44 protein-coding genes and 2 riboswitches are annotated in these 44,682 nt (G+C 37.6%); of the genes, 33 read left to right on the forward strand and 11 right to left on the reverse strand.

Annotated elements, in window-relative coordinates:
* The first annotated feature begins 969 nt into the window (after positions 1-969).
* The 5 genes from GMJ66_RS17575 (at position 970) to GMJ66_RS17595 (ending at position 8,661) form a co-directional block, all read left to right on the forward strand.
* Positions 970-2,226: a SpoIID/LytB domain-containing protein gene (locus GMJ66_RS17575; RefSeq protein ID WP_156291623.1), complete on the forward strand. Its 1,257-nt coding sequence runs from the start codon at positions 970-972 to the stop codon at positions 2,224-2,226.
* Positions 2,227-2,378: 152 nt separating this feature from the next.
* Complete coding sequence (locus GMJ66_RS17580) at positions 2,379-3,668, forward strand: LysM peptidoglycan-binding domain-containing protein (RefSeq protein WP_156291624.1); 1,290 nt, start codon at positions 2,379-2,381, stop codon at positions 3,666-3,668.
* A gap of 431 nt (positions 3,669-4,099) precedes the next feature.
* Positions 4,100-6,061, forward strand: a complete 1,962-nt coding sequence (locus GMJ66_RS17585) for a LysM peptidoglycan-binding domain-containing protein (RefSeq protein WP_156291625.1) — start codon at positions 4,100-4,102, stop codon at positions 6,059-6,061.
* 26 nt (positions 6,062-6,087) lie between these two features.
* Complete coding sequence (locus tag GMJ66_RS17590) at positions 6,088-8,172, forward strand: glycosyl hydrolase family 18 protein (protein WP_156291626.1); 2,085 nt, start codon at positions 6,088-6,090, stop codon at positions 8,170-8,172.
* An 18-nt stretch (positions 8,173-8,190) separates the two neighbouring features.
* Positions 8,191-8,661: a hypothetical protein gene (locus tag GMJ66_RS17595; RefSeq protein ID WP_156291627.1), complete on the forward strand. Its 471-nt coding sequence runs from the start codon at positions 8,191-8,193 to the stop codon at positions 8,659-8,661.
* Positions 8,662-8,682: 21 nt separating this feature from the next.
* Here GMJ66_RS17595 and GMJ66_RS17600 read toward each other — a convergent pair whose 3' ends face one another.
* Positions 8,683-9,270, reverse strand: a complete 588-nt coding sequence (locus tag GMJ66_RS17600; protein WP_156291628.1) for a cell wall hydrolase — start codon at positions 9,268-9,270, stop codon at positions 8,683-8,685.
* A 388-nt stretch (positions 9,271-9,658) separates the two neighbouring features.
* Between GMJ66_RS17600 and mgtE the strand changes: the two genes are divergently transcribed.
* The gene (gene mgtE, locus GMJ66_RS17605; RefSeq protein ID WP_156291629.1) at positions 9,659-11,017 is read left to right on the forward strand and encodes a magnesium transporter; all 1,359 of its coding nucleotides are present in this window, start codon (positions 9,659-9,661) and stop codon (positions 11,015-11,017) included.
* 45 nt (positions 11,018-11,062) lie between these two features.
* Here the strand turns inward: mgtE and GMJ66_RS17610 are convergent, their stop codons facing one another.
* The 3 genes from GMJ66_RS17610 to GMJ66_RS17620 all read right to left on the reverse strand — a co-directional run bounded on the left by GMJ66_RS17610 (position 11,063) and on the right by GMJ66_RS17620 (position 15,982).
* The gene (locus GMJ66_RS17610) at positions 11,063-11,842 is read right to left on the reverse strand and encodes a nucleotidyltransferase domain-containing protein (protein ID WP_156291630.1); all 780 of its coding nucleotides are present in this window, start codon (positions 11,840-11,842) and stop codon (positions 11,063-11,065) included.
* Positions 11,843-12,804: 962 nt separating this feature from the next.
* Positions 12,805-14,280: an alanine/glycine:cation symporter family protein gene (locus tag GMJ66_RS17615; protein ID WP_156291631.1), complete on the reverse strand. Its 1,476-nt coding sequence runs from the start codon at positions 14,278-14,280 to the stop codon at positions 12,805-12,807.
* Between the two features lie 106 nt (positions 14,281-14,386).
* Positions 14,387-15,982, reverse strand: a complete 1,596-nt coding sequence (locus tag GMJ66_RS17620; RefSeq protein WP_156291632.1) for an amidohydrolase — start codon at positions 15,980-15,982, stop codon at positions 14,387-14,389.
* Between the two features lie 264 nt (positions 15,983-16,246).
* Positions 16,247-16,426: riboswitch (Lysine riboswitch) on the reverse strand.
* Positions 16,427-16,808: 382 nt separating this feature from the next.
* Here GMJ66_RS17620 and GMJ66_RS17625 point away from each other — a divergent pair.
* The 19 genes from GMJ66_RS17625 (at position 16,809) to mobB (ending at position 33,252) form a co-directional block, all read left to right on the forward strand.
* Positions 16,809-17,330 (forward strand): YbaK/EbsC family protein, encoded by a 522-nt coding sequence (locus GMJ66_RS17625; RefSeq protein ID WP_156291633.1) that lies wholly within the window; start codon positions 16,809-16,811, stop codon positions 17,328-17,330.
* A 95-nt stretch (positions 17,331-17,425) separates the two neighbouring features.
* Positions 17,426-18,445 (forward strand): STAS domain-containing protein, encoded by a 1,020-nt coding sequence (locus tag GMJ66_RS17630; RefSeq protein WP_156291634.1) that lies wholly within the window; start codon positions 17,426-17,428, stop codon positions 18,443-18,445.
* Positions 18,446-18,859: 414 nt separating this feature from the next.
* Complete coding sequence (locus GMJ66_RS17635) at positions 18,860-19,759, forward strand: hydroxymethylglutaryl-CoA lyase (RefSeq protein ID WP_156291635.1); 900 nt, start codon at positions 18,860-18,862, stop codon at positions 19,757-19,759.
* 298 nt (positions 19,760-20,057) lie between these two features.
* On the forward strand, positions 20,058-20,591 hold the full coding sequence (locus GMJ66_RS17640) for a helix-turn-helix domain-containing protein (protein WP_269321893.1): 534 nt from the start codon (positions 20,058-20,060) through the stop codon (positions 20,589-20,591).
* A gap of 830 nt (positions 20,592-21,421) precedes the next feature.
* Positions 21,422-21,793, forward strand: a complete 372-nt coding sequence (locus GMJ66_RS17645) for a hypothetical protein (RefSeq protein WP_156291637.1) — start codon at positions 21,422-21,424, stop codon at positions 21,791-21,793.
* Between the two features lie 107 nt (positions 21,794-21,900).
* Positions 21,901-22,005, forward strand: a riboswitch (SAM riboswitch).
* Between the two features lie 268 nt (positions 22,006-22,273).
* Entirely contained in the window at positions 22,274-23,287 is a 1,014-nt protein-coding gene (locus tag GMJ66_RS17650) for a methionine ABC transporter ATP-binding protein (protein WP_156291638.1), read from the forward strand.
* Positions 23,277-23,945 carry a methionine ABC transporter permease gene (locus GMJ66_RS17655; RefSeq protein ID WP_156291639.1) on the forward strand — a complete coding sequence of 223 codons (669 nt, stop codon included), beginning with the start codon at positions 23,277-23,279 and terminating at the stop codon, positions 23,943-23,945. The genes GMJ66_RS17650 and GMJ66_RS17655 overlap by 11 nt, the downstream gene beginning before the upstream one ends.
* 27 nt (positions 23,946-23,972) lie before the next feature.
* Positions 23,973-24,797, forward strand: a complete 825-nt coding sequence (locus GMJ66_RS17660) for a MetQ/NlpA family ABC transporter substrate-binding protein (protein WP_156291640.1) — start codon at positions 23,973-23,975, stop codon at positions 24,795-24,797.
* Positions 24,798-24,900: 103 nt separating this feature from the next.
* On the forward strand, positions 24,901-25,995 hold the full coding sequence (locus GMJ66_RS17665) for an iron-containing alcohol dehydrogenase family protein (protein ID WP_156291641.1): 1,095 nt from the start codon (positions 24,901-24,903) through the stop codon (positions 25,993-25,995).
* Between the two features lie 365 nt (positions 25,996-26,360).
* Positions 26,361-26,513, forward strand: coding sequence for a hypothetical protein (locus GMJ66_RS17670; protein ID WP_156291642.1), 153 nt, complete (start codon positions 26,361-26,363; stop codon positions 26,511-26,513).
* Between the two features lie 16 nt (positions 26,514-26,529).
* The gene (locus GMJ66_RS17675) at positions 26,530-26,901 is read left to right on the forward strand and encodes a cupredoxin domain-containing protein (RefSeq protein WP_407939246.1); all 372 of its coding nucleotides are present in this window, start codon (positions 26,530-26,532) and stop codon (positions 26,899-26,901) included.
* 99 nt (positions 26,902-27,000) lie between these two features.
* Entirely contained in the window at positions 27,001-27,171 is a 171-nt protein-coding gene (locus GMJ66_RS17680; protein WP_156291643.1) for a hypothetical protein, read from the forward strand.
* Positions 27,172-27,439: 268 nt separating this feature from the next.
* Complete coding sequence (locus GMJ66_RS17685; protein ID WP_156291644.1) at positions 27,440-28,138, forward strand: YetF domain-containing protein; 699 nt, start codon at positions 27,440-27,442, stop codon at positions 28,136-28,138.
* 572 nt (positions 28,139-28,710) lie between these two features.
* On the forward strand, positions 28,711-29,730 hold the full coding sequence (moaA, locus tag GMJ66_RS17690; RefSeq protein ID WP_269321891.1) for a GTP 3',8-cyclase MoaA: 1,020 nt from the start codon (positions 28,711-28,713) through the stop codon (positions 29,728-29,730).
* 14 nt (positions 29,731-29,744) lie between these two features.
* Positions 29,745-30,755, forward strand: coding sequence for a MoeB/ThiF family adenylyltransferase (locus GMJ66_RS17695; protein ID WP_156291646.1), 1,011 nt, complete (start codon positions 29,745-29,747; stop codon positions 30,753-30,755).
* Positions 30,756-30,768: 13 nt separating this feature from the next.
* Positions 30,769-32,082, forward strand: a complete 1,314-nt coding sequence (locus GMJ66_RS17700; RefSeq protein ID WP_156291647.1) for a molybdopterin molybdotransferase MoeA — start codon at positions 30,769-30,771, stop codon at positions 32,080-32,082.
* Positions 32,075-32,548, forward strand: a complete 474-nt coding sequence (locus GMJ66_RS17705) for a molybdenum cofactor biosynthesis protein MoaE (protein WP_156291648.1) — start codon at positions 32,075-32,077, stop codon at positions 32,546-32,548. The genes GMJ66_RS17700 and GMJ66_RS17705 overlap by 8 nt, the downstream gene beginning before the upstream one ends.
* A complete protein-coding gene (gene moaD, locus GMJ66_RS17710; RefSeq protein WP_156291649.1) occupies positions 32,545-32,778 on the forward strand; it encodes a molybdopterin converting factor subunit 1 in 234 nt (77 codons plus the stop codon). The genes GMJ66_RS17705 and moaD overlap by 4 nt, the downstream gene beginning before the upstream one ends.
* Positions 32,779-33,252, forward strand: a complete 474-nt coding sequence (gene mobB / locus GMJ66_RS17715) for a molybdopterin-guanine dinucleotide biosynthesis protein B (protein WP_156291650.1) — start codon at positions 32,779-32,781, stop codon at positions 33,250-33,252. It begins immediately after the preceding gene.
* Between the two features lie 175 nt (positions 33,253-33,427).
* On the opposite strand, the gene GMJ66_RS17720 is transcribed toward mobB, so the two are convergent.
* The gene (locus GMJ66_RS17720; protein ID WP_156291651.1) at positions 33,428-34,150 is read right to left on the reverse strand and encodes a Crp/Fnr family transcriptional regulator; all 723 of its coding nucleotides are present in this window, start codon (positions 34,148-34,150) and stop codon (positions 33,428-33,430) included.
* A gap of 126 nt (positions 34,151-34,276) precedes the next feature.
* Here GMJ66_RS17720 and mobA point away from each other — a divergent pair, with 126 nt between their 5' ends.
* The 4 genes from mobA to modB are packed head-to-tail and all read left to right on the forward strand — an operon-like array spanning position 34,277 to position 36,863.
* Entirely contained in the window at positions 34,277-34,873 is a 597-nt protein-coding gene (mobA, locus tag GMJ66_RS17725) for a molybdenum cofactor guanylyltransferase (protein ID WP_156291652.1), read from the forward strand.
* Positions 34,874-34,888: 15 nt separating this feature from the next.
* The gene (locus GMJ66_RS17730) at positions 34,889-35,404 is read left to right on the forward strand and encodes a MogA/MoaB family molybdenum cofactor biosynthesis protein (RefSeq protein WP_156291653.1); all 516 of its coding nucleotides are present in this window, start codon (positions 34,889-34,891) and stop codon (positions 35,402-35,404) included.
* Between the two features lie 19 nt (positions 35,405-35,423).
* Positions 35,424-36,194, forward strand: coding sequence for a molybdate ABC transporter substrate-binding protein (gene modA, locus GMJ66_RS17735; protein ID WP_231514973.1), 771 nt, complete (start codon positions 35,424-35,426; stop codon positions 36,192-36,194).
* Between the two features lie 9 nt (positions 36,195-36,203).
* Positions 36,204-36,863: a molybdate ABC transporter permease subunit gene (gene modB, locus GMJ66_RS17740; protein WP_156291655.1), complete on the forward strand. Its 660-nt coding sequence runs from the start codon at positions 36,204-36,206 to the stop codon at positions 36,861-36,863.
* A gap of 58 nt (positions 36,864-36,921) precedes the next feature.
* Here the strand turns inward: modB and moaC are convergent, their stop codons facing one another.
* The 4 genes from moaC to GMJ66_RS17760 all read right to left on the reverse strand — a co-directional run bounded on the left by moaC (position 36,922) and on the right by GMJ66_RS17760 (position 39,063).
* Positions 36,922-37,407, reverse strand: a complete 486-nt coding sequence (gene moaC, locus GMJ66_RS17745; RefSeq protein ID WP_156291656.1) for a cyclic pyranopterin monophosphate synthase MoaC — start codon at positions 37,405-37,407, stop codon at positions 36,922-36,924.
* Between the two features lie 458 nt (positions 37,408-37,865).
* Entirely contained in the window at positions 37,866-38,006 is a 141-nt protein-coding gene (locus GMJ66_RS17750; protein WP_156291657.1) for a YjcZ family sporulation protein, read from the reverse strand.
* Positions 38,007-38,059: 53 nt separating this feature from the next.
* Positions 38,060-38,161, reverse strand: a complete 102-nt coding sequence (locus GMJ66_RS17755; protein WP_156291658.1) for a YjcZ family sporulation protein — start codon at positions 38,159-38,161, stop codon at positions 38,060-38,062.
* A gap of 125 nt (positions 38,162-38,286) precedes the next feature.
* A complete protein-coding gene (locus GMJ66_RS17760; RefSeq protein WP_156291659.1) occupies positions 38,287-39,063 on the reverse strand; it encodes a DUF2268 domain-containing protein in 777 nt (258 codons plus the stop codon).
* A gap of 231 nt (positions 39,064-39,294) precedes the next feature.
* Here GMJ66_RS17760 and GMJ66_RS17765 point away from each other — a divergent pair, with 231 nt between their 5' ends.
* The 3 genes from GMJ66_RS17765 (at position 39,295) to GMJ66_RS20965 (ending at position 41,038) form a co-directional block, all read left to right on the forward strand.
* The gene (locus GMJ66_RS17765) at positions 39,295-39,951 is read left to right on the forward strand and encodes a DUF2642 domain-containing protein (protein ID WP_156291660.1); all 657 of its coding nucleotides are present in this window, start codon (positions 39,295-39,297) and stop codon (positions 39,949-39,951) included.
* Positions 39,952-40,060: 109 nt separating this feature from the next.
* A complete protein-coding gene (locus GMJ66_RS17770; protein ID WP_156291661.1) occupies positions 40,061-40,420 on the forward strand; it encodes a DUF1360 domain-containing protein in 360 nt (119 codons plus the stop codon).
* 483 nt (positions 40,421-40,903) lie between these two features.
* Positions 40,904-41,038, forward strand: coding sequence for a hypothetical protein (locus GMJ66_RS20965; RefSeq protein WP_269321892.1), 135 nt, complete (start codon positions 40,904-40,906; stop codon positions 41,036-41,038).
* 839 nt (positions 41,039-41,877) lie between these two features.
* Here the strand turns inward: GMJ66_RS20965 and GMJ66_RS17775 are convergent.
* Both GMJ66_RS17775 and GMJ66_RS20500 read right to left on the reverse strand, forming a co-directional pair.
* Positions 41,878-43,170 (reverse strand): S8 family peptidase, encoded by a 1,293-nt coding sequence (locus GMJ66_RS17775; protein ID WP_156291662.1) that lies wholly within the window; start codon positions 43,168-43,170, stop codon positions 41,878-41,880.
* Positions 43,171-43,741: 571 nt separating this feature from the next.
* Positions 43,742-43,912: a hypothetical protein gene (locus GMJ66_RS20500; RefSeq protein WP_197046760.1), complete on the reverse strand. Its 171-nt coding sequence runs from the start codon at positions 43,910-43,912 to the stop codon at positions 43,742-43,744.
* A 162-nt stretch (positions 43,913-44,074) separates the two neighbouring features.
* Here GMJ66_RS20500 and GMJ66_RS17780 point away from each other — a divergent pair, with 162 nt between their 5' ends.
* A complete protein-coding gene (locus tag GMJ66_RS17780) occupies positions 44,075-44,293 on the forward strand; it encodes a hypothetical protein (protein ID WP_156291663.1) in 219 nt (72 codons plus the stop codon).
* Positions 44,294-44,682 lie beyond the last annotated feature (389 nt).

A 44,682-nucleotide genomic window follows, 5' to 3' on the forward strand; every position in this document is an offset into this window, starting at 1 on the left:
GTACGTCGCTAAACGGGCGCTTGCGCTTTTGTTCTTTGCCGATAAGGGGGTATGAAAATTTTTTCTGCATAAGTGCAAGAAAACTATGTGATCTAAAGGCCTGGCTATCTAAGAAATTTTTAAGCTTGGGAGGGATTTGTTGCAAAAACTTTTTTGTAATTAATTATGTGGTTTATACAATTATTGTAAGTATTTTACTCGAATAAAGTTTGGTACCTTGCAAGAAAATATTATTGTAGATTAGGGGATCCTTGAGAGGTTAATGAAAAGCATTGGATGGTGTTTTCTCCATTATTATCTATTACATCAGGTATATGACAAACTAAGACATGAATAAATTAAAGATAAGCCATTAAGCAAGGTGAAGATGCTTTCAGAAAAAAGGTGGAAGTGGTCTCACAGCAATAATCCAAATTTCATCTTTCAAAATGTCAATGAATAATATTTGCATAATAATAATTAAGCTGTAATACACACTTCATATATGATTACGGCTTATTTTTAATTTTAGGCTGTTTTATAAAAGGATTGGTGTTTTTAGAGGTGAATTTTATTTCGTAATTGATATAAAATTCGGACTAACTTTAAATGATGTTGGAGCATCAACTTACCGCTACGGAAATACACTACGCGCACCTTAGGATGGCTGGTAAGCCTCCTCGTGCTACCGCGTCTTTAGGGGTCTCACCGATGTTACTTTTTCCGTAGGATTCTCTATGTATTTCCACCGCTAATTTTGTGCTTTTATATCTAATCATTTTACTTAGCTAAATAGATTTTTAGCATATCTTACCACTATTAAGATGGTTGATTGGAGCGGAGGACAGACGACTCCTGCGGGAAAGCGAAGACAATGAGACCCCGCAGCGGAAATCAACGTTAACACAATATCAGTTAGAAGTTTATACAAATTTCACAACAACAAACTTTGCAAAAAGAGATAATTTTAAAAAGGAATGGGATGAACGAATGAGGTACATGGCTATTATATTCACATTAGCTGCTATTTTTTGGTTTCCGGATTCAAGTCATGCTGAAGACTTAATGCGAGTCCGTTTAGTTAATCATGTTGGAGAAACATCAGAGCTGGAAGTTCAATTAAAAGGGGATTACTTCACGCTTGATCCAACTGTTCATCTGGAAGAAGGGATGACGTATACATTAAAGATCAAAAAGGGGGCACTTGTTTTAGAAGGTAAAGATAAAACGTATGAGGTTGGTGGCTCATTGCTTCTAATTCCGAACAATTATGATTACAATCATGTGGTTCAAATTGATGATCAATCCTATTTAGGGGCAATGGAATTTAGAGTTGAAAATAAGCGTTGGATTCGACCGGTGAATCAATTACCGCTTGAGGATTATTTAAAGGGAGTTGTTCCTTTTGAAGTATTTCCTGAATGGAGCTTGGAAACCTTAAAAGCTCAAGCATTGGCAGCTCGGACGTATGCAGCATCACATGTAGGTAAAGAGATTGATGATACGATTAATTATCAAGTTTACGGTGGATATTCATGGGATAAAAATACGAATAAGGCAGTTGATGAAACAAAGGGAGAAGTCATTACCTATAATGGCAAACTTATCGATGCTTTTTATTCGGCAAGTAATGGTGGAAAAACTGAAAATAATTCTCATGTTTGGGGTGGAAGAGCATTACCGTTCTTTCCAATCAAAGAAGATCCCTATGATCCAACAAATCCTTGGGAATTCACATTACATGAAACACAAATCGATTTAGAAGATATAAGCTTAGAAGATCCTGAATGGTGGGATAACATCAAGGAAAGAGATGAGAAAATCACTACAACGATGAAAAACTGGCTGAATAAGCATGGATATCCGGGAGAAATTAAGATTCTTTCCATTCCTGAGTTTGAATTAGTGGGTCAGCAGCTTGAATCCGATCGAAGTGTGAAGGGGTCGATTACTGTTAACTTTCTCTGGGAATTATTTGAAGGGACGATTATGTTTCAGCAGGTGGAACTTAAAGATGTGGAACTTAACCGAATTCGGCCAATGATCGGGGGAGACATATTTAGAAGTTATCTGATTGAATCATTAGAGGAAGAAGAAGACGTCTATACCATGAAAGGAAAAGGCTATGGCCATGGTGTCGGAATGAGCCAATGGGGAGCTTATGTCATGGGAGAAAAAGGCAAAACCTATAAAGAGATTATCGAATTTTATTTTCCAAAAACAACCATTTCACAATTAGATGATTAATCTAAAAACCACTCCAAACACTGGAGTGGTTTTTTAATTCGACAAAATTCGGGAAGTGACAGGCACCACAAAAGAAATTTCATTTTTTTTTTTTTTTGTCATAGATATATAGTTGGGTTTATGTTTTGGCATCAAGGAAGGGGAGAGGTCCGATGCAAATTCATGTTGTTCTGCGGGGAGATACAATTTGGAGAATCGCACAAACCTATCAGTCAACCGTTCAGGATATTGTGCAGGCAAATCAAATACCGAATCCAGACCAGCTAGTAGTGGGGCAGGCAATGGTCGTTCCAATATGGGGAAGCTTCTATTGGGTTCAGCCCGGGGATTCGCTTTGGTCTATAGCCCAGCGTTATGGAATAAATTACTTAACGTTGGCTCAAATTAATCAGATTAATCCTAATTCACCACTTCCAATAGGTCTAAGAATATTCATTCCACCTCTTCAAAAGCAAACCGCAGAAATCAATGCCTATATTGAGCCAAGAGGTGCTCAGGTCAGTGAAACATTATTGAAAGATGCAAGGGAAAGTGGCCAATACTTAACTTATTTAGCACCATTTAGCTATGAGGCAAGAAGAGATGGTTCACTGAAACCAATGCCTTTAAACGGAATTCCAGGAATTGCTGAAGAAACGGGAGCATCGTTAATGATGGTGGTTACAAACTTAGAGAATGGACAATTCAGTGGGGAGCTGGGAAGGGACATTTTACAGAGTAGTGCCGTACAGGAACTGCTCTTAGATAACATCATAGCCGAGGCAAGAAGTGTCGGGAGATTTACTGATATTCACTTTGACTTTGAGTATTTACCAGGCAACCAGCGGGAAGCCTATAATAATTTTCTCAGAAGAGCTGCTGACCGTCTGCATGCGGAAGGATTATTAATATCCAGTGCATTAGCTCCGAAGACAAGAGCAGACCAGCCAGGACAGTGGTACGAAGCGCATGACTACAGGGCCCATGGAGAGATTGTCGATTTTGTTGTGCTAATGACTTATGAATGGGGATATTCAGGAGGGCCCCCAATGGCGGTATCTCCAATTGGACCTGTTGAGCAAGTATTACGCTACGCACTATCTGAAATGCCTGGTTCAAAAATAATGATGGGGCAAAATTTATATGGATATGACTGGACACTTCCATATGTCCCTGGTGGTGAATATGCAAGAGCCATTAGCCCGCAAAGAGCAATTGAGATTGCAGCACAATATAATGTTTCGATTCAATATGATACCCGGGCACAGGCTCCACATTTTGATTACACAGATCAGCAGGGACGTGCACATAAAGTTTGGTTTGAAGATGCAAGATCGATTCAGGCAAAATTTAATCTTCTTAAACAGCTTGGTCTTCGTGGGATAAGTTATTGGAAACTTGGTTTACCTTTCCCACAAAACTGGCTGCTGATTGGTGAAAACTTCAATGTTGTCAAACGTTAAAATAAATGCTTTTTCAAAAATCAACCTAGTACATGGGTTGATTTTTTTACTGCTTAGGAAATTGTAAAACGTAAAACCTGTGGATAATTTTTATTACTATAAGTAGTCACATCCAGCGCCAGCGCCCAGCGACTAGCGAGACTTCCTTCACCTCCGTACGATAAAGAAGCCTTGCCGATTGGTGAAACCAGAGGCTTAGTCGCACTTATACCCTTGTGGTGAAAGTCAACATCGACTCCCTTCGTTCGTCGTGTTTCCTTTATCTCCTGCGGCTCAGTCCAGTCCGTACGTCGCTAAACGGGCGCTTGCGCTTTTGTTCCTGCAATCTTCCATTAAATAAGTTTTAACTTAATCTATTAATGTTTTGCTCCTTTTGTAGAATACTACATAGTACAACTCCGATAAATTATCTGATAAAGGAGCTTAAATAAATGGAAAATATACAAAGATATGAAGTGAAGCTAGATAAAAATACGAATGAGTATACATTATTTATTTACCTTGATGATCAATTAACAGAGTTTGGTACAGAACTTGGAAGTACTCCTAAGGCTAAAGTGAATTTTGTAACATCGGCTCGCCAAATTATTAATGAACGTTATCCATATATAAAAGTAAGCATGGTAAAAATCATGGTCGGCGGAATGGTGGTAACATCGCTAGCATTAGGAACAGATCATTCCAAAGCGGAAGCCGCTGAAGATACGGGAACCTCTGAGGTCTCACAGGACGGTGCTATTTTTTATGTGGTGGAATCTGGAGATACACTCTGGAGTATTGCCAAAAAATATAATACCTCTGTAGATTATATTAAACGAGCGAATAACCTAAGTTCAGATACGTTAAAACTAAATCAAAGATTAATTATTCCAAAAGCATTTCATACCGTTGGAAGCGGGGATTATTTAACCGTACTTGCCAAACAATATAACACTTCGGCTGACGCTATTCAAGTGGCAAATGGAATGGCAAGTAATGCAACAAAAATTGGTCAAACCTTAATTATTCCAGTGCTAATTGGAAATACAGCAGGTTCAACATCAACACAATCAACTGCCCAAACCAACAGCACATATACCGTAACCTCCGGAGATACCTTATGGTCCATAGCAAGACAATTCAATACGAGTGTTGATGCCATAAGAAGTGCCAACAATTTAAAGACCGAAACGTTAAGCATTGGCCAAGCCTTAAAGGTCCCAAATGGAACAACTCAGCAAACCAATCAACCGAGTCCAGAAGCTACTCAAAGCTATACTGTAGGATCCGGTGACACCTTATGGTCATTATCAAGACAATTCAATACGAGTGTTGATGCCATAAGAAGCGCCAATAATTTAAAGACCGATACGTTAAGTATTGGCCAAACCTTAAAGGTCCCAAATGGAACAACAGCCCAGCAACCCGCTCCTTCAAGTCCGGCAACATCCTACCAAAGCTATACAGTCAAATCAGGGGATACGTTATGGTCGCTTGCATCTCGTTATAATATAACGGTTTCGGCAATCAAAAGTGCAAATAACCTGACTTCAGATACATTGAAATTAGGTCAAACGTTAACAATTCCTACTGGGCAGTCAGGAGTAACCCAAACAGTCCCTAAGACTACGGAGCAACAAGGAGAAAGAAAAACATTCGATTACACGGTTAAATCAGGTGACAGTCTATCAGCACTTGCCAATCGTTTTGTTGTTTCAGTTGACACCATACGCTCAGCGAACAATCTCAAAAGTGACCTGCTGCAAATTGGACAGGTACTAAAAATACCAAATGGTTTAAATGCACCTGACCCATCCACAGTGAATTCTGTCTCCTACATTACCCATACGATTAAATCAGGAGATAACATCTGGGATTTAAGTGTTCGATATGGAATACCTCAAAATGAATTATTAAAAGTTAATAATTTATCAACAAGCAGCAGACTATCGGTTGGGCAACAACTAAAAATTCCTGTACATCATATTGCGGTAAAAGAAGTAATCAGTACAAAACATGGAGAATACCTGGATTGGTGGACGGAAGCACAATATGTGTTTGCGATAGGAAAAACGGCAAAGGTTACCGATTTCGCAACGGGAAAAAGCTTTTATATTAAACGAACAATTGGGGCAAACCATGCTGATTCGGAGACGGTCTCCACGAAAGATACAGATATTGCAAAATCGATTTGGGGCGGTTTTTCCTGGACACCTCGAGCAGTAATTATCGAAGTGGATGGAAGAAAGCTGGCAGCAAGCATGAGCTTTATGCCGCATGAACGGCAATATATAACGAATAATGGTATTACCGGACATTTTGATGTGTATTTCGGAAGCAGTACAAGACATGTGGATGGAAAGGCAGATGCATCACACCAGGCTCAGGTGGAAAAGGCAGCAGGACTTCGATAATAATAAAAGAAAAGGTGGACTTAATCATGGCCTTATATCCGTTTAATCATTACGAAATCAAAATAGAAAATGGAAATACCGTGATATATCTTCATATGGATTCTTTAAAAAGCTCGCATGAAGTGGAATTTAGTGAGGAGTTTGGAACAAATAAAAGAAGTACTTCCTTGAAAGAAACTGCCATCCAGTATGTAAGGAAAAACATGCCTAAATTGAAAGTAGCAACCATTGCGATTGTAGCAGGGACAACGATATTAACGAGTTTTCCGATGCAAAAAACAGAGGCCCATGAAGTAGATTTTAACATGTCTTATTTATATTTTGGGAATACAAGCTCTTATATTTCACAAGTGGATAAAACCCAGGGAAACCTTAGCTTGGTTTCCCCCAGTTATTTTGATATCAACACAGACGGTTCCTTGAAAATAACCTCCCAATTTGATCCGTTTTTTGTAACAGAAATGCACCGTCGTGGGATAAAAGTGGTTCCATTCTTAAGTAACCACTGGGACCGGACCATTGGTAGAGCTGCTTTAGCCAATCGGGAGAAATTGTCGACCCAGATTGCTGATTTTATTATGAAGAACAACTTGGATGGTGTGCAGGTGGATATAGAAAATGTAACAGATGTGGACCGGGAAAATTATACAGACTTAGTTCGGTTACTGCGTGAAAAACTTCCGGCTGATAAAGAGGTTTCCGTTGCTGTTGCCGCTAATCCAAATGGCTGGACTAAGGGCTGGCATGGTTCTTATGATTATTTGGAATTAAGTAAATATGCAAGTTACTTAATGATTATGGCATATGATGAAAGTTATACAGGTGGACCTGAGGGACCGGTAGCAAGTTATGGCTGGGTCGATCGATCCATTGAATATGCGATTAAGCAAGGAGTTTCACCTGAAAAGGTTGTTCTCGGAATTCCGTTTTATGGGCGCTATTGGAAAGAAGGGGATGCAACAGGCGGGATCGGCATCTCCAATCACCGTGTAGATGAGTTGTTAGTGAAATATGGTGGAACCGTTATATTTGATGAAAAAGCGAAATCGCCTAAAGCAACCATTACAATTAAAGAAGGTGCTCCAACAACAGTGATAGCAGGGAAGACGCTCACACCTGGTACGTATCATATTTGGTATGAAAATCATGATTCTATCAAGGCGAAATTGGAACTTGTTCATAAGCATAATATTAAAGGAACGGGAAGTTGGAGCTTAGGGCAGGAAAATGCTTCCATTTGGCAGTCTTATCGAGCATGGTTATCTCATGATGGACAGGTTACCGTGGCCCCTGCCAATCCAGATAGACCGAAAGAGCAGGAAGGAAATATACCAGCCAATATTACTACTTATACGGTTCAATACGGTGAGTCCTTGTGGAAAATTGCAACCGCACATCAGATGACAGTGTCACAATTAAAGGAATTAAATAACCTGCAGACGGATGTCATCTATGTAGGTCAAGTCTTAAAAGTCTATCGTATAGACATTCCTGTCATACAGCAGCCGGTTGTTCAGGAACCGCCAGCCAGTACACCTGGTGCTATTTCAGCTCCAGCACAGGAAGCGGTGACACCGGTCCTACCACCTAAGCAAACAATTGCGCCAAAACCTGTACCTAAAACTACGCAAGTAAAGAAATATCCTATTTTAAAAGCAGGGTCTAAAGGAACTGCTGTTAAGGATATGCAAAATAAACTGAAAACAGCTGGCGTGTATAAAGGAAAAGTAAACGGCATGTATGACACTACAACCAAAAAGGCGGTCATTTCCTTTCAAAAGAAGTATAAGCTAAAAGCGGATGGTATTGCTGGTCCTGCGACACTTAGTAAGTTGGATTCCATTATTGCCAGCAAGAAATCGACAGCGAGTAAGCCTGCAGCCGTAGTAAAATATCCTATATTAAAGGTAGGTTCTAAAGGATCTACAGTAACTGCAATGCAAACAAAATTAAAAAAGACGGGTCATTATAAAGGCAAAGTGAACGGGACTTTTAATACAGCAACAAAAAAAGCTGTCATAGCCTTTCAAAAAAAATACAAACTAAAAGCAGATGGGATAGCTGGACCTTCTACATTAGGAAAATTAGATACAGTGACGAAATCAAAATAACGGGAGCACCTAACGAACATGAATAAATTCCTTTTTATTAGTATCGTGATTATGTTATCTTCTTTTATTTTAGTGAGCCAATCCTTTGCGATAGAAGAAAACAGTCCTAGATTATTTGGGATTGGCTCATCTGTTAATCAAAAAGATTCTGGTTTGTATGAAGTGAAGACAAATGGAAAACAAATGGAAGAAGGAATCGTATTTACACCAAAAGAAGAATTTTTTGGCGGTGAAAATGTTCACTATCAAGTCACATTAAAAGGGAAGGGAAATGTCATCTTAAAAATAGAAGAAACAGATCCGCGCGGCAAGTTTATACATGAAAATCGTTCATCAGAAATTCCTTTAAAAAACAGCTGGGAAACCTATTACCTTCCAGTAAAACTTAGCAAGGAATCAACACAATTGGATGTGTTCGTTTTAACGAGTAAGAAAGAAAAGATTGATTTTCAAATGAAAAGTATAAACATTAAAAAGAGGATGCCTTAAAACGGACATCCTCATTTGTTGTTATTTTGCAAAACGGTGGTTGCCGATTGTGACTGTCGTTTCACGAGAGAAAACCCAATCACTTACTGCAGTTTTAGGATTGTAGAAAAAGATTGAACCATTTCCTTGTCCTCGGTATGCAATAGCTTCATTTACTGCTTTCATATCTTCTGCAGTATACCCACCGTTTATCGTACCGTTTTGTACTGGGGTAAACGCATAGTATCCACCTGATTTTTCATAAATGACTCCAGGGATGGTGTTTGGAAAATCTTTATGATCCACACGATTTAATAGAACAGTTGCTACTGCCACTTTCCCAGCATATGGTTCCCCTTTTGCTTCGGCGTGTACAAGCTTAGCCATTAATTCCATGTCTTCGTAGGAAATAGCATCAGGAACTTTAATGGTTTCCCCAACATACAAAACATTACCAGAACGGTTATTTGCAATTTGTAAGTTTGTTAGAGTTGTACCAAATTTATTTGCAATAGAATAAAATGTATCGCCTTTTTGTACAGTATAAGATGCTGCATCTGCATTACCTGGTATAGTAAAAATACTGATTGTTAAAGTCAATGTTAATAGTAATTTAGTCATCTTTTTCATGTCATTACCTCCTGGTTAATTGATTCTATTGAAAGATTACTAGATGTAATATAAAATAGCATGGTCCAATTTTTTCCTTTTTTATGATACTTGGTATGGACTTAATCCCAATCTATGTTCCAGAATGTCATGGAAAAATAACCCATTGTGAAATTTACTCCTAAAATTGGAAATACTGGAATATTTAACTCGAATTATAACAATTGTTACAGAAATGACATAATAGATGTGTAAATAACAGTTTAGCGATTCAGATATAGGTAAAAATAAAAAAATCCGGAACTTTTACACACACTTATTTGCGTAATAAAATGGTTTTTTTTGTTTTACACTCGTTTACTTCAAGTTATAATGTTAATGAAATTTATTGAAGAAGGAGGCAGTGCAAATGTCTCTTGAGATGACAGAAAATGAGCTGACACTTGCTATTATTCAAGCTATAAAAGACAGAAAAAAGTTGCAATTTCAAGCGATTATCGACGAATTACAGCCCTATGATGTTGCCCAGCAATACTTAAATTTGCCAAATAGGCATAAAAATAAATTTATTATCAATTTGTCTATGGAGCAATTAACAGATATGATTCAAGAGCTTGATAAGGAAGAGCAGCTGCATGTTCTTGAAAAATTAGGAATTGAAAAATCCTCTAAAGTTATTGATTTAATGGATAATGATGATCTTGTATCATTATTAACGGACCTGGATCCGGAAAAGATAGAAGAACTAATTTCGGAGATGGAAGAAGAGGATTCCCATATTGTTCAGAATATGATGAAATATGCTCCGGAAACGGCCGGGAGAATCATGAACAATCAAATGGTTTGGATTCCTCAAACCTATACAGTGCGTGAAGCTGTGGACAAATTAAAGCATTTTGCCGAAATCGCGGAATACTTAAACTATCTATATGTTATCGATGAAGAGAAAAAACTGGTTGGTGTGGTTTCCTATAAAGATCTGCTTTTAGCTGATATGCATGAAAAAATTGAGGATATTATGTACAGCCGGGTTGTCAAAGTAGATGTGCACACAGACCAGGAGGAAGTAGCCAAACTGATTAACCGTTATGATTTTATAGCCATGCCAGTTATTGAGGAAGATAATAAGCTGGTTGGGATTGTCACCGTTGATGATGTGGTTGATATTATTTACCAGGAAGCAAATGAGGATATAGAAAAACTGTCTGCGTCCGGGAAAGCGATTGATTTTAATACGAGACCAATGGTAGCTGCCTACCGAAGATTACCTTGGCTTGTTTTACTATTATTTATTGGAATTGTATCAGGCAGTATCATTGCAGGGTTTGAAAAAACGTTGGATCAAGTAGTAGCCTTGGCATTTTTTATGCCGATGATTGCGGGAATGACAGGGAATACGGGGACACAATCTCTAGCTGTTGTTGTAAGGGGACTAACTACAAATGATCTGAATTTTAAACAAGTCGTTAAATTAGTACTGCGTGAATTATGGGTAGGAATTTTCATCGGTATAACATGTGGTATATTAATCGCTATTATTGCCTTATTCTGGCAAGGAAGTGCCACACTTGGTTTTGTCGTTGGTGTCTCCCTTTTATTGACGTTAATTATTGGGACATTAGCAGGAACCATTATCCCTCTAGTATTATATAAATTTAATGTCGACCCTGCTGTTGCTTCTGGACCGCTTATAACAACTATAAATGATATTATTTCGCTGTTTATATACTTTGGAATTGCTACAATGTTCTTGGTTAGGTTAACTTAATTAAAACGGAAGGGGAGACTTGCCAGTACGAATTTAAATTGGTATTCAAGTCTCCCACACTTCTATTAAAGTATGTTGAAATAAATGATTTAGCCGCTCAGTAATATGATAGGATTTCTTCATTGGTACATCTTTAACGAGTTCTTCCAGTTGTCTAATCTCTTTGTTAATAAATGAATTGAGCTTTTTATCATTCAAACTTTCTATATGCTGTTTGTTTGTTTTTATCTCTGTTAATAACCGAATTTCTTCGCTTTCATGTACTAAGTCTTCTGTAAGGGTTAGAAAATGGATAGGAGGAAAAGTTTGATGTTTAATCATCCACTTTGCTAACAGAATCGGACGAACGGCATGGATATACATCTTAATATTTATTTCTTCCTGCTGTGAAATCTTACTGAAGTTATTTTTGGCCATGTTCACATAGTGATGGATACAAGTCTTTGCTGAGAAGATACCAGGTTCCATTTTCTTCATTTCTTTCATCGTGGAAAAGGCTTCATGGTATACGATTCCGGCATGCATCCACTCAAGTAAAGCAGGGTTTGATTTTCTGAAAAGCCGTAATGCTTTTGTAAGTTCCCAGCCATGGATATCCAATGATTTATCGATTGGAACGTTTATGACATCTTTCTTTTTGCCAATGCCAACAGGATCAATACTTAAGTAATAGTTCGGTGGATGAATATAAATAAACCGTACATCAAAATCACTTTCATTTGTATGAAGCCCCCAGGATCTGCTACCTGCCTCACAGGCATAGAGAATTTTCACGCGATGACCTGTTTCCAGTTCTTTTAATTTTGAAATAATTATTTCTTCCATAGAAATGCCTCCCCAAACATATTTATAGCCTCTTTTCGTAAATTTTATTGATTTTTAGTTCGCAGTTGATATAAACTCCTGACTAATGAAAATTCCTATTGTGATGCTCTCTCTTGTTCTAATGATGATTGCGTGCTTGCATTCGCTCCGATAGAATACTTACGGTTCGTGTGCACGACCTAAAGCCTCATCAAGGAAAACCGTAAGTGCGCCTCTAGTCTTCTATTAACGTTCCGTAGTAGGTTTCCTCGGCGCAAGAGAACAAAGAAGATTACTCAGTAGTGCTCGCGCTGCTAAAGTCTAAACACGAGTGATAAATGTCCTCTAATGGTTGATATCCCGCATACACTGGCTGATATGTGCTCCCGTTGAGTAGATATTTTTCACAACGGTTGATATCTGATTCTTTATGGTTGATAAAAGCCCTCTAATGGTTGATATCCCGCATACACTGGTTGATATGAGCGGCCGTTGTGTTGATATTTTGCACAACGGCCGACATCTGCTTCATTATGGTCACCTGCGGAAGTCGTAGTCCGTAGCGGTAAGTTAGTGCTCCAACATCATTTAAAGTTAGTCCCAAGTTTATATATTTAGTGACAAAAACAATGTTTTTTGGAAACTGCCTGTTTAGTATTTTCATTTTTTGTACTCACTCATTTACTAATACTATGATGTGTATATAGTACACAAAAAAGGGGGTGTAAGGTAAGAATAGAAAGACGAATGTTCTGGTATGGTTAGCTGTTATTATACTGGATATTTTCTTGCTTATGCACTAAACAACTCCTATAAAAAGACGTTCAAAAAGCTTCGGTGAAAATGACACAATATGACACACAGTCTTAGGTCTGTGAGTATAGTCAAAAGGGCAAAACTAAAAAAAGTAGAGCGCAATAATCATCATTAGACCTCTATAATATTTAAAAAGGCCATCCGATAAAAGGGATGACCTGCTTTGGCTATATACTTTTGCTTTCAACTTCTTCCTTATCTTTTTTTTCCTCATAAAACAATGCAAGATTAGGATCAATTTGACCGATTCCAAGATATCTGGCTTTATAGTCTTTTAAAAGTTCAAAGAATTGCTTGCTCAATATTAAAATGACTAAGACATTAATAAAGGTAGGAATGGCGGATGAAATATCCGCAAAATACCAAATGGTCTGTCCTGGCAGGCCGTACATCACGCCATAAACAACCATCAGTGTTCCTGGGATTGGATAGAAATACAGGAACGTTTTTAGGATTCTGTTTTTCAAGGTTACTTTTCCTTTTAATAGATGACGCAATACGATTTCATAATAGGAATACCAGCCTGTAACGGTAGTAAGTCCAAATAATAAAATGGAAATGGTGATGATAATTCTGCCAAATTCGCCGACTCCGATTTCAAATGCAGTTAGAGTTAAATCTGCACCAGTTAAACCAGTAGACCATGCACCAGTAATAATAATCGTGAAGGAAGTAATGGTTGCAACAATGATGGTATCGATAAATACTTCAAAGGCACCCCAAATCCCCTGTTTCACAGGATGGTCTACTTTTGCCGTAGAGTGAATCATCGCAGAAGTACCCCAGCCGGCTTCATTACTATATACCGATCTTGCCATCCCCATACGAATGGCTTGAGCAACTGCTGCACCAACAAAACCACCGACAGCAGCGGTGCCGCCAAACGCACCGGAAATAATTAATGAAAAGACATTTCCGATTTGGTCAAAGTTAGATAGGATAATAAATAGACCTGCTATAATATAAAATAGGACCATAGATGGTACTAATTTTGATGCTACTTTACCAATATGCTTAATTCCACCGTAAATAACAAAATAAACTAAAATAGAGAATAGGATGGAAGCTGGTATCATTCCAATGGAAAATGTGGAACTAATTGCTTCGGATATGGTGTAGTTTTGCAGTGTAATAAAGAATGTTGAAAAAATCCCCAGTCCAAAGAATACAGCAGGAATCATCCAATACTTAAATCCTCTTTCTTCCCCTAACCCTTTTTCCATATAATAAGTAGGACCGCCATATGGTTCTCCGTTTTCATCTGTATTTCGGTAGTAAACAGATAAGGTAACTTCTACGGTTTTAATAATCATCCCAAGCAGGGCAGTTACCCACATCCAAAATACTGCACCAGGCCCACCTACAGCAATGGCCGTTGCAACCCCACCGATATTTGCGACTCCAACGGAACCGCCAATTGCCGTCGAAACGGCCTCAAATGAGGAGATAAGTCCTTTGCTGTCTTCATTATCAGATTTTTTTCGTTTAAAAATACTTCGGAATGTTTCTTTTAAAATATGTCCTATATGTCTGAACTGGAAAAATCTGCTTCCAATTGTAAAATATATTCCTACGAATACCATCGTAAGGATAAGAGGTAACCCCCATAAAAATCCTGACAAACTTGCTAAAATGTTTTCCATTCTTGTCTCTCCCTTAATTTATCTTCTATATTATGCTGAGTACAACTATCTATTTTTTAAAGGAAGAACAAAGGTCTTGTGACACTGGGCTCTCCCTTTTTCTCTCTTATCTTTGATATCGGATTTCTCCGCCTATGATGGTCATATCAATGCTTGTTTCCAAAAGTTCATCAGCATCTACCATTTGGAAAGGATTATTGGAATAAACCGTCATATCTGCCAGTTTTCCTCTAGATATCGTTCCCTTTATTTTTTCCTCATTGGTTGGATAGGCACCAAGTTCTGTAAACAAGCGGAAAGCTTCAATCATCGATAACTTTTCGTCTGGGTTATAGCCATCATGGGTTTCCCCAGGAATTTTTCTCGTTACCGCAGCATGAATACCGAGTAATGGATCCACTGGTTCTACCGGAGCGTCAGAACCACCAGCACAAATGACACCTGCTTGCTGTAATGATTTCCATGCATAAGAAAATCTCATGCGATCTGCTCCAAGCCGTTCCTGAACCCAAGGAAAGTCACTAGCCAGGAAACGTGGTTGAATATCCGCAATTCTTGTGGGATGTGCCAGTCGCTTGATTAAATCTTCCCGGAGTACTTGGGTATGAATAAACCGGTCCCTATATGATGCTGCTGGAAATTGATCCAATACATCCAGTACATTTTCCAATGCTTGGTCGCCAATCGCATGTACGGCTACAGGCATATTTAAGTCACGAGATCGTTTTACAATGTCATATAGTGCATAAGAATCGAACATTGCTTCTCCGTAATTGTGTGGATCATCACTATATGGCTTGGAAAGAAGAGCTGTTCTTCTGCCAAAAGCCCCATCGGCAAATAGTTTGACGGCACCAATTTGTAAAGTTTCATTTCCATAGCCGGTATACATTCCGGCTTGACGCATGTCATCCAGGAAGTCGTGGTTGATTAATAGATTGGCACGCAATCCTAAGTTTTCGCCGTTTAAAAGTTCATTGTAAAGCTGATAGGTTTGTTCCAGACCTCCCAAATAGAGGGGGTCATTGGTATGAACACTTGTCAGGCCCTTTTCGATGGAAAATTGGATTGCTTTTCTTAATGCATTTTTTAGAACAGCGTATGAATTTGCCGGAATATGCTGTTTAATTAGGTCTTTTGCAGATTCCAATAAAACGCCTGTTGGTTGCTTTGTTGTTTCATCAAGCACGATTGTTCCGCCTTCTGGTATGGTCATAGAAGGATGGTAGTTACTCATTTCCAGTGCTTTTGTATTGACAACCGCAGCATGCTGGCAAATCCGATTGAGTAATAATGGATTTGCTGGTGCAGCATAATCCAGTTCAGAGATAGTAGGGATCGTTCCGTCCGTAAATAGGTTTTCATCCCATCCACTGCCTAATAGCCATTGTCCTGGCTCCAGCTGTTTTGTTCGTTCCTGGATTTTTTCAATCATTTCCTGTTTGGATGTAACTCCAGTTAAATCTAAGTTAATAAAGTTATCTGCGACCATGGAAAGATGCAGATGGCTATCTGTCATACCTGGTGTAACGGTTTTTCCTTGTAAGTCAACTACTTCACTGTTTGGGGTATTCCATCGTATCATCAAGTCATCTGTTTCACCCATATCGATAAAGCGGCCATTTTCTGTGACAACAGCTTCAACGACAGGATGCACCGGATCAAATGTATAGAAAATACCATTTATATAAATTTTCCTCATATCAATCTCTCCTTAGAAAATAGTATCTGTCTAATTCATTTCAGCTTATACACAATGATCAAGGACGTAAGATAGAATAGGGAAAAACTTTGTCATGGCTTGTGAAATAGGGATAAAAATAAAAGGATAGGGCATAGAAAGAAAAACGGAACGAAGGAGAAGAAGGCTGACTAGCTAGAATAATAAGTCAATGCACACAAAAAAACAATGATAGAAAATAACCCACCATTGTTTTGATTACAATATAATACGTTATCCTCCATTTCGATCAGTAGTTCTCCATGCTAAAACTTCCAAGCATGACAGTCTGCCCCTTATTCAGGGAACATCCCAGCTGCAATAAGATGGACGCTCATTGCGCTTCGGCAGTTAATCCTTTCATCAATCATCATCGATGTCATACTCCGATTGATTACTCATATTATCTGCACCTCTACCTCACCGATCTGATAAGGCGTCTATGAAATTAATTAATATACTATCAGAATATGGAAGAGAGTTCAATAGTTTTTAATATGTTACTAGGAAAGCACAAAATTTTAGTCAATGTTCAACGTTGCTAAAACTTTTATCGTCCCAAGAATAAAAAAACGAACACAAATGTGCTCGTCGTCTTAAAATATTCAGTGGGGAAGCACTCGTCGGCAAAGCTACAAGAAGATTTAAGTAGGAAAATATGTAGTAACGTAAGGATTTTCTTGGAGCTATTAAATTTCATTATCTTAATAAGTTTAGGAGTAGTTAATAATCTAACTATTTAATCGATTTCCTATGTAAAAATATGGTATTATTTAATATAATTTAGAGTGAAATGGGGGTGGAAACGATGTCAATTGAAAGTGTAAAACTTCATTTTAAAGAATTTAATCGGGAACAGGATGTTATGGAGTTTGATTCATCAAGTGCAACTGTACAGGAAGCAGCAGATACAATTGGGGTAATCCCTGCACGTATTGCCAAAACATTGTCTTTTAGGGGACAAGAGGAAAAAGCGATTTTAGTTGTAGCTGCAGGAGATGCGAAAATAGATAATAAGAAATTTCGACATACATTTGGGTTTAAAGCTAGAATGCTCTCACCAGAAGAAGTCCTGGAACAAACAGGTCATGAAATTGGCGGGGTTTGCCCGTTTGGTCTGGATAACGATTTGGATGTCTACCTTGATTCATCTATGAAGCGATTTGATACCGTTTTTCCAGCATGTGGAAGTACGAATAGTGCGATTGAATTGACAATAGAAGAATTATTTACATATTCCTCGGCAAAAGAGTGGGTAGACGTTTGTAAAGGATGGACAGGGGAGAAAGCAAAAAATACAGGACTGAAGGATGAAAAAACGAAAACCTAATGAGTATTTAACGTAATAGGGGATTTTGCTATGGCAGAAGAATAAGATCCTAGACAACTGCCAACAGATCATAACAAAATGCGAGGAGAGTCTAAATGTCTGAATCACGAGTAAAAGTGCAGATTGATAAAAATGAATTTGTATGGGAAAAAGATCAAGGAACATTTAAGTATGATGGGGCTTCTTCTCTCTTGTTTTGGGATTCCGCTATGGAAATAATGCTCCAAACGATTGAAGAGGTTTCAGGAAGTAATGTATCGAAGACGGTATTGGAAGCAACGGGGTTTCGTATGGGGAAACTAGTTAGCGAGTATTACAAAGATCGAATTGATGTTGATAATATACTGGAAGAATACAGTAATATTTACCGAAATGCTGGTTGGGGAATTATTACATTCTCTAGCTATTCTTTTGAAAATAAACGGGCAATTGTTCGAAGTAGAAATAGCTGGGAAAATCGCATCTTATCATTTTCGGACCGAACAAAGACAGGAGCTATTTTACCAAGTCAATGGGCTGGACTATTTAGTGGCTTATTTAAAGAGAATATGTGGTACCAAATTAATAAATCCCAATTAAATGGAGATGAATTTGATGAAATTGAAGTTTTTCCGTCATCAATCACACCTTCTAAAAACATACATAATATAACACGGCAAAAGGAACATCAGTATATCGATGAACTGGAAGAAATGGTCCAATTAAGAACGCAGGAACTATCTACTTTGGTGAATGAACTTTCATCTCCGGTTATCCCAGTACTGGAAGATATTCTTATCATGCCTCTCATTGGTAAATTTAATGAAGAAAGATTCAGCAATGTCATTGAAAAAGCATTAGATGAATTTTCGACGCGTGGAGCCGAGTATCTGCTTATCGATCTAACTGGAATCAATGAATTTGATGATTTCACTGTTCAATCCATTAATCATTTAATCGAATCAATTAAACTCCTTGGAGGAGAATGTATTGTTGTCGGTATTTCTCCAAAACTTGGTACAAAAATGGTCGCGTTAAGGGTGGAAATCAATGATGTGAATTGTTATTCTTCTCTTCGCCAGGGGATATTATTTGCACTAAAACAAAGTGGATATCATATTGTAAAAAAGGATTAGTAGATAGTCAGGAAAGCAATTCAATTATATAGCTTGTGGTCTTACTTCAGGAATATAAACAATGAAATAACCTCTCCTTACACACGTTATTATTTATTCATCATAGCGTGTGTATTTTATTGCTTATTAAATATCGATTTTCTCCATTCATTGACACTGCCCAAAAAAGTAGTATATACTTTTACTCAACAAAGTTGAATAAAAAGAAACAATGGTGAATACTCATATATATATATAGATTTTATTCACACAAAAAGAGAGTCATTGTTGGATTTTAAAATAATTGATATTGCAAACGCGTTCATTCTTATTAACACCAATCGTTTCCTAATCACATAAATTGTAATAATAGTTAAGGCGCTAATGAAAAGTAAATGCCTTTGGTTTAAAAGAAAGTTTACAGGAGGGGTTACTATGGGAAAACTGCCTGATTTTGTACAAATAAAGGAAGTTGGGCCTCGTGACGGATTGCAGAATGAGAAAAAATGGGTACCTACTGAAGCAAAGATTGCCTGGATTAATATGCTTTCTAATACAGGAGTGAAGGAAATCGAGTTCTCCTCATTTGTTCATCCGAAAATGATTCCTGCCTTATCTGATGCCTATGAAGTTGGAAAACGAATCAAACGGAATCGTGACGTAACTTATTCTGCGCTTGTACCTAACCGAAAAGGATTGGAATTTTCTTTGGAAGCAGGAATTGATGGTGCTTCCGTGTTTATGTCTGTAAGTGAAACGCATAATGGTAAAAACATAAATAAATCTATTCATGATACTTATCCTGTACTAAAAGAAGTGATTCAAGAGGCAAAACAGGCAGGGAAACATGTTACAGGGTATGTTTCAACTGTTTTCGATTGTCCACACGAAGGAAAGATAATGCCTGAAGCAGTTATACCAGTATGTGATCAATTATTGGAATTTGGAGTGGATGATCTTTCTTTGGGGGATACACTTGGTTCTGCTGTCCCGATTCAAGTGGAAAAGTTATTGGATCAAATCCTAAAACGTTATCCTCAGGAAAAAATTATTATGCATTTTCATGATACGAGGGGGATGGCGATAGCTAATATCCTGACAGCGATGAAGTACGGAATATCTCGGTTTGATAGTTCAATAGGGGGATTAGGTGGTTGTCCATATGCTCCAGGTGCAGCGGGGAATGTTGCAACAAATGATGTATTGTATCTATTACATGGCCTCGGGATTGAAACGGGTGTCAATGAAAAGAAAATACAGGAGGCTTCCTTATATATTCAGGATATATTAGGGAAGACCTTACCGAGCAGGTCATTGTTGGCAAGTGGGGAATAAAAAACACAAGAATTATCTCTTGTGTTTTTTAACACTTTAGTAAAGTATAAAATTTTATCCAAGAAACGGATCTGTTGAAGCTAAAATTTTTACGTTCTAAGTCCAAGAAAAACAAATAAATTCAGTATAGAGCTTGCGAATGCGAGTTTTTCTAATAAATGAATAATAAATATAATTTTTTTCTTATCCATACCTTGACTACAAATAAAGTACTATTCTATGATTAAATCACCAGTATACATAGGAATAAAGCAGAAAGGAATGAGTTTCGATAGATCTGAATAAGATTGGCCAAAAAATAAAAGGGCTCCGTCTGCGGCAAAAAAAAACACAGCAGCAAATAGCAGATGAATGTGGAATTTCCAAAAGTATGCTATCCAAGATTGAAAATGGTCAAACCGCTTCTGCAGTAGCTACATTATCGAAAATTAGTGAAGCATTAAATGTTTCTTTATCATGGTTATTAGATGATAAGGTGGATGATACACTAATTTTACAGAAAAGATCTAACCGGAAATCTAAAATTGGGGATGCACATATGGGCTATTCCTATGAACTGTTAGCAAATCGCTCTCAATTTAGCGGAATTGAACCAACCATTGTTCATGTTACACCCAAAAATATGAACTTACGCACGGAAGCATATACCCACTCCCAGGATGAGTTTATCTATATTCTTGAAGGTTCCATCTATCTGCTTTACGACGGGAATAACTATTATATGGAAAAAGGTGACAGTGCTTATTTTGAAGGGGAAAAGCCACATCTTTTTGTACCTGTGAATGATGAAGAAGCACAAGTGCTAACTTGTTTTATTGACCGTGATATATAGGTATATGGAAAAAATGGTATACAGCAAAAATGTATACTATTTTTTTTATGTTCTTGCTTAGGAAATTATAAAATGTAAAACCTGTAGAAAATTTTTATTACTATAAGTAGCCACATCCAGCTCCAGCACCCAGCGACTAGCGGGACTTCCTTCACCTCCGTACGATAAAGAAGACTTGCCGATTGGTGAAACCAGAGGCTTAGTCGCACTTATACCCTTGCGGTGAAAGTCAACATCGACTCAGTTTTTTTAGGAAGGCCGACTAAAAGCGGGCTAGCGCTCAGGCGTCGGCATACCCCTATGAAGGGGCATGTTTCCTTTATCTCCTACGGCAGTGGAATGTTCGAATAAGCCCGCCGCTCTGCGCGGCAACACCGAACCACCTGGCATGGCCAGGCGCAGTCCGTACGTCGCTAAACGGGCGCTTGCGCTTTTGTTCAGAAACATCTAATGACAGAGAAGAGTTGGTTTCAGAAATAACTGCTTCTAAAAGTTTATACTTACTAGAAAAACTCACATTCACTTGTCTTTTAGTGAATGTGCTCGTTTTTCTTATACTCGGGACGTTAAAATTTCCGCTACGTCGAACCCTCTTCCTGGCTGAAATTTTATACTTTCCTAACGTGAAATAAAGTAGTTCCACTTCCAGGATAATTTTGATAATATAAAAAATAAGAAGCTAATAGAAGCAGCGAACAACCATTAGCGGCTTGACGACAGAAAGTTTTTTTTGCAGGTTATGTATGATAGACGTTAAATAGTTTAAGTAGATATAATTATTTTGAGCATGGTCGTTATGAGTTCTTTTAAGAAGTCTTGGGGGTGGCGTATTGAAGTATTTGGAAGCAGATATATCGAATGCACAATTACACACGGGAGAAGATTGGATTTACATGATCGCAAATTTAAATAAACAAGAAATAGTTTATCTCGGTTCAACTAGTATACACCCTGTTGCTCAACTGGAAAAGCATATTACAAACGGTTTATTGGAAAGCGAAAATAGGGAATTAAAGTTGTTTGCTTTCCCACTACCAGAATTTCTAGATAGAAAATTAGTCAAAAAATTATTAATAGATGAGTTTGATTCGACGGAAATTGGAGAAGAGTTTGAAGGAATGAAACTGGATAGTAAAGTTTGGAGAGAACATGTGGAGTACGCTAAGAAACTAATAAAAAAAATAAGAGAGATGCTTTCTTAATGTTAAAAATTGCAAATTTCTTTAAATAAATAGAAATTTCCCATTGACAGTTTTATGAGCCAGAAGTATAATAATATTCATATTTAAAAACGAATATTCATACTTGAATCTTATCAAGAGTGACCGAGGGATAGGCCCTATGACGTCCGGCAACCCCCTTTATTGGGAAGGTGCTAAGTCCTACAGAATGAATGCATTCTGAAAGATAAGCGGAAGATACATACAGTGTCTATGCTCCTTTCAGATTGAAAGGGGCATTTTTATTAGCTGATAGAAAAGCATGAATGCTGTATAAGTTCGAAAAGGGCATGATGATAGCCAAGCTTTCTACCACGTTTGGAAGTATAAAATTATAGCAACGTAGTCTATCGACGAGACGTAGGTAAAAGTTTAATGTACTAAGTATAAGTAAAGAAACATATTTGCTGAAAGATGAGCAAATCCGAGTTTTTTTTCTAACAACAGAGTGAGGGGAAACACATGATTAACATTCATAATCTTTCAAAAATCTACCTAACGAAGAAAGGGAAAGTGAAGGGGGTTGACAATGTTTCACTTACTATAAATGAAGGTGAAATTTACGGAATTGTCGGGTATTCGGGTGCCGGCAAAAGCTCCTTGGTTCGCTGTATTAATTTATTGGAGCGACCGACTTCGGGTATTATCACGGTAGATGGTGTAGATTTAACAACATTGAAAAGTGAGGAGCTTCGACAAGCACGGTTAAAAATAGGAATGATTTTCCAGCATTTTAACCTTGTTAGTCAGAAAACGGTATTTGAAAATATAGCATTCTCATTAAAAGCGGCCAAAGTTCCAGCCAATAAGATAAATGATAGAGTGGAAGAGTTACTTGTAATGGTTGGTTTAAGTGATAAACGGGATGTGTTTCCAGGGCAGTTAAGTGGTGGTCAAAAGCAGCGTGTTGGAATTGCAAGGGCGCTTGCTAACAATCCGAAAGTACTGCTATGTGATGAAGCTACTTCTGCACTTGATCCAACGACGACCAAATCTATCTTAAAATTATTAAAAAAGATTAATAGCGAACTTAATATTACGATTGTCTTGATTACGCATGAAATGGATGTTGTTAAAGAAGTGTGTCACCGAATGGCAATTATGCAAAATGGAAAAGTAGTGGAAAATGGAAACGTCTATGATATTTTCGCGAGTCCAAACAAGGAATTGACGAAGGAATTTATTGAAAGCGTGATTTCTTTTGAGTTGCCCGATGCAATTTTAGAAAAGGTAACTGGTACACTGGTCAAGGTTGTTTTTAAAGGTGATGTTGCAGGGGAAAGTGTCGTTTCCGATACGGTACAGAAATTTGCAGTAAAGGGAAATTTCCTGCATGGGTCGATTGATTATATTCAGGACGCTCCTTTAGGTATATTCGTGATGGAGTTGACTGGGGATCGTGCAGAAATAAAAGAGGCGCTGAAGTATATTGAGGAGCGTACGGCACATGTGGAGGTGATACGACATGGAGTTTGATGTTCAGCATTTGGTTGAGCTGATTCCGGAAATAAATGAGTCGTTTCTTCAAACACTCTATATGATTTCCATTGCGTTAGCTGTAGCTATTATATTTGGATTGCCAATTGGAATTTTAATATTTATAACGGATAAAGGCTTGTTTTTACAAAATGGAATAGTTAACCAGGTATTAGGGTTTATAGTAAATATGATACGCTCAATTCCGTTTATCATATTATTAGTAGCACTTATTCCATTAACTGATTTCCTTGTTAATACGACAATTGGTCCAAAAGCTGCGAGTGTTCCGTTATCTGTTGCAGCTATTCCATTCTTTGCTCGTTTAGTTGAAACGGCACTAAGGAAAATAGATTATGGTGTAATTGAAGCTGCAATTGCAGCAGGTGGTACACCATGGATGATTATTAAAGATGTTTTGCTCCCTGAAGCAAAATCTGGGATTATATCGGGCATTACGATAACGGTTGTTAGTTTAGTAGGTACATCAGCTATGGCTGGTGTTGTTGGTGGTGGTGGTATTGGAGACCTGGCCATTCGGTTTGGATATTATCGTTACGACGATACCATCATGATTACAACCGTTGTGATTCTCATTGTTTTCGTTCAGCTTATCCAGCTCATCGGTGATAAAATTGCCAAAGCTGTTGATAAATAAAAAATAAACATAAAAGGGGTAGACAGAATGAATAAGAAATTTTTTGCACTTATTGTACTAATTTTAGTTTCACTTTTAGCGGCATGTGGAAGTACGGAAGGCAGTGATTCTACAGAAGAGTCAAAAGATATTAAGATTGGAGCAACTCCAGGTCCATATAGTGATATGACGACAAAAGCGCTTAAACCAGGCTTGGAAGAATTAGGTTATACTGTAAAAGTTGTTGAATTTAGTGATTATATCCAACCTAATAATGCATTAAATAAAGGAGATATTGATGCGAATTTATTCCAGCATACGATTTATTTGGAAAATTTTGAAGTAGAAAACGAAATGGATTTAACCGCACTAATTTCTGTACCAACAGCACCAATGGGAATTTATTCTGAAGTGTATGGTTCACTAGAGGAAGTAGAAGATGGTGCAACTATTGCTGTACCAAACGACCCAACAAATGGGGCAAGAGCATTTAATACACTTCAAGATGAAGGATTAATTGTTATTGATGAAAATGCAGATGAATTAACGGTTTCAGAAAAAGATATTGTAGAAAATCCGAAAAACTTGGTATTCCAGCCGATTGAAGCTGGTCAATTACCACGTGCGGTGGAAAGCGCTGACTTATCAGCAGTACCTGGTAACTATGCATTAGCTGCGGAAATGAATTTGCTTGATGCTTTAGCGTTAGAAAACATGCTAGATCCATACCGTAATATTGTAGCAGTAACTGCCGAAAATGAAGACAGCCAATTAGCAAAAGATTTAATTGAAGTGGTTGAATCGGATGCATTTGAGCAAATAATCGATGAAGAATTCCAAGGCTTCGGAAAACCAAGCTGGATGGAAAACTAAGGGGTGCCTGTCACTTCTTGAAATTTGTCGAATAATGTTATTGAATGAGGAGGCGGTTGCCTTCTCATTTTTGATTATAAAAAATGAATAGGGGGGTGTTAGGATGGAGACCATTTCAATTCACGGAGCACCAAGTGAATATGTACTGCAGGAAGGAATACTGCAGCAACTGGAAGTAAAACTATTGGACCGCGGATTTAGTAAGATTCTTGTTGTGCATGGAAAGAAGTCCTGGGAGGCAGCTCAATCATATTGGCCAACACTATCCGAAATAGAAAGTGTAGAGTACTCATATAATGGTGAATGCTCTTTATCTGAGATTGAAAAAGTATCTAAAGTAATAATGGAAGAAGTAGTGGATGCTGTCATTGGGGTTGGTGGTGGAAAAATTCTGGATCTTGTTAAGTCATCCTGCCATCAAACACATACGCCATTTGTTCTCATTCCAACGCTTGCCTCCAACTGTTCGCCTTGGACACCAATCAGCGTGATCTATGATGATACAGGTGCTTTCGTTCGTTTTGATCTATATCCAAAAAGTGCAAGTCTTGTGCTTATTGAACCACAAATATTATTACATGTACCACTAAATATGCTTATTGCAGGTATTGGTGACACGCTTGCCAAATGGTATGAGGCAGATGTGCAGATAGGAGCAATGAAGCAAAAACAAGCAGCTTTGGAAATCTCACATTATACAGCAAAATTATGTAAGGATTACTTGCTTAATCATTCGGAACGTGCAATAGAAGCAGCAAGGACAGGTATTTTAAATGAGGATTTTATAAAAGTAGCGGAGACAATTATCATGATTGGTGGAATGGTAGGTGGCTTTGGGGACCATTATGGAAGAGTTGCTGGAGCACATGCTAATCATAATGGACTAACCGTTTTGGAGGAAACACATTATGCCCTGCATGGGGAAAAGGTTGCATATGGTATTTTAGTGCAGCTGGTGTTAGAAGATAAATGGAAGGAAATAGATAAAATTCTACCATTTTATCAGAAAATCAATTTGCCGAGTTCTCTTAAAAATTTAGGTGTAGAAACACTGGATGAAGAGAAATTAATGCAAGCAGCAGAAAAAGCGGTAGTTCCGGAAGAGACAATACATATTCTTCCTGGAGAGATATCCGAAGAGTCTGTCGTTCAGGCAATGCTGAAGTTAGAAGAGAAAATAAGGTTATTAAGTATATAAAACTAAGACATGATTCCGTTAATGGGATCATGTCTTTTTGATTTATTTGGACAGATTAACTTTTTCATAGAGTGCTGTTGCTTGATTTGGTGAGGGTTTCGCTCGTTTTAAACATTCTCCCACCCGCTTATCGGAAGTTTCCACTCGAATCCATGGTCTGCTTGCTCGGATTCGTTATGTTTCTGCTCCTTTCGACGGAATACTCGCACTGATTTAGTGGTATTTACTAATCAAACCGTTCAAATGTTTGTCACGAAAGCAATGCCCTGTGCTTAAAATCACATCTGTAGTGTGATGTAGTTCACTTAAGATCCTGCAACCTAATCTTACAATATAAGTAAGAAGGAGATAAGGAGGGGTTAGGAATGGAAACGAATAAAGAAATGATCCCAAAAGAAAATGTGAGTAAAGAAGAACATTCATTAAAAGGAGCGTTATTTTCTTCCATTGTATTTGTTGGAGGAACAATTGTCGCTTGTATATTGTTACTCATCGTACTTTATATGACCCGAATATAGTGGGGAGGTTAAAAGGATGAAATTACATCGTGCTGAAGAAATTTGGTTAATTATTGGAGTCGGAATTATCATTCTATCTATGGTTTTTACTGGTTATCAAGCATTTGCACAAGGGATGGCACCGCCGAGTGGAATGGAAACCATTGATCCCCAGAAAGTAGATGAAACAGCACCTTTTGATAATCCAGGGGTTTTTGAAGTAGGGGAAAATGAGTATGAAGTTGTGATGACTTTGCAAGTTTTTAATTTTACCCCAAATGAAATTGAAATACCGGTAGGGTCAAAAGTTTATTTTACCATGGCTTCCAAAGATGTTGTTCATGGTTTTCAAGTGGCTGGTCGAACATTAATGCCATGGTTATATGCCATATGTAAATGCCGTTATTAAGTTATTGTCGGTATGCTCTTCACCCCATATCTCAAGCAATTATTTCTTCGCATTTTTCAATAATGAAATTACAATGGAATACCAGGAGTTATGCTGTTTATGATTATTATTAGTTTTTGGATGATTCCCCGTATGATGGATGAAGCACTTCCGGTACCTGCTGTTGAAATCTTTAAGTTTTTTAGTCTGCGATTTTTAACAGGGGTGCCATTCGGAATAGTTGGAGAAAGCTTACCACTTTTGGGAAAAACACAATCTTTGACAGCTTAAGTATCCAGTCAGGGATTATGGCCTGGATATATATCGCTTCACCAACACAATTATGCAATAACTACCTCGTAACTGAACAAAAAGCTTTTGGGTGGATATTCCTATTAACTGGATTATGTATCATGATTTACTTTATACAGACGTTATTTATTGACGATTATGAATATGGGGTTATGTATGATAACAATAATCAGTAGTTGATACGAATATAGAATAATTTTCCTTTGTCTACAAATAATGAGAACAAAACAAGAAAGAAGGTAGACAGATGGATTCATTGGAGCTGCTATTACGAGTAGTGATTTCATTTCTCGTGTTGTTTATTTTAGCGAGGATTATGGGAAGAAAAGAGATTACCCAAATGACTTTTTTTAATTTTGTTTCCGCAATAGCAATTGGTTCAATTGCAGCGGCCCTTGCTACAAGACAAAACTTGAGCATTTGGAATGGTGTATTGGCGTTAGCTGGTTGGGCTGCAATCACTTTAATTATGGATGTCATTGATATAAAGTCTAAACATGCCAGAAAGGTTACGATAGGACGACCAATTATTGTGATAAAAGAGGGTCAGATTATGGAGAACTCACTTCGCAAAGCAAGGTTGGATATGGACTCTCTCAGCTCCTTATTAAGAAGAAATCATGTATTTTCTGTTTCTGATGTAGAGCTTGCAGTTTTTGAAACTAGCGGCCATCTTTCGGTAAATATGAAACCGGAAAAAAAAACCGTCACAAAAGGAGATTTAAACATCTTCACTTCTACATTTAACAAATATCCATCCTCCACACAAGTGATTTCCGATGGGAAGATTATATCAAAAAATCTTTCCAAATTAAGGCTCAACCAAGACTGGCTGGACCAACAGTTAAAGCAAGCAGGAATAGACTCTGTTTCGCAAGTTTTTTATGCAGAAGTTCAAAAAGATGGTACACTCTATATTGATAACAAGGATGATAATGTTCGTTAATAATAGGAAGGTATACCAGTTTAGTATGGTATACCTTTCTTTAAAATAATTCCTCCTTCAACGACTTTATATCCATAATCATACTTCCGTCACTATCTGTCAAAATAAGCTTCTTGTTCTTTAGCTTTCATTAGAACAAGCGAGAGCATCAGCGATAGCAATTTTCATTTGTTTGAAGTTTATATCAAATTCGAAATAAATTTTTCTGCAAAAGGGCAACCATCTTTTAGAAAACATCTTTATAAAAAGGAAAAATCCGAACGAAGTCAAATTCTAATATAAGAGTTTTGAATATAGTTCTAATTTTTCTTTGGCTAAAACACTTTTGTCCCAGCCCTTTGATGTATTGTGGCTGTTCTATTACAAATGTTTGACTTGTATTCATCACCATGATAGGATACAAGCAATTTAAATTGTAAATTTTGTAAATTGTCGATATTTTTAAGTGCTTGTAAAGGCAAGTATAGGAAAATAGGAAAAATTGCATGAAAAAGAATGATAGATTAGTGACATTTTTAACAGTATCTATGGATAAATTAGTATATAATTTTCTTATAGTATAAAAAGGAGAGATGATCCGAGTGACAGCAATAACAGATAAATTTGGCAGGCCAATGAAGGATCTTCGTATCTCTGTAATTGATCGTTGTAATTTTAGATGTACGTACTGTATGCCGAAGGAAATTTTTGGCAGAGATTTTACGTTTATGCCGAGAGAACAGTTATTATCATTTGAAGAAATTGAGCGTTTGGCTAAGATTTTTATAGATCTGGGTGTGAAAAAAATCAGGTTAACCGGCGGAGAACCGCTTTTACGCAGGGATTTGCCTGTTTTAATAGAAAAACTGACAGCCATCAGCGGCTTAGAAGATATAGGATTGACAACGAATGGTTCGCTGCTGGGACATATGGCCGAAAAATTGAAAAATGCAGGGCTGAAGCGGGTCAATGTTAGCTTGGATGCATTGGATACTGATTTGTTTAAATCCATCAATGATAGTGGCGTTGGTCCAGAACGAGTTTTACAAGGAATTCAGAAAGCCAAAGAAGCCGGTTTAGAAGTGAAAGTCAATATGGTTGTGAAAAAAGGAATGAATGATTCAGAGATTGTGCCTATGGCAAAATATTTCAAGGAACAGGGAATTTCTCTACGCTATATTGAATTTATGGATGTTGGAAGGTCCAATGGCTGGGACTTCAGCAAGGTGATTACGAAAAAAGCGATGTATGAAGAGCTGTCCAAGCATTTTGAACTGGAGCCGGTTGAACCGGCCTATATAGGTGAAGTTGCGAAACGCTATCACTATAAAGGTACTGATGCTGAAGTCGGGTTCATTACATCCGTATCTGAGTCCTTCTGTTCAACATGTACGAGGGCGAGAATTGCAGCGGATGGTAAAATGTATACTTGTCTTTTTGCTGCAAATGGGTTTGATTTCAGAGAGCTTCTCCGTTCTGATAAGAGCAACAACGAAATAAAAGGAGAAATCATTAACATCTGGAATAATCGAACAGACCGCTATTCGGATGAGCGAACGGAAGAATCAGCTAAAAACAAGCAAAAAATTGAAATGTCTTATATTGGTGGCTAAGGAGAAGAAAAAATATGACAGATCGATATTCTCGTCAAATGTTATTTAAACCAATAGGTGAAGCAGGACAGCAAAAGATATCCAGTAAACATGTTCTAATACTTGGCTGTGGTGCATTAGGTTCCGCTAATGCAGAAAATCTTGTACGTGCCGGTGTTGGCAATATCACACTTATTGACCGGGATTATGTGGAATTAAGCAATCTGCAAAGGCAGCAATTATATACAGAAAAAGATGTACAGGACCAAATTCCTAAAGCAGTTGCTGCCAAAACAAGACTACAGGAAATTAATTCAGACACCGTGATTCATGCGCATGTTTTAGATGCCAATCCAAATTCACTCCGCCCTTTACTAAAGGAAATCGATTTGGTAATTGATGCTACCGATAATTTTGATGCACGTTTTATGTTAAATGATTTGCTGCAAAAACATGCCCTTCCATGGATATTCGGATCCTGTGTGGGAAGTACTGGTATGAGCTATACGATTTTACCAAACCAAACACCATGCCTTCGATGCTTGCTTGATACAATACCAGTTACAGGAGCAACCTGTGACTCTGTAGGGATTATATCTCCGGCAGTACAAATGGTTGTTGCCCATCAAACAACCGAGGCACTGAAAATTCTAATTGATGATTTGGCTAAATTGCGAACGAGTTTAGTTACATTTGATTTATGGAATAACCAATATCATAAGATGAATGTGGACCGCGCCAGAAAAACGGATTGTCCAACATGTGGCGAAAATCCCAGCTATCCAAATCTAAACTATGAATCCAGTGCAAGAACAGAAGTGCTTTGTGGAAGAAATACGGTGCAAATACGAACTTCTCAGAAACTGAACTTAAATATTCTGGCAAATCGGCTGCAGCAAATCGCGCCCATTCATCAGAATGACTTTTTATTATCGATTGAATATCAATCCTACCGTCTTGTCTTCTTTCAGGATGGCAGAACATTGATACATGGTACAAACTCCATTGAAAAAGCGAAAAAGATATACTATCAATTAGCAGGATAAGGGTGATTTTATCGTGGTAGAAAGGCGAAAACCAATTAAAGTAAATGAAGCGATTGCATCTGTGATGAAGCTAGCAAATGAAGGGGATATAGAATATGTGCCAATTGAGGAAAGTTACGGGAGATTTTTAGGTGCAGATTTAATTGCTGATCATCCGGTTCCCCCCTTTGACAGGTCACCATATGATGGATTTGCCATAAGAGCTGAGGATACAAAAGAAGCATCGACACGAAATCCAATTCAGCTGGAAGTTATTGATGAAATCGGGGCTGGAAATGTGTTTAAAGGTCAGGTTGGCTCGATGCAGGCTGTTCGGATTATGACTGGTGCTAAGATTCCAGATGATTGTGATGCTGTCGTTATGTTTGAAGTGGTACAGGAATCATCCAGTAATGGGAATGCTTTCATCCAGTTAAAACGAAAAGTAAATGCAGGGGACAATATCTCTTTTACGGGGGAAGATATACAAGAAGGAACGCCTCTCGTTGCTAAAGGGTCCTTCATAAATCCGGGAGTTGTTGCATTATTGGCTACATTTGGTTATAAAGAGGTTCCTGTCAGCATGAAACCGAAAATAGGTGTCATTGCAACGGGAAGTGAGCTGTTGGATGTTGACGAACCTATAACTCCAGGTAAAATTAGAAACAGTAATGCCTATATGATTCAGTCCCAAATCATTCGGGCAGGTGGTGAACCGATTTACTTTGGCCAGTTTAGTGATGAATTTGAAACTTGTTACAACCAGGTGTGTGATGCATTAGAAAAAGTGGAATTTTTAATTACAACTGGTGGTGTTTCTGTCGGGGATTTTGACTATCTACCAGCAATCTATGAAAAATTGGGTGCCAATGTTTTATTTAATAAAATAGGCATGCGGCCCGGAAGTGTTACAACGGTTGCTGAGCTGGACGGAAAACTGCTCTTCGGTTTGTCTGGTAATCCTTCTGCATGTTTTGTAGGATTTGAGCTTTATACACGACCAGTTATTCGTACATTTATGAAAGCATCCAGACCATTTTCCAAAAAGGAAAAAGCATTACTTGGTGCAGATTTTCCAAAACCGAATCCTTTCGATCGTTTTGTAAGGGGACATCTGTCCTATCAAGAAGGCAGTTTAATAGCCACTCCAATTGGTCTGGATAAATCCAATGTTGTTTCCTCCCTGGCAGAAGCAAATATTCTTATCGTACTGCCTGGGGGGACTAGAGGTTATGAAAAAGGCATGGAGGTTTCCATCATTTTACTGGAAGATCAGGAAGGAACAACGTTAGAGGCGTTTGTTTCTGCTGATGTAAATTCAAGAAGGAGTCGTCGCAAATATGACTGATTCGTTATTCGAAATTGTTGAAGAGCCAATTCAAGTGGAACCAATCATAAAAAAGGTAGAGCGAAGAGAAGCAGGTGCAATCACGACATTTATTGGCACCGTTCGGGAGTGGACAAAGGGGAAACGGACGCTTTATTTAGAATATCAGGCATATATTCCAATGGCCATAAAAATGTTTGCTAAAATTGGTGAAGAAATAGAGAAGAAGTGGCCGGATACAATGGTTGCGATTACCCATCGAATCGGACGCCTGGACATTTCTGATATTGCTGTTGTCATTGCTGTTTCATCTCCACACCGGAAAGCAGCATATGAGGCTAATGAATATGCTATTGAGCGGATTAAACAGATTGTACCGATTTGGAAGAAAGAACATTGGGAAGACGGTAAAACTTGGATTGGAGATCAACTGGAGAATGTTCCTTATCCAGATGGAAAACCAGATGCAAAGGATGTGAAATCATGATTAAGGTTTTATTGTTTGCCCACTTGCAGGAAGAGGCTGGGAAAGACCAAATCAATTATGATAGGGAATCTATTACGGTAAAGGAACTGAAAACGAGTTTACAGAACGATTTCGGTTTAGCAGAATTGGAACAAGTGATGACAGCGATAAATGAAGAGTATGCAATGGACGAGGATATGGTGAAATCGGGCGATACTGTTGCATTTATCCCCCCTGTCAGTGGTGGTTAAATGAACATCATTCAGATTGTTGGTTATAAAAACAGTGGGAAAACAACACTGGCAGCTCAATTTATTGACCTATTGAGTCGTAAGGGCCTGCGTGTTGCTTCGCTTAAGCATCATGGACATGGTGGTGTTCCACTAGGGATAAAAGATACGGATAGCGAAAAGCATAAAAGGGCTGGTGCACTCGTCTCTGGGGTAGAAGGGGATGGAGTTTTGCAGTTATCGCAACAGGCTTGGAATATGGAGCAAATAATTGCCATCTATGAATTATTACAGACCGATGTTTTGGTAGTAGAAGGTTATAAGAATTATCCATTTCCTAAAATCGTTTTAATAAATAGGGAAATGGATCTTGACTTACTGGACAAAGTAAAAAACATTAAGGCTATTATCAGCACATTGCCCTTAGTAAAGAGCCGCTACCCTTATCCGGTTTTTAATCAGTCTGAGATAAGTAGGCTCTGGGAATTGTTTTAATACTTTTTTCGTAAGTATGGTTGCTTTTCATCATCGGAGTGGATATATAAGGTGCGTTCCGTCGGGGGTGGAGTCGGGCAGTGTGCTCACTTATGTCGGACTCTATAGATTTTCTGTTAAAAATAGGATTCTTTTAGAAAACGGCCTAAAAAAGAGACATCGTAAAATATGTCTCTTAATTAATATTGCATATTTCGACTGGACAGTTTTCACAGCCAATTTGTTCACGTAAATATTTGATGTCTTTAATAAAAATTCTACTTGATTTATCCATGGTGATCACATCAAGTTTTCTAAGTTCTACCAGCATACGGTTGATGCTTTCCCGTGTGGCAGCACAGAATTTTGCCAGTTCCTGATTGGTTAAAGTTAAATCAATGAGGATGCCGTCCCTTTGCTTGACGCCATAACTGTTGGATAAGCGTATGAGCGTGGAATATAATGCACCTTTCTTTCCATTTAACAATAAATCTCTGATTTTGGACTGGAACTTTCGCATATGACTACTAGTCCATTTCATGAATTTAAAGGTTAGATTAGTATTGGTCATTAATGCTTTTTCCAATTGATCTTTATTGATGACGAATACTTCACCAGATTTTAATACTTTTGAGTTAAGCAAGTATTTCGGATTGTCACTAAACAACGTTAATTCACCAATGATATCGCTATCTTTACAAATTCTTAGTATCAATTCCTTGCCATCCGCAGTTAGTTTGGAGATTTGTACAAGTCCCGATTTGATAATATATATTTCATGCGCATCCGTTCCTTCATGAAACAGATACGTATCCGATTCCATTTTCTTCACTGTACTAATAGAATCCAGAAGTGCTCTAAGCTCTGGCGAGATGGTTTCCTCATTTTTACGAGCGCGTAACAGTACACTGGTTTGCATATCAGCCAACTCCTTCTTGGATGCAAAGCTTTATATACTTATTTGTAACATTGAATATAGTGGAATGGAGATGGGGATGATTACGAATTTGTGAAATTTGTTCAAACTATTAAAGGAGTTTTTTATATGGCGGACAAAATTGCAGGAGTCGTGCTAGCTGGCGGCCAGTCTAGAAGATTTGGTGTTCCCAAAGCATTTGCTAAAAAGGGTAAAAAGAGATTTTATCAATACTCAGTTGAAGCCTTGGAGCCATTTACTGATACCATTATAATCGTTACAAATCCGAAGTTAGAAGAGTTCTTTCATCAAGATAAAAAGAACTTTGCTATAATAAAGGATAATAAAGCGTATCAAGGTTTAGGTCCCCTGGCAGGTATTTATACTGCAATGGAAACTATATCCGCTGATTGGTTTATGGTTGTTCCGGTTGACGTCCCTTTTATAAACTGCAGTGTGTTTAAGATATTAATTACTTATTTGGATGAGAAGACTGATGCTGCCATTCCAGTTGTTTCAGGGAAGATTCAGCCGCTTATTTCCATTTTTCATTCTGAAGTAAAGGAATTGATCCGAAATCAACTCGATAAACAAGAATTATCTGTACAGCAACTGCTCCAGCAATGTAGAGTAAAATATGTCCCAATGGAAGAAGAACAGCCTTTTTATAATATAAATCGACAGACAGATTATAAAAAGTGGATTGGCAATTACGATGAAATTTAAAGAGGGGGTTTTCACATGCTGTCCAACCACCGAAAAAATGCAGCGACAAATATTTCCTGCGCAGTTATTACAGTCAGTGATACCAGAACGAAGAATACAGATAAAAGTGGAAAGAAAATCATCGACCTATTAACCAATCAAGGGCATCAGCTAAGTCTCTATAAAATTATTCCAGATGATGGTGAGCAAATTCGGATGACAGTGGAAAAAGCAATTTATAGTGCGAACATTCAAGCTGTGATTGTAAATGGTGGAACAGGTATTTCCTATCGAGATGTAACGATTGAGTCTATTGAGCCTTTATTTAACAAACTACTTCCTGGATTTGGAGAATTGTTCCGGCAATTAAGCTATCAATATGATATTGGGACAGCAAGCATCCTTTCCCGTGCGACATGTGGAGTTGCCAATAATCGGGTGATTTTTTCCATTCCCGGTTCTACAGGTGCAGTAACTTTAGCAATGGAGAAATTAATTCTTCCCGAAATAGGGCATATGGTAAAGGAAATATATAAGGACTTAGAGAACTAGCAAGGATGAAGTAGCATTGATGATAAAGCGCATATATATACATCTTATGATTTGTTTACTGATCTTAGCAGGATGTTCATCCAATAATGATTCCAGCAAACAAATAAAATTAACCATTTCTGCGGCATCCAGTATGACAGAAAGTCTAATAAAATTAAAAGAAGATTTTGAAAGAGAATACCCTACCATTGACATTTCGTATAATTTTGGTGGATCTGGTTCCTTGCGTAAACAAATTGAGCAGGGGGCACCGATTAATCTTTTTTTATCTGCTTCTAATACAGACTATGAAAAATTAGTGGATCAGAATATGGTTGAAGGAACAGCAATTCTGACAAATGAGATAGCTCTTATTCTATCAAATGAAATCAATCCTCCATCCTTTGATAAATTTTTGAAGGGTGATGGTACATTGGCTATTGGTACACCGGAAGCAGTCCCAGCAGGAACGTATTCTAAGGAAATTTTACAGAACTTGGGAGTATGGGATGTGCTGCAGGACCGTATGATATACACGAAGGACGTCAGCCAAGTCGTTACGTTAGTTAGTCAAGGAGCTGCTGGTGCAGGTATGGTATATGCCAGTGATATAATAGATGTGGAGAATGTAACCCATGTAGAAACATTCGATTCCAGTCTTCATGCTCCAATTGAATATTTTGCTGCTATTATTAAAAATGAGGAACAAAGTGAGGATGTTAAAGAGGCGATTGACGTTTTCTATCAATTTATACAAGCTGAAGAAGCAAATCATGTTTTTAAAAAGTATCGGTTTCAAACAGTAAAGTAGGTGAGATACATGCAATGGTCGTGGCATCCCGTTCAATTATCATTTTACGTTTCAGCGGTTGCAACGTTAGTAACTTTTCTAATAGCTATCCTTACCGCATATTGGATGATAAGAAAAGGTAGAAAAGGGAAGATTTTGATTGAAACGGTATTTTTCCTTCCGCTTGTTTTACCTCCAACCGTTATAGGATTCTTCTTAATTATTATATTTGGTAATAATAGCTGGGTTGGACAAGTGATTGAACATATAACTGGAAATAGTATTTTATTTACATCCACTGCCGCTATTATCGCTGCAAGTGTAGTTGCGTATCCCCTGATGTATCAATCAATTAAAACAGGGTTCATATCTGTCGATTCCAATATCATTGGCGCTGCAAAAGTGGATGGGGCGACTGATTGGACATTACTTCTAAAGGTTATCATTCCATTATCGTTTCGTTCGATTTTAGCTGGAATTGTATTAGGATTTACAAGGGGATTTGGTGAGTTTGGTGCGACGTTAATGTTCGCAGGAAATATTCCTGGAAAAACCCAAACGATACCTACAGCCATTTATCTTGCCATCGAAACCGGAGCAACAAATATTGCCTGGTATTATGTACTGATAAGTATTAGTTTCTCCTTTGTATTGCTGTTGATCATTAATCGGATGAAAGTGGATAGGTAGCTTGCCGGTAAGGAGCCGGATAAAAGAAACCGGTGTGTTCGATCCGGTCTCTCACTGGCTAGGCTCTTTTATAATCACCGTTTTTACCGCCACTTTTTTCCAACAAATACGTTTGTCCGATAACCATACCTTTGTCAACGGCTTTGCACATATCATAGATGGTTAGGGCGGTAACAGAAGCAGCTGTTAATGCTTCCATTTCTACACCGGTACTGCCAACGGTTTTAACTTCTGCATGAATGATGATCTCATACATTTCATTTTCAATTTCAATCCATTCAAATGAAAGGTCGACACCACTAATTGGGATAGGGTGGCACATTGGTATTACATTGGATGTTTGTTTTGCCCCCATAATGCCTGCAACTTGCGCTACGGATAGTACGTCACCTTTTTTGTTTTTTTGCTGTGTAATATTTTCATATACTTCTTGATTCATTTGAACACTAGACCTGGCAATCGCTTTGCGACTTGTTTCTTTCTTATCAGAAATATCGACCATCTTTGCTCGTCCGTGTTCATTAAAATGTGTAAAATTTGTCACGTTTGTCACCTATCTTTGTTCATAATTAAACGATGTTAAAATTAGTTTAGCTTAGTAAGCCGGTAAATTCAATGGATACCAACTCAGAGTAAGAAATGTAACAAGAAGTGATGAGCATGATATAAAGGGTGGGGAACGATGAAGAAAAGTATGCAAATCTCTCATTCGTAAATCACTGCAGCTAAAAGGCGTCAATCGATCGTCAAAGATATGAAATCACTTATTAAGTTTGGTGTATTTGGCGAATGTTTTGCCTGTAGTTACTGGATTTATATTGGTAATACACTTTGCACAGGAGGCATTTGTCGATTATTGGGTATTGTTAATTCTCGTTATATTTGGGTCAACCTTTGTTATGGCTGGAGCTAAGCCGAGAGAACCGACCCTAACTCCCTTAAAAAAGCTATCGTCATCATGATGACGATAGCTTTATAACATGTCGTATTATCACTTTTCATTTACAGCCAAGCTGCTCCTACGATGATTAATAGGATAAATAAAACCACGATTAACGCAAATCCGCCGCGAGCGCCGTAACCAGCACCATAACCATACCCGTATCCAGCTTGATGGCAGCCATAACCATATCCGTAACCCATGAATAAACTCCTCCCTTTTAGATATTTTTCATTTAAATTAGTCTAACTTGACTTTAGTAGCCAACGTATGCAGCACCGACAATGATTAATAAGATAAACAATACTACTAGTAAGGCAAAGCCTCCGCCGTATCCAGCTCCTGCAAATTTACTCATTTAAACATCACCTCCAAAGTGATTTACACTATTACTATATGTGCAGTATGATGTGGTGATATAGGTATTAGACCAGATTGAGTCAATTTGGGCTACAGTCAACGGGAATATCCCGATTAATGGTTTTATAAACTGCAGTTAGCTATTTTTTTAGAATCCATTTTCAAAAGATTCTTCACTTCTAGATGATGTTCCTTCAGATAGGTTTCAACAATATAAAAACCAACTGCATAACCGGTCATTTTGGGGTAAAGTTGTAAACCGTAGAGGATTTGATTATGCTTTCTCGAATTTATCGACACATCTTTGTTTGGTTTTACAATATCTTCCCATAACATTTTAAGCTTAGGTATAGAATAATAAGATGTCCATGCAGCAAGGTGTTTTTTTCCTAACCTTTCATGTACTGCATTCTCCGCTAATCCTTCAAGGACAATCGTATCAAGCAATGTGAAATTTCCTTCTATTTTTTGACTATGTGCTAATCGGCAAACATGATTATACTCATGGGTAAACAAGGCTCTGATTTCATCTTTTGTATTGTGATCGGAAATAAATAAGAATAATTTATCTTTAAAAGCAAGCCCGGATTTTCCGTTAAACTCCCTTATTATTTTTCGATTAGTAGGATCAGATGGAAAAATAAATATAGGGATATCTGGTCCATTCCATTTATTCTTAAGGTATTGATGTTCCTGTTCTACAATTTTAAATTTATCCCTTACGTTCTCTATAAAGCTTTCTCCGTTTCTATTAGGACGACGATACATGCCATTAAGAGATAAATAATGATGAATGTCAGTTGCCAGGACATCGGGAAAATACTTTTCTAATCTTTCACATAATTGAACAGGGTTGTAATACCATTTGTTCAGCCATTTATCTGTATGGATAACGCTCAAATTTATCTCCCCTCACATCTCTAACACTAAAAGTCTTATATCTTATTTAGATTATGTAATCTTTGATCAAATGTTTCAGTTATTACTATTGAATTCATTTCTTAAAGGCATCTATTCAGCATGGGTATTAGGCCTTTGCATCGTGCGTTCCCCCCTGCTGGATGCATATACTAAATAGAAGTGGAATGAATTTAGTAGTAAATCGGTCTATGTAAAGGAGGGATTAGATTCATGTATCCATTCAATCATTATTTAAATAAGCAGATAGAAGTTAAAACTTCCGATGATAAATATCATACAGGTATTTTAGTTGATGAGGGGACAGATGTAATTGTTTTATTCAATGGAGAAGATCTTATTTATATATCCAATAGACATCTGCATCAAGTGAAACAATATTTGGGAGAAAAGAACATGTCACTTGATAAAAACGACATTCCAATTATTAATCATCTTTCTCTTCGTAAAACATTAAATAGTTTAAAAGGGGATTATACTGCAATATCTGTAGGAAATACGGAAACGGTACATGGCTATGTTACAAATGTGATGACTGATTATTTTGTGTACTATTCACCTGTTTATAAAACGATGTTTATTCCGTTTAGACAATTGAAGTGGTTAATTCCTTATAAGAGTGAAGAAACTCCATATGCCTTAGAAAAGGAGAAGCTTCGAATAAAGCCATCTCATATTACCTTGGCTAGAACATTCGATGTTCAATTAGAAAAATTAAAAGGTCATATCATCCTGCTTGATTTTGGCCTTTATGCAGATAGAATTGGTCAATTAAAGGAAGTAACTGATAATTTTATGGAGCTAAAGGCAGCGAGGGGAGATTCAGTATATATTCATTTAAGTCACATTAAGTCTGTACATTTCCAATAAGACATGTGTGGTTGGGTAAATATCAGATACCATTTTTTCACTTTATTCATATATTAAGATATGGAAAAATGTTTAAGCATGCAGTCAACCAGTCATAAGAGGTGAAAAAGTGATATATACGTGGTTTGAATTCATTTTATTTACCCTTGCAGTTTATCGATTAACACGGCTTATTGTATATGACAAAATTACACACTTTATTAGAAGGCCCTTCCATGAGGAAATAACTGAGATAGAATCAGATGGAAGTGAAGTAACATACATTGAAATAAAAGGATCAGGGTTGCGCTATTGGATTGGAGATTTATTAAACTGTCATTGGTGTACAGGAATGTGGATATCCGCTTTATTGTTTGGATTATATGTTTTGTGGCCAGCAGGTACAGAAGTATTAATAATTGTTTTAGCAATTGCTGGTGCAGCTGGAATATTAGAAACATTGGTCACCAGTATTTCTAATGAAAATTAAGAGGAGGATTAGAAAATGACAACACGGACCAGAAGAACGACACAAGAGGTAAAATACTCAAGAAGAAAGAGAAAGTCTGATTGTGGATGTGGCAAAAAAAGAAAAAAAAATAGGCTTTAATCAAAGAATCCAAATGTAGCATGCAAGATATTTCATTGCATGCTATTTTACTGTAAATAATTAACACGTTGCTTTTTAGTTTATTATTAGGCTGTTTTCTTAAAGATTTGTTATTTATGTTGCAGGGAAATTTAATTTGGCTATGTTAATGTTTATAAGCCCTTGTTATACGAATGGACGATTGTCTTTTGGTTAAACTAAATAGTAAGTAATGGCTCAATTTCGTAAGTTTTGTTGCTTTTTAATCTTCCTAGATGTGAAAGTGCCAGTAGTAAAATTCCGTAGAAGTTACGTCAAAGTATGTCGATAAGTATGGAAACGCAATTAACTTATAGAAGAACCTATTCATAAAGGGGTATTAAGATGGCTAAAGATCATAAAAAACAGTCGATGGAGATTTTTTCAAATGATGCTTTAAGAGGAAAGCCTTATCTCGATATTGACCGAGTTATTCCAGAAAAGAAAACGGATGAAGGAACCGCTCATCGTAAGAAGTGATATAAGAAGGAAAGAGGTTGGGACAAAAGTGTTTTAGTTAAAGGAAAATTCCGAACGATGATTCAACATTCTTCCGTTAGAATTCGAATTAGTTCGGATTTTATCTTTTTATAAGGCTGTTTTCTAAAAGATTGGGATTTCGGTTACTCGTCTCCTGAAAAGAAAAGATTTGCTGTTTTGACACTAAATCTATAAACTCCGAACTAACTTTTTTTGATAATGTTGGAGTGTTAACTACCGCTCCGGAAATACACTACGCGCACCTTAAGGCGGCTGGTGAGCCTCCTCGTGCTTTCTCGTCTTTAGGAGTCTCACCGATGCCTTTCATCCCGCAGGAGTCTCCGTGTATTTCCTCCGCTATTGTTGAGCATTCTAACTTCACAACATATTGTGATTGTTAGGTTAAACCATCCGTTAGTTAATTACTATTGATATGGTTGATTGGAGCGGAGGGCAGTCGACTCCTGCGGGAAAAGCAACAACTGAAGACCCCGCAGGAAGTGGCTTTCTTCCGAGGAGGCTGAAGTGTTGCCCTAAGGTACGCGACTGCCAGTAGCGGAAATCAACGTTGCACTCACTTAGTTCGCAGTTTATGAACTGTGAAGTTTAAAATCAACAAAACTTACGGAAAGATTCTTAAGTAAATAGGAAAGGGGCTGGGGACATTACTAGAACACTCCGTTCTAAAAGCAAATGATTTCACGATAAGGAAGAATATATAAGAGCCAAGGTCAAAACTTTTTGGTGACAAGTAGCTAAAGTTCAATATTTTATAAATCAGCCTAAAGAAAAAGACGCTCTGGATTTTAAAACCAGAGCGTCTTTTGGACTTTTAATTTTTAGTTTGGTCTTGATATGAGCAAGCTAGCGTCCAAATAGCCATGACCTTGAGCATTAGGGGAATTGCCTATATCTTCACATGCATTAATTAGCCTTTCTTTTATTTCATTCGGAGTAAGGTTTGGGTTTCGTTCTAAAAGCTGTGCAACTACGCCAGCACATATTGGGGTAGACATAGAAGTTCCAGAAAGTGAGAAATAGTTCGAGCCAACTCGTGCATATTTATTCGTTCTGTCTAGATAAGAATTTGGTGCGCGTAAGGAAATAATGTTTTCACCGGGCGTGATTAAATCAGGCTTTGTAATGCCATCAATAGTTGGCCCTCGGCTTGAGAAGCTGGCTACGGTATCATCAGTTCGATTTAAAGTATTTTGCTCATTAGCTGCGCCTACTGTAACTACTTTTGGACTGATCCCAGGACTGGCAATAGTGCCTTGGGATGGACCAGAATTACCTGCTGCTACACATACGGTCATTCCACGGTCCCAAGCAGCCTCAACTGCCCTTACGACAGGATCATTTTCAGCAGACTCTACAGCTGTGGAACCAAGTGATAAGGATAGGACATCTATACCTAATGTAGATTGATTTTGAATACACCATTCGATACCTGCTATAACAGTAGATAAGGAGCCCGCTCCTATATTATCTAGTACTTTTACTCCAACGACATTTGCTTCTGGTGCAGGACCTTGATAAGCTCCATTTGATAAGGAACCATTTCCGGCAGCATCCCCAGCACAATGTGTACCGTGACCATTATCATCATACGGTGTATTGCGGTTATTAATGAAGTCTTGAAAGGCAACAATTCTATTTTCTAAATCCTGGTGAGGGTGTATCCCTGTATCGATGATAGCAATGGTAACATCTTTTCCAGTTAAACCAGATTGTTTTAATTGGTCTGCACGAACAGCGGGGGAGGCAACATCCAGTAGTGCATTAACCCTTCTGTCATAATGTATTTTTTTGATGGATTTGCATTGATTGAGTAAACTTTCGATGGTTTCGACGGACATTTTAGCAGAACAACATGAAATAGAAGATAATTCGCGGAAGTTACTGCATTTGGAGTTTTTAACATCATTTATTCCAGTTTCATATAAATCGGGCTCAAATTCTATTAATACTGAAAGCTTTTTTGCTTTTTTACGAATACGCTCAAAGGTACTCTGGAAGAAACATGGGATGAATCGGAAAGGCCGATAAAATTTCACGAATTCCCGCTGAATCTCTTTATCTAGCTTTTGCCCATTCTTTCTAACTAATTGAATCATAGAAAATTCTAGCATTTGTATACCATTCCTTTCTAATTTTGGTATACAGTAATATACGAAATGGATTCGACTTAGGAATAATTCATTCGTATAGAGAAACGAAAAAAGGCTCAATTACTAGAATAGTAAACCTACATTTTAAATGATTTATCTAGTAATTATAATATTGGGGTAAAAAATCCATTTTAAGATATAACAAAAGGGGGAAAATCCAGTATGCTATGCAAGGGTTTTAATATTTTGGTATATTGTGTGGAAGATTGAAGTTCCCACAGGACAAGGAAAACATCGGCGGCATTATAGCGCACGCAGAAAAAGTGATTATCTTGTCAAGGAAGTGGTTTTCTTCCGAGGAGGATGGAGTGTTGCCTATGGTATACGGCTGCCCGGAGTAGAAGCGGGTGGTGCACAATACTAATTCGCTATTTATGTATTAACTGACAAAAACAACAAATCTTTTCCTTGGAACGAGTAAAACAGTATAAAAAAAGAAAATCCGAACTGCTTCAAATTCTAAAGGAAGAATTTGAAGCATCATTCGAATTATCTTACTAAAACACTTTTGTCTCTCCCAGCCCTTTTTCTTTTACTCTCCGTCCTTATGTAAGGTGTCTAGTTTTACTGATATATCCTTCAGTATTCTATTCCGTTCTTTTGCAGCATTAATGTGACTAATGGCAAACCAAATAACGAATCCGACGACTGCTAGGTAAATAATAATCATAATAAAAAGCGGTAATAGCGCAATCGCTTCCATTTAAAAAAACTCCTTTCTTTTAATTGTTTGAAAAATAATACCATCCCTATATATGAATAACTCACTTCGTCAATATATTCAAAGATTTTTCATAAAATATTTGAATTGATTTGACAAATTTGTGAACAAAGTGAATAATATATAGAAAGAGGGGGATTGGATATGTTGGAAACGAATTTTCGTATTCTTAACGTTACAAAGTATGTTTGTGCAACGATCATTACACTGGGTACCATATTATTTATATATGGTTATGCAAGCGGTTTCTCTAATGTTGTCGGAATTGGCTATGGAACTGTAATGGGTGGAGTATTCATTTTTATCATGGGGCTGTTTTTGGCAGCAACTGGTGAGATGCTGGAAAGGAAGAAAAACGGATAAATGGTTGGCGACAATAATATAGTGCAAAAAAAGGCCATCCAAAGAAGAATTTTGGATGGCCTTTTTCAAAAGATAAGAAAGTATAAATTTGCGCTTTGATGTCTAGCTCCATCGCCCTGCTACTAGCGGACTTCCCTCACCTCAGTACGATAAGTCAACATCGACTCACTCCGTTCGTCGTGTTTCCTTTATCTCCTACGGGGATTGTTTGGCTAAAACCGCCGCTTTGCACGGCAACACCGAACCACCTGGCATGGCCAGGCACAGTCCGTACGTCGCTAAACGGGCGCTTGCGCTTTTCTCATCATGATTAATTATAAGCCCAAACCATTGCCAGTAGGGAACCGAAAATAGTAAATAAGGCTATGATAACTCCATAAAATGTACTT

The sequence above is a fragment of the Oceanobacillus salinisoli genome (assembly GCF_009733865.1).
In the GTDB taxonomy this organism is placed as follows: Bacteria; Bacillota; Bacilli; order Bacillales; family Amphibacillaceae; genus Oceanobacillus; species Oceanobacillus salinisoli.

Bases quoted from the DNA above. Each gene is read 5' to 3' on its own strand.
- GMJ66_RS17575 (WP_156291623.1), top strand. From the start codon at position 970: ATGAGGTACATGGCTATTATATTCACATTAGCTGCTATTTTTTGGTTT.
- GMJ66_RS17580 (WP_156291624.1), top strand. From the start codon at position 2,379: ATGCAAATTCATGTTGTTCTGCGGGGAGATACAATTTGGAGAATCGCA.
- GMJ66_RS17585 (WP_156291625.1), top strand. From the start codon at position 4,100: ATGGAAAATATACAAAGATATGAAGTGAAGCTAGATAAAAATACGAAT.
- GMJ66_RS17590 (WP_156291626.1), top strand. From the start codon at position 6,088: ATGGCCTTATATCCGTTTAATCATTACGAAATCAAAATAGAAAATGGA.
- GMJ66_RS17595 (WP_156291627.1), top strand. From the start codon at position 8,191: ATGAATAAATTCCTTTTTATTAGTATCGTGATTATGTTATCTTCTTTT.
- GMJ66_RS17600 (WP_156291628.1), bottom strand. From the start codon at position 9,270: ATGAAAAAGATGACTAAATTACTATTAACATTGACTTTAACAATCAGT.
- mgtE (WP_156291629.1), top strand. From the start codon at position 9,659: ATGTCTCTTGAGATGACAGAAAATGAGCTGACACTTGCTATTATTCAA.
- GMJ66_RS17610 (WP_156291630.1), bottom strand. From the start codon at position 11,842: ATGGAAGAAATAATTATTTCAAAATTAAAAGAACTGGAAACAGGTCAT.
- GMJ66_RS17615 (WP_156291631.1), bottom strand. From the start codon at position 14,280: ATGGAAAACATTTTAGCAAGTTTGTCAGGATTTTTATGGGGGTTACCT.
- GMJ66_RS17620 (WP_156291632.1), bottom strand. From the start codon at position 15,982: ATGAGGAAAATTTATATAAATGGTATTTTCTATACATTTGATCCGGTG.
- GMJ66_RS17625 (WP_156291633.1), top strand. From the start codon at position 16,809: ATGTCAATTGAAAGTGTAAAACTTCATTTTAAAGAATTTAATCGGGAA.
- GMJ66_RS17630 (WP_156291634.1), top strand. From the start codon at position 17,426: ATGTCTGAATCACGAGTAAAAGTGCAGATTGATAAAAATGAATTTGTA.
- GMJ66_RS17635 (WP_156291635.1), top strand. From the start codon at position 18,860: ATGGGAAAACTGCCTGATTTTGTACAAATAAAGGAAGTTGGGCCTCGT.
- GMJ66_RS17650 (WP_156291638.1), top strand. From the start codon at position 22,274: ATGATTAACATTCATAATCTTTCAAAAATCTACCTAACGAAGAAAGGG.
- GMJ66_RS17655 (WP_156291639.1), top strand. From the start codon at position 23,277: ATGGAGTTTGATGTTCAGCATTTGGTTGAGCTGATTCCGGAAATAAAT.
- GMJ66_RS17660 (WP_156291640.1), top strand. From the start codon at position 23,973: ATGAATAAGAAATTTTTTGCACTTATTGTACTAATTTTAGTTTCACTT.
- GMJ66_RS17665 (WP_156291641.1), top strand. From the start codon at position 24,901: ATGGAGACCATTTCAATTCACGGAGCACCAAGTGAATATGTACTGCAG.
- GMJ66_RS17670 (WP_156291642.1), top strand. From the start codon at position 26,361: ATGGAAACGAATAAAGAAATGATCCCAAAAGAAAATGTGAGTAAAGAA.
- GMJ66_RS17675 (WP_407939246.1), top strand. From the start codon at position 26,530: ATGAAATTACATCGTGCTGAAGAAATTTGGTTAATTATTGGAGTCGGA.
- GMJ66_RS17680 (WP_156291643.1), top strand. From the start codon at position 27,001: ATGATTATTATTAGTTTTTGGATGATTCCCCGTATGATGGATGAAGCA.
- GMJ66_RS17685 (WP_156291644.1), top strand. From the start codon at position 27,440: ATGGATTCATTGGAGCTGCTATTACGAGTAGTGATTTCATTTCTCGTG.
- moaA (WP_269321891.1), top strand. From the start codon at position 28,711: ATGATCCGAGTGACAGCAATAACAGATAAATTTGGCAGGCCAATGAAG.
- GMJ66_RS17695 (WP_156291646.1), top strand. From the start codon at position 29,745: ATGACAGATCGATATTCTCGTCAAATGTTATTTAAACCAATAGGTGAA.
- GMJ66_RS17705 (WP_156291648.1), top strand. From the start codon at position 32,075: ATGACTGATTCGTTATTCGAAATTGTTGAAGAGCCAATTCAAGTGGAA.
- moaD (WP_156291649.1), top strand. From the start codon at position 32,545: ATGATTAAGGTTTTATTGTTTGCCCACTTGCAGGAAGAGGCTGGGAAA.
- mobB (WP_156291650.1), top strand. From the start codon at position 32,779: ATGAACATCATTCAGATTGTTGGTTATAAAAACAGTGGGAAAACAACA.
- GMJ66_RS17720 (WP_156291651.1), bottom strand. From the start codon at position 34,150: ATGCAAACCAGTGTACTGTTACGCGCTCGTAAAAATGAGGAAACCATC.
- mobA (WP_156291652.1), top strand. From the start codon at position 34,277: ATGGCGGACAAAATTGCAGGAGTCGTGCTAGCTGGCGGCCAGTCTAGA.
- GMJ66_RS17730 (WP_156291653.1), top strand. From the start codon at position 34,889: ATGCTGTCCAACCACCGAAAAAATGCAGCGACAAATATTTCCTGCGCA.
- modA (WP_231514973.1), top strand. From the start codon at position 35,424: ATGATAAAGCGCATATATATACATCTTATGATTTGTTTACTGATCTTA.
- modB (WP_156291655.1), top strand. From the start codon at position 36,204: ATGCAATGGTCGTGGCATCCCGTTCAATTATCATTTTACGTTTCAGCG.
- GMJ66_RS17750 (WP_156291657.1), bottom strand. From the start codon at position 38,006: ATGGGTTACGGATATGGTTATGGCTGCCATCAAGCTGGATACGGGTAT.
- GMJ66_RS17755 (WP_156291658.1), bottom strand. From the start codon at position 38,161: ATGAGTAAATTTGCAGGAGCTGGATACGGCGGAGGCTTTGCCTTACTA.
- GMJ66_RS17765 (WP_156291660.1), top strand. From the start codon at position 39,295: ATGTATCCATTCAATCATTATTTAAATAAGCAGATAGAAGTTAAAACT.
- GMJ66_RS20965 (WP_269321892.1), top strand. From the start codon at position 40,904: ATGGCTAAAGATCATAAAAAACAGTCGATGGAGATTTTTTCAAATGAT.
- GMJ66_RS17775 (WP_156291662.1), bottom strand. From the start codon at position 43,170: ATGCTAGAATTTTCTATGATTCAATTAGTTAGAAAGAATGGGCAAAAG.
- GMJ66_RS20500 (WP_197046760.1), bottom strand. From the start codon at position 43,912: ATGGAAGCGATTGCGCTATTACCGCTTTTTATTATGATTATTATTTAC.
- GMJ66_RS17780 (WP_156291663.1), top strand. From the start codon at position 44,075: ATGTTGGAAACGAATTTTCGTATTCTTAACGTTACAAAGTATGTTTGT.